The organism is Azospirillum agricola, assembly GCF_017876095.1.
GTDB classification, from domain to species: Bacteria; Pseudomonadota; Alphaproteobacteria; order Azospirillales; family Azospirillaceae; genus Azospirillum; species Azospirillum agricola.
Genome location: NZ_JAGINM010000019.1, coordinates 1 through 57,671 on the forward strand (window position 1 = coordinate 1; position 57,671 = coordinate 57,671).

A 57,671-nucleotide genomic window follows, 5' to 3' on the forward strand; every position below is an offset into this window, starting at 1 on the left:
TCTGCGTTCAAATCACTGCTTCAACTTCGGATGCGAACAGACGTCCGCGTGTGTGCCGATCCCAAACCGAACCGGAACCCTCGCTCCAACGGCACTCAAAGCACCGCCGCCTGCGCATCCCTTCTCACAACACGGTATCCACTTGTCAATGATCCCGCCGACACCGAACCGGCCTTGCCCCGCCGCCTCATCCGAGGGTCGGGCGCATCGCGCCGTCTTGTCTGGCTCCCCGTCGCGTCGCTGCCTGCCGTCCTCGTGGACCGCGTCGGCGTCGTTCGCGTCGGGAGGCGCTTTATAGGCGGACAGACCGAACCCGGCAAGCGCTTTTTTCGTCCTCACTGCATTTTTCTTCGGGCGGCGGAGTCGGCGGTCTTCGTAGAGTGGGCGCAGCGTTCCGTTGCACAGGCCCTTCCCCATGCGCTCCCTGCGGCTTCTCCACACCGCCGACTGGCATCTCGGACAGACCCTGCATGGGGTCGCGCGCGATCCCGAGCACGCGCGGTTCCTCGACTGGCTGCTCGACCGCATCGGCGAGCATGAGGTGGACGCGCTGGTGATCGCCGGCGACGTGTTCGACGGACAGAATCCCCCCATCCCGGCGCTTGCCCTCTTCTACCGGTTCCTGGCGCGGGCGAAGAGGCGCTTTCCCCGGCTGGACATCGTGGTGCTGGCCGGCAACCACGACAGCGCCAGCCGGCTGGAAGCCCCTTCGCCCCTGATGACGGAGATGGGGGTGCGGGTGACCGGCACCCTGCCCGGCGGCCCGGACGGCGCCTTCGATCCGGCGGCGCTGGTGATTCCGCTGCACGACCGCGACGGGACGGTCGCCGCCCGCTGCGTCGCCATGCCCTATCTGCGCCCCGCCGACCTGCCGGCCATCGAGAACGAGGTCAAGGAGGGGGCCAAGGAGGAGGTCGAGGAGGGAGCCGATCCGCTGATCGAGGGGGTGCGCCATCTGTATGATCGCGCCTGCGCGGCCGGACAGGCGGCGCTCCGCCCCGGCGAGGCGCTCCTGCTCACCGGCCACTGCTACATGAGGGGCGGGGCGCTGTCCGATCTCAGCGAGCGGAAGATCCTCGGCGGCAATCTGCACGCCCTGCCGGTCGACATCTTCCCCGAGGACGCCGCCTATGTCGCGCTCGGGCACCTGCACCGGGCGCAGGCGGTCGGCGGGCGCGAGGCGGTGCGCTACAGCGGCTCCCCCCTGCCGCTCGCCATCGACGAGGAACCCTATCCGCATCAGGTGATGCTGGCCGATTTCGCCGGAGGCCGGCTGGTCGCGCGGGAGGCGCTGCGGGTGCCGCGCTTCGTCGCCATCCACCGGGTGCCCGGAAACGGGCGTTTCGCCACCCCGGACGAGGCGCTCGACGCCCTGCGCCGGCTCGAACTGGACCCGGGGCTGCCGCGCGAGGCGTGGCCCTTCCTGGAGGTGTCGGTGGATCTGCCCGAGCCGCGCCCCGCCCTGCGCGACGAGGTCGAGGCCGTGCTGGCCGGGCGCCCGGTGCGGCTGCTGAGGCTGGCGGTCCGCCTGACCGGCAGCGGCGAATCCCTGGCCGACAGCGCCCCGGCGGTGGAGCTGGCCGCCCTGGCGCCCGAGGACGTCTTCCGGCGGCTCTACCGCCGCAGCCACGCGGGCGACCCCGACCCCGCCCTGCTGGCGGCCTTCGACGAGCTGTTGACCAGCGTGCAGGAGACCCTGTGATGCGGATCCTCGCGGTGCGCGGCTGCAACCTGACCAGCCTCGACGGCCCCTTCGCGGTCGAGTTCGACCGGGAGCCGCTGCGGCGGGCCGGGCTGTTCGCCATCACCGGGCCGACCGGCGCCGGCAAGAGCACGATCCTCGACGCCCTGTGCCTCGCCCTGTTCGACCGCATGCCGCGCCTGCCCGACGGCCAGGGGGTGCTGCTGGGGCTGGAGGGGGATCCGAACGCCATCCGATCGACCGACGCGCGGGCGGTGCTGCGGCGCGGCGCCGGATCCGGCTGGGCCGAGGTCGATTTCGTCGGCATCGACGGCAAGCCCTACCGCGCGCGCTGGGAAGTTCGGCGCGCCCGCCAGAAGGCGCGCGGCGCCCTGCAACCGCAGACGATGAGCCTCGCCGGCCTCGACGGCGGCGAGCGCCTGGGCGACGGCAAGAAGAGCGTGCTGGAGGAGATCGAGCGGCGGCTCGGCCTGAGCTTCGAGCAGTTCCGCCGCGCCGTGCTGCTGGCGCAGGGCGACTTCGCCACCGTCCTCAAGGCGCCGCCGCGCGACCGCTCGGCCCTGCTGGAGCTGCTGACGGGAACGGCGATCTATTCGCGGCTCTCCGTCGCCGCCCATGAACGGGCGGTCCGGGAGAGGCAGGCGCTCGACGCGCTGGAGGCGCAGGGCGGCGGCATCGGCGTGATGGGCGCGGAGGAGCGCGCGGCGCTGGAGGCGGAGATCCTGGCGGCCGACGCGGCGGTGCGCGAGGGCGAACGCGCCCTGGACCGCGCCAGGGCCGCCGTCGCCTGGCACGAACAGGACGCCCGGCTCGCCGCCGCCGAGGCGCAGGCCGTCGCCGCGCGCGACGGCGCCGAGCGGGCGTTCGACGGCGCCGCTTCCCGGCGGGAGGCCGCCGCGTCGCTGCGCCGGCTGCAACCGTTGCGCCCGCTGCTGGCCGACGCCGACCGCGCCGCCGCCGAGGCCATGGAGGCCGAAAGCCTCGCCGCGCGGGCGCGGGCGCTGCTGGCCGGCACCCGGACGGCGGTCGAGGACGGCACCGGCCGCCACGCCGATGCCCGGCTGCGCTTCGAGCGCGTCTGCCGCGAGCAGCAGGAGGCCGAGCCGGATCTGGCCCGCGCCGCCGATCTCGACGGACGGATCACCGAACTCGCCGCCGAATGGGCCGCCGCCGACCGGGAGCGCGCCGCCGCCGCCGACCGTGCCGCCGCAAGCCGGGAGCGGTTGCGCGACACCGAACGCGCCCTGGACGCCGCCCGCGACGAGGCCACCCGGCTGGAGGGCTGGCTGAAGGAGCGGGCGGCGTTCGAGCCGGTCGTCGCGCAGTGGGGGCGCTGGGAATCGCTGCTGGTCCGCCACGCCGAGGCCTTGCGGATCCAGCGGACGGCGGACGGGGACTGCCGGCGCCACGCGGCCGAAACCGCCCGGCTGGCGGAGGAGGCGGCAAAGGCGGAGGCGGAACGCGCCGGGGCGCGCGACCGGCTGGCCCGCGCCGACGAGAGCCTCGCCCGCGTGGAGGCGGAGCCGGCGCCCTCACTGGAGGAGACCCGGCGGACACGGGGCGCGGCGACCGAGCGGCGCGACCGGCTGACGGCGCTGGCCGCGCTCGCCGACGGCGCGGCGCGGCTGGCCGCCGCGCTGGCCGGTGCCGACGCCGAGCGGAACCGGCTGACGGCGGAGGCGGAGCGCGAGGCGTCGGCCGCGGGCTCCGCCGAAACCGCCCTGCGGCTGCGGCGGGCGGCGTTGGACGAGGCGGAGGAGGCGTTGCAACGTCTGCGTCTGGCCCAGCGCGAGGATGTGGAATCGCTGCGGACCCGGCTGGTCGCCGGGGAGCCCTGCCCGGTCTGCGGATCCGGCGCGCACCCCTGGGGGCCGGCCGACCGGGCGCCGCTGTTGCGCGTCGTCCATGACCAGGAACACCGGGTCGCCGCGTTGAAAGCCGAGACCGCCGGTCTGCTGGCGGCGCATGCGGCCCACGCGGCCGGAGAGCGCGCGGCGCGCGCGGCGCTGGAGCCGCTCGACGCACGGCGGGACGCGGACCGGCGGGAGGCGGAGGCGCTGGCCGGGCGCTGGGCCGGACTGGCCGGCGACTTCGACCTTCCGGCGCTGCCGGACGCCGAGGCGGTGCGGGCACGGCTCGCTGATGTTGAAACGCGGCTGGCGGTGGCGGCGGCCGACGAGGCGCTGGCGCTCGATCACCGCCGCCGGCTCGACACCGCGCAGGCCGGGCGGCGGGCCTGCGACGAGGAGGTGGCCCGCCATTCGCGGACGCTCGACGCCCTGCTGCCGCGTCTGGGCGAGGCCCGCCACGCCGAGGCGATGGCGCGGGCCCTGCGCGACCGCAAGGCCGAGGAGCGGGACGCGGCGCTGGCCGAGCTGGCGGCCCCCTTCTCCGGCGAGGCCGGCTGGCGCGAGGCGCTGGAGGCCGGGTTGGAGGAGAGCGGCGAAGACTCAGGCGGCCGTTTCCGCGCGGACATCGCCGCACGGGTCGCCGCGTTTCAAAATCAGCGAGACCGGCTGGCACGGGCACGGCAGAGCCTCGACGCGGCGGTGGCCGACCGCGCCTCGCGCGGCGCCGACCAGGAGGCGGCGCGGCGGGCGGCGGAGGAGGCGTTCCAGCGCGCCGACGGGTTGAACAGGCGGCTGGCCGACCTGCGCGCCGAGCGGTCCGGGCTGCTGGACGGCCGGACGGTCGCGGCGCTGCGCCAGGATCTGTCCGACCGCCGGCAGGAGGCGAGCGCCCGTCTGGAGCAGGCGACGATGGCGCGTCAGGAGGCGCTGACCCGCCTGTCGGCCGCCGAGCGCGACGCCGAAACCCGTGGCGAGACCGCACGGACCTGCGCCGCCCGCGCGGCGACCGCCGCCGCGGCGCTGGACCGCGCCGCCGAAGCCCGCGGGGTGACGGTGGAGGAGGCACGGCGGCGGCTGGCGGCGCCGGAAGCCGCGCTGGCCGCCGAGGAGACGGCGCTCGCAGAATTGGAAACGGCGCGGCGGGAGGCCACGCTGCTGGCCGCCGAGCGGACACGGCTGCGTGCCGATCACCACGCCGCCGGGCGCCCCGGCCGCGACGCGGACGAGGCGGCGGCCGACACCGCCCGCATCGGCGAGGCGCTGGCCGCCGACCGCCTGCGGGCGGGAAGAGCGCGCGGGCGGCGGGAGGCCGACGAGAGCAACCGCGCGCGGCTGGCCGGTCTGACGGCGGCGATCGAGGAGCAGCGGGCCCGGCATGGGCTGTGGGCCAGGATGGGCCAGCTGATCGGTTCGGCGAACGGGCAGAAGATGCGCAACTTCGCGCAGAGCCTCAGCCTCGACATGCTGCTGGGCCACGCCAACCGGCATCTGGAGGATCTGGCGCGCCGCTACCGGCTGGAGCGGGTGGCCGGGGCCGACCTGGAAATCCAGGTGGTCGACCGCGAGATGGGCGACGAGCGGCGCGGCGTCCACAGCCTGTCGGGCGGCGAGCTGTTCCTGGTCTCGCTGGCGCTGGCGCTCGGTTTGTCGGCCATGGCGGCGGGCACCGCCGGCAGCATCGGCACGCTGTTCATCGACGAGGGCTTCGGCACGCTCGACCCCGACAGCCTGGACGTGGCGCTGTCCTGCCTGGAGGCCCTACAGGCGGGCGGCCGGCAGGTCGGCGTCATCAGCCACGTCCCGGCGCTGGTCGAGCGGATCGGCGTGCAGATCCGGGTGGTGCCGCTGGGCGGCGGGCGCAGCCGGGTGACGGTCCGGTCCGCCGCCCTGGCGCTCGACACGGCGGATGGGGCCTTCGACGGGGCGGCGGATCGCCTGGAGGGAGCGGACGCCTGAGGCGCCGTTCCCCACCGGATCAGCCGCGCAGGGCGACCGGGCGCAGGGTGACGTGCTTGTTGGACGGCACGGCGGGGGCCGACGGGCGCAGGACGAGGCCCTTGGAGGTCGGTTCGATGTTGGCGTCGGGATAGACCGCCATCACGTCCTTCAGGGCTTCCTTCAGGCGGAAGGCCAGGACGCGGTGCTCGCTGACCGAGCCGAAATGCTGCGACAGCGCGTGCCAGGGCACCAGCGTCTGCTTGTCGAGCCGGTGCAGGCGGTGGACCAGCCAGACATAGGCGTCGAGCGCCAGGGCCGAGTTCTTCAGCTTGGCGATGGCGTGCTCGTCGAGCGGGACGGCGTGCTCCATCAGATGGTCGAAGAAGGAGCTGGTCAGGCGGACGAAGCGCACCCACTCGCCGCCGGTGCGGAACAGGTCGGGGGCGTCCTCGTCGTCGCGCCACAGCTTGATGCCGTCGATCAGGCGCTGGTCGGAGATCTCGGCGCTGGAGCTGCCGGTCGTCGTGCGCAGGGTGAACTCGCAACGGGCGATGCGCAGCACCTGCTCGCGCACCGGCTTGTAGTTGCCGCGCTCGCCACCGGTCGGCGCCAGACCGAGCCGGCGCAGCCACGCGCTCATGCTCGGCCCCAGATCGACGTGCGGCGTGCGGGTCTTGCGCGCCTCGGTCTGGAGATAGATCATGATCAGCCGCGCCTTGGCGCCATAGGGAACCCCGACGTCCAGCACGGTGCCGTCGCGCAGCGGCAGGATGCCGGGACGGACGACGAGCTGGTAGCGGCCGTTGTTGCGCACCCAGGGCGCCTGCTCGTCCTTCGGCTTGCGGTGGGGAAGCGAGGCCTGGCAGAAGCCGGCGTGGAGGTAGCCGATGGCGTCGATCTCGTTCGAGATCGCCTCGTGGGCCATCATCACGCGCCGCCGCTCCTTGGGGTCTTCGGTCCGCGCCATCACCGCGTCGAAGCCCTCAAGCGACAGTTGTTCGTGAATCTTGGCCATGGACACCCTCTGTTTCCCTTCTCGGCGCAGCCCTGCGGCACGGCCTTGCTCAGCAACGGACCAACCCAGGAAACACAAAATCTGGGGCCCTGTGAAGCCGTGTCGATACCAGATTCGCTGAATTTGAAACGTTCGCCGACGATTCCGATTCAAATTCAGCGAAGCCTTCCGGGGAAGCGGAACAGAGCCCGGAGCATGGGCGTTTCAAATTCAGCGTCGGCGGGTCCAGCGGAACCGCGGCCGCCCGCCGGTTTGTCCACAGACCACCCGGCTTTTCCACGCTGACTCCGCAACGGCGACAGCGAAGCCCTTGGAAATCCACGCAGAAAACGAAACGGGGCGATCGCTGAAATCGAATCGCCCCAAAGCGGTTTCCACGCTGAAGTCGAATCGCAAAGCGGGCTTTTCCACGCTGAATTTGCAACCATGTCCTATATAAGAGTCCCTATATGATTCTCCGGTAGAGTCCAGTCGCGCGCTGGCGACACGCACGGGAGCGCGGAAAACCGGGCTTTTCGGGCTTTCCCGACCCGATCGGCGCCTTCCTTCGCTGAAGTCGCAACGTTCGCCCGTCGATTCGCGTCTCCACGCCGGTTCTCCGGGCTCTCCGGACGCTGAAATTGATACGAGGGATCCATTCCCCGGCCGGCGCCACGACGACGCCACCCAACGCTGAATTGGTAACAAACGACCGTCAAATCCTTGGCATCATTGAGCTTTTGCGACTCGGGCAACGACTCGGGAAGACACGCTGAATTTGAAACATCCGGCGTTCGGAGCGACTCGAAAGCCCATCGCTGACTCTGAAACGGCGGAATCATGATGAATCAATGACCGAATCGAGACGGGCCGGCGCGACCCACGCTGAATTTGAATCGGCGCGGCGAAACCCTGCTTCACCCCGTCTCGCGGCCCCGGCGGAACTCGCCGGCCACCGGGCTCCGGGCTCTCCCTTCATACGACGTCGTATGGGAAATCTGTCTCATACGACGTCGTATGAAAGCGGCTCCACGCGGACCGGCGCGCCCGCATGACGCAAGCGATGCGGTTCGGCTTGACCGCTTGCGTCACATCCGTACAGTCTGCGCCCATCATCCACCCCCGGAGGCTCCATGACCGGCGACGAACTGCGCGCCCTGCGTGAGCGGCGCGGCGAAGACCAGCTCGGATTCGCCGGATGGCTCAACGGCGCCCTGAACCGCCGCTACGACCGTTCCCGCATCAGCCGCTGGGAAAGCGGCGCGGAACGCATTCCCCAGCAGGTCGCCGGCTTCCTCAAGGAGCAGAGCGCCCCGGCGGACAAGCCGGCGCTGCCGGCCGACCTGAAGCCGGTGCGCCGCGCGGTGATCGCCGTCGCCAACCAGAAGGGCGGCGTCGGCAAGACCACCACCGCCGTCAACCTGTCCTACGCGCTGGCGACGCTCGGCCTGTCGGTGCTGCTGATCGACAGCGACCCGCAGGCCAACGCCACCGTCCATCTCGGCATCGATCCGGGCGAGGTCGAGACCGCGCGCAAGGGTCTCTACAGCGTGCTGCGCGGCGGGGCGGCCTTCGACGGCATCCTCCAGCCGGTGTGCAACGGCGCCTTCACCCTGGCGCCCAGCAGCATCGGGCTGGCGGCGGCGGAAACCGAGCTGGTGGCCGAGCCGGACAATTCGCTGGTCCTCAAGGAGAAGCTGGCCGATCTGCGCAGCCGCTACGACGTGGTGGTGATCGACTGCCCGCCCAACCTCGGCCTGCTGACCATCAACGCGCTGGCCGCCTCCGACCTTGTGCTGATCCCGGTGCAGACCGAGGTGTTCGCCGGGCTCGGCGTGCCGCTGCTGATGGAGACGATCGCCAAGATCCGGCGGCGCTCCAACCCGTCCCTCAACATCTTCGGCATCCTGCCCACCATGTATTCCTCGCGCCTCACCCAGGACCAGGCCAGCCTGAAGGAAATCCAGTCCCATTATGATGGACGGACGCGGGTGCTGGGGGCGGTCCCCCGCGCCACCCTGTTCGCCCAGGCGTCGGGCGCCGGGCGCCCGGCCATCGAGGCGGATCCCAACTCGGCCAGCGTCCAGGCCTACGCCGAACTGGCGCGCGAGGTCGCGGGCCATCTGATCGCCCGCCCCGTGGAGGCCCGCCATGGCGCCGCGTAAGCTCGAACGCACCAGCGCGAAGATTCTCGACAAGGCGGCGCAGCGCGGCGGCGACGCCCTGTTCGGGCTGTCGGCGGATTTCCCGCGCCTGATCGAGATCGACATCGACCGCGTCCACCCCAACCCGGACCAGCCGCGCCGCCATTTCGACGAGGACGCGCTGCGCGAGCTGGCCGGCTCCATCGAGCGCCACGGGCTGAAGCAGCCGGTGCTGGTGCAGGAGATGGGCGACGGCGACTACCGGCTGGTCGCCGGCGAGCGGCGCCTGCGCGCCTGCACGCTGGCCGGCCGGCGGACCATCTTCGCCATCGCCACCGACGGCGATCCGGACGAGCTGGCGCTGATCGAGAACATCCAGCGGGTCGATCTCGACGCGCTGGAGCTGGCCCGCGCCTTCGCCCGGCTGATCGACCGCCACGACTACACCCACGAGGCGCTGGGGCAGGTCATCGGCCGCAGCCAGGCCGAGGTGACGCGCACCCTGTCGCTGCTGCGGCTGCCGGGCGCCATCCTGGAGGATTACGAGACGCGCCATCGCGGCGTGTCGAAGAGCATCCTGACGGAGATCGCCGCCGTCGAGGACGAGGCGACGCAACAGAAGCTGTGGGACCTCATCAAGGAGGGCGGCACGGTCAAGGCGCTGCGCGAGGCCAAGCGGGAGCAGGCACCCTCCCCGCGCGCTGCGGCCAAGGCCGCCGCCGAACCGCCCGCCTCCGCCCCCGCCCCTTCCCCTGTTCCGCCCCCGGCCTTGCCGGTGATCCGCTTCGTCGAGGCGGCGCAGCGGATCGCCCGCGACTTCTCCAGCGTCGACGTCCGCGACCTGCGCGACCACCGCAGCCGGCTGAGCGACCAGGACTGGACGGAACTGCGGCGGCTGCACGCGCTGCTCGACCAGCTTCTGGCCTGATTCCTCAGGACCGGCGGCGGTCGATCATGTTCTTGACGGCCTTGTACCAGCGCAGCTTTTCCTCGAAGGGCAGGCGGGCGAGGCCGCTGGGCGAGGGCACGACGACGTCGGCCACCCCGACGAACAGGGCGGAGTCCTGCACGCCCCAGGGCGCGTCGGGCCGGCCGGACGCCGCCAGATAGACCCCCTTGCCGGTGTAGGCGAGCACCGCCGGCCGCACCGCGGCGACGATGCGGGCGAGGCGGGGCACCCCGCCGCGCAGCTCCGCCCGGCTCAGTTCGGCGGCCGACGCGGTGGCGCGCGTCACGAGGTTGGTCGATCCCAGCCCGACCGCCGGCAGGCTGGCGTCCTCCTCGGCGCGCATCAGGCGCGGCGTCAGTCCCGATGCGGCGAGCAGCCGCCAGAACTGGTTGCCGCGCCCGGCGTAATGGTGGCCGAGCCCGCCCGAGCGCAGGCCGGGGTTGAAGCCGACGAACAGGCAGTCGAGGCCGGGCGCCAGGATGTCGGGAAGCGGGCCTTCCGGATCGGGCAGGGTGGGGGCGGCTTCCGGCGGAAGGCCGGAAAGAAGGTCGCGGTCCATGTGTCGATTTCAGCGCATCGCCGCCGCTGCCGCAAGAGCGCGGAATTGGCGGCCGTCCTTCAGCCGGAGGCGGCGATGGCGGGCGGCGGCGGCGCGGCACGCTGATCCTGCAACAGCCCGGCGATGCGGTCGGACAGCCGGAGCGCCAGCGCCACGATCGTCATGGTCGGGTGGTCGGAGCCCATCGTCGGGAACACCGAGCTGCCGCCGATGTAGAGGTTGCCGACCCCGTGCAGCCGGCCCTCGGCGTCGACCACGCCCTGGCGCGGCGACTCGTGCATCCGGGTGGTGCCCATGTGGTGCCAGCACCAGCCGATGTCGGTCGGGGCGATGCTGTCGGAGCCGTGCCGACCGTCCGGCAGGATCAGGCCGCGGCGGCGCAGTTCGGCGCGCAGCAGGGCCTGGGTCTCGGCCGCCGCGTCGAGGTCGCGCGCGGTCAGGCGCCAGTCGACCTGGGGCAGGTTGCGGCCGAAGGCGTCGCGATCGGTGTCCAGCGTCACCCGGCTGTCGGGGTTGGGAATCGGCTCCAGCACCGTTTCCATGGTGAAGGCGCGGGGCCACCAGCCGGGATGCACCGCGCTGTCGAACAGCGCGTGGGCCAATTGCGGCAGCCGCTTCAGCACGCGCGGCGCCGCGTCGCGCAGCAGGCTGGCGGCGTTCTCGACCGGCAGGCCGAAGCGCGTGCAGCGCGAGCGCGGCAGCAGCAGGCGCAGTTCGTTGACCGCCTTGAAGGCGTCCAGCGCCTTGGCGTGATAGGAGGCGACCAGATAGGTGCGGGAGTTGGGCAGCCCGTGCCGCTCCTGGAGCGCCGCCGTCGGCGCCACCGCCAGCGCGATGGACGGGTGGGGCAGCTTCAGCCGCCGCCGCGACAGGCACAGGCTGACGTCGTAGAGGGTGCGGTGACGCCGCTGGTCGGCCAGCCGCACCACGCTGCTCTTGAAACGCGGGTGATCGGCGAAGCATCGGCCGACCAGATCCTGGCCGTTGCCCAGCCCGGCCGCCTGCACCCGGTTCGACAGCAGCAGCAGCCGTGCGTTCTCGATGCCGCCGCAGCACAGCACGAAGATCCGCGCGCCGACGGTGAAGGACGGGCCGCCGAGCGTCGAGACGCGGACCCGCTCGACCGCGCTGGCGTCGGCGTTGGTGTCCAGCTCGGTGACGTTGGCGTTGAGGAAGCCGTTGATGTTGGCGGCGCGGCCGATGTCGGCGCGGTACGCCTCGCCCATGCGGATCGGCGGGCTGAGCTGGGCGACGCGGTTCTCGAAGGCGGCGTCCTCCCCGTCGAGCGGCATCAGGGCGGCGTGGACGGACCCGGAGCGCCCGCTCCAGAAGCCGTTGTCGTAAGTGTAGGGGCCGAGGCCGAGGATGCCCTGGGCGCGCTCGTAGAAAGGCTCCAGCCCGTCGCGCCCGAGCGGCCAGCCGCTGTGGGGGATCCAGGGGCGGTGCTGGAAATCGTTCGGCTCCAGCGGGCGGGAGAAACCGCCCCAGCAGTTGGTGCTGCCGCCAAGGTAGCGGCTGCGCGCCGTGGTCAGCCGTTCGTAGGGCAGGCCGACGCTGCGGCCGGCGTAGAGCGCCTGGGAAATCCCGTCGGCCTCCAGCCCGCCGCCTTCGAGCAGCACGACGCTGTGCGGGCTTCCCGCCAATTCGCGCAGAATGGTCAGGCCGGCGGCGCCGCCGCCAATGACGCAGACGTCGCAATCGACATGGGTGCCGTGCAGAACATGGCGGGCGTCGCGAAGCAATCGGGTCTCCCTTACCGTGATCGTGGGGGATCCTTCATGACTCGGACGGGTGGCTTAGGCCGAGAACGCATTCGGCTGTACCACCGGCGCGCCGGCCCCGGTCGAGCCTTTCCAAGCGGTTGAGGGCGCAATGATACGAAAGTGGAGGTTGGCTTCCGCGAGCTTGCGGCCGAAGCGGGAACGGGATTGCCGGTTCCGGGGCTGGGCGGAGCGCTTGCGCCACTCTCGCATCGCCGGGCCGGGCCGGCAAGCTGTTTCAAATTCAGCGTGGCTGTCGGCTGCCGAGGCTTGAGAAGCACATCCTTGCCCGGAATCGGGCCAATGACGTCCCACACAGCGTCGACCGGAACGATGTCGAGCAGGGCGGTGCCCGGTGCGACGAGGCGGCCGACGCGGACCTGGCGGTTGCCGATGGCGCCGCCGACCGGCGCGCACCACGCTGCTCTCCAGATCGATCCGCGCGAGGTCGCGCGCGGCCTTGGCCTCGACGGCGGTGACATAGCCGGCGGCCTTGGGCGCCAGCGCGGCCACGTCGCCGCAGACATAGGCGTTGTCGGTCGGCGTCCCGCCGTTCCTGCCCGCGTCGGCTCAGGCCCTGGCGGCCACCGGGAGACGGAAGGGGGCGCCCAGCCGGTTGAAGGCGTTCATCGCGGCGATGGCGATGGTGAGATCGACCAGATCCTTCGGCTCGAACGCCGCCGACGCCGCCCTGTAGGCGGCGTCGGACGCGTGGGTTTCGCTGACGCGGGTCACCTCCTCGGCCCAGGCCAGGGCGGCGCGCTCCGTGTCGGAGAACAGGTGCGGCACCTCCTCCCACACCGGCACCAGCGTGACCTTGTCGACCGACATGGTCTTCCGCAGGTCGCGGCTGTGCAGATCGATGCAGTGGGCGCAGCCGTTGATCTGCGAGACCCGGAGGAACACGAGATGGATGAGCTCCTCGGGCAGGCTGGTGCGCGTCGTGACGTAATGATGGACACCGAACAGAGCCTTCGCGCCGTCGGGCGCGACCTCGTGCCAAGTCATGCGTGTCATGATGTTTGCCTTTCCTGACAACAAATGAGTGCGGTTCCCGCGTCGCCGGCCCATGGCCGCCGCCGGGCGTCTTCGAAACCCGTCAGCCTGCGGGTTGCCGGCCGAGCCAGTCCTCGAACCGGATGGCGCCGAGGCGCGCATTCCCGCCGGGGGTCAGCGATTGGTCGTCGAGGACGTCGCCGAAGTAGCGCGCGTGGATGTCCGGCACGACCCTGCGCCTGTCGTTCGTCGCCCGCAGGAAGCGCCGCACCAGCTCGTCGAGCGGGATCGCCTCCGGACCGGCGACCTCGAGCGTGCCGTTCACCGGCGGCGCGAGCGCGACCTCGGCGAGCGCCGCCACCACGTCGTCGGAGGCGACCGGCTGGATCAGCGCCGGCGACAGGCGGATCTCCCCGCCGACGGTGGCCGACTGCGCGATCCCGCCGACGAATTCGAAGAACTGCGTGGCGCGCAGGATGCTGTGGGGGATGCCGGACGCCTTGATGAGGGCTTCCTGGGCGACCTTCGCCCGGAAATAGCCGTTGTCGGGAAGCCGTTCGCTGCCGACGATCGAGAGGGCGACGTGGTGGCGGACGCCGGCGGCGGCTTCGGCGGCCAGCAGGTTGCGGCCCGAGGTCTCGAAGAAGTCGAGGACGGCCTTGTCCTCCCAGACCGGCGCGTTCGCCACGTCGACGACGACGGCGGCTCCGTCCATCGCCTGGGCCAGGCCCTCGCGGGTGATGGTGTTCACGCCCGTCCTCGGGGAGGCCGCGAGCGCCTCCTGGCCACGCTCGCGCAGGGTCTTGACCAGCTTCGCTCCGATGAGGCCGGTGCCTCCGATGACGACGATCTTCATGGGGTCTCTCCGCTTTTCTCGACGCGAACCAGCGCCGCCGATGGGAGGAAGAGTGCCCGCGCGCGCCGGGGAAGTCCTTGCGGCGGGCTTGAATTGCCCTTCAAGGATGCTTGGTTTTCCGTCCACGCGCTGCCGTGCTATCACTGGCGCGCACCGTTCGCCCGTCGTCCCGGACACAGGGAGCCGAGAGCGCACGGCCCAGGGGGAAGCCGGCCTTGCGGTTCACGTTCGGAGAGTGCGTGCTCGATCAGGAGCGCCGGGAACTGACCCTGCGCGGGCACGTCGTGGGCGTCGGCCCGCAGGTCTTCGACCTGCTGCTGCATCTCGTCCGCAACCACGACCGCGTCGTCAGCAAGGACGACCTGCTGGAGGCGGTGTGGAACGGACGGATCGTCTCGGAATCGACCATCACCAGCCACATCAACGCGGTCCGCAAGGCCATCGGTGACAACGGCGGGGAACAGCGGCTGGTCCGCACGGTCCCCCGCAAGGGGTTCCGCTTCGTCGGCGCGATCGAAGCCGGGGCGTCCGGGGGCGGCGCGATCGGGGAGACACCCCAGCCCGGTAGGCCGGGCATCGCCAGCCGCGCCTCCGGCCAAGCGGGGGAGCCGCCGTCCGGGCCCGTCCTGCCGGACAAGCCCTCCATCACCGTGCTGCCCTTCCAGAACCTGAGCGGCGATCCGGAGCAGGAGTATTTTGCCGACGGGGTGGTGGAGGACATCATCGCCGCCCTGTCGCGCCTCCGCTGGCTGTTCGTCATCGCGCGCAACTCGAGCTTCGCCTACAAGGGCCGGGCGGTGGACGTAACGGACGTCGGCCGCCAATTGGGCGTTCGCTACGTGCTCGAAGGCAGCGTCCGCAAGTCCGGGAACAAGGTGCGCATCACCGGGCAGCTCATCGACGCGACGACCGGGACGCATCTCTGGGCGGAGCGTTTCGAGGGCACGCTCGACGACCTCTTCGAGTTGCAGGACCGGATCGCCGAAAGCGTCGTCGGCGCCATCGCGCCGCAGCTCGAACGGGCGGAGATCGAGCGCGCCAAGCGCAAGCCGACGGAAAACCTGGGCACCTACGACTATTACCTGCGCGGCATGGCGAAGCTGCACAGCGGAACCCGCGAGGCGATCGAGGCGGCGCTGCCTCTGTTTCACAAGGCGACGGACCTCGATCCGGAGTTCGCGTCGGCCTATGGCGGGGCGGCCTGGTGCCATCTCTGGCGCAAGGTGAACGGCTGGATGACCGACCGGCCGCGGGAGATCGCCGAGGGGGTGCGGCTGGCGCGGCTGGCGGTGGAGTTCGGCCGCGACGACGCGGTCGCGCTGACGAGAGCCGGGCACGCGCTCGGTCACTTCGTCGGTGATCTCGACGGCGGCATCGCGCTCATCGACCGGGCGGTGCTGCTCAACCCGAACTTCGCCCCGGCCTGGTTCCTCGGCGGCTACCTGCGCGTCTTCCGCGGTGAAACGGAAAGCGCGGCCGAGCGTTTCGCCCATGCCGCCCGCCTGAGCCCGCTGGACCCGGAGATGTTCCGGATGCAGGCGGGGACGGCGTTGGCGCATTTCTTCGCCGGGCGCCTCGATTGCGCCGTGGCCTGGGCCGACAAGGCGCTGGGCAACCTGCCCAACCTGCTGGTGGCCATGGCCCTGGCGGCGGCGAGGCACGCGCTCGCCGGGCGGACGGAGGAGGCGCGGCAGGCAATGCGGCAGCTGCGCGCGCTCGACCCGTCCCTGCGCGTCTCCACCCTCAAGGAATGGCTGCCGATCCACCGTCCCGAGGATCTCGCGCGGTTGGCGGAGGGGCTGCGGCTGGCTGGGTTGCCCGAGTGAGCGCGGCCCTTGTCGGAAGCCTCGACAGAGGCCGTTCTATGCCGATCGCGGTCATTCGACTGACCCATGCGATATCCGATAAGCCGCCGCTGCCGTCGCGGTCGTGGATGTCGGCGCGATGAACGGCGACGTTCAGGAGAGGAACGGCGACGTTCAGGAGCAGTCCGGGCGTGTCGACGAGGATGTGGTGCTTGACGCCCTTGATCTTCCTGCCCGTGTCGTAGCCGACCGGGTCTGCCGCCGGTCCCCCTTTTCCGCCGCGCGGACGCTCTGGCTGTCGATCACGGCGGCGGACGGACCGACCTCGCGGCCTTCCAAGTCGCGGACCCGTTGGTAGAGGCCATGGCGGATGCGTTCCAGGGCCCCCTCCCAGGCCCACGACCGCACGTCTTGCCATCGCCGGCACGGTGGTGGAGGTGGTGTGACGGAGCGGCGATGCCCGCCCAACCCCGATCACACGGACACCGTCTCCATCAGACGGGCACGGTCCTTCGGCGACGCCGCGTCGCCCTCCAGGGTGACCCGGCCGCGCTCCACGGCGTAGAAGCGGTCGGCGACGTCGAGGGCGCGGTGGATGTTCTGCTCCACCAGCAGGATGGTCAGGCCGGCGCGCTTCAGATCGCCGATGATGGCGAAGATCTCGTCGACGATCATCGGGGCGAGCCCCTCGGTCGGCTCGTCGATCAGCAGCAGCTTCGCCGTTCCCACCATCACCCGCGCCATCGCCAGCATCTGCTGCTCGCCGCCCGACAGCGTCGTGCCCATCTGGTGGCGCCGTTCCGCCAGCCGGGGAAAGCGGGCGAAGGCCCGGCCGATGGCCGCCTCGTTCTCGCGGCGGGAACGGGCCGGGCATTGCAGCAGGCCGAGCCGCAGATTCTCCTCGACGCTGAGGCCGGGGAAGATGCGCCGGTCCTCGGGCACCAGACCCAGGCCGAGCCGGGCGATGGCGTCGGGCGTCCGCCCGGCCAGATCGGCGCCGTCCAGCCGGACGCTGCCGGAGGTGGCGGGCACCCAACCGGCGATGGTCTTCAGGATGGTGGTCTTGCCGACCCCGTTGCGGCCGAACAGGCCGACGACCTCGCCCGGACCGCCGTGCAGCGAGACGCCTTGCAGGACATGGCTGAGGCCGTAATGCGCGTGAAGGTTCTCGATGGTCAGCATGGCGTCACGCGTGTCCGAAATAAGCGGCCTGGACGGCCGGGTTGGCCCGCACGGCGGCGGGGGCGCCCTCGGCGATCTTGCGCCCCTGGGCCATGACGACGACATGGTCGGACAGACTCATCACCAGCCCGATGTCGTGCTCGATCAGCAGCACCGTCAGGTCGCCGGCCAGTGATTTGATGAGTTCGCCGGTGTCGGCGGTGTCGCCGTGGCTCATGCCCTGGGTCGGCTCGTCGAGCAGCAGGACGCGCGGCTCGCAGGCCAGCGCCACCGCGATCTCCAGCCGGCGCTGTTCGCCGTGCGACAGGTTGCCGGCCAGCGCGTCCGCCTTGGCGGTCAGGCCGAAACGCTCCAGCAGGGCGTCCGCCTTGACCAGCGCCTTGCGGCTGCGCCCCAGCGGCAGCACGGCGCGCCACGGGGTTTCCAGGATTTGCGCGGCGATGCGCAGGTTTTCCAGCACCGGCAGTTCGAAGAACAGGTTGGTGATCTGGAAGGAGCGCGCCAGCCCACCCGCCAGCATCCGGTCGGGCGAGCGGCCGGTGACGTCGGCGCCGTCCAGCGTCACCCGCCCGCCGGTCGGCCGGATGGCGCCGCTGATCAGGTTGAACAGCGTGCTCTTGCCCGCCCCGTTGGGGCCGATGACCGAGGTGATGCGGCCCCGCTCGGCCTCGAAGCCGACGCCGGCGACCGCCTGGAGCCCGCCGAAATTCACCGACAGGTCGCGCACGCTGAGAGCGGGTGTCGCGGTCCTGGGAAAGGCGGTCATGGCGCGCTCCTCCGGCCGTGCCGGGCCCTGGCGGCGGCGCGGCGCTCCAGCCAGGGCAGCAGGGCGCCGACCAGCCCCTTGCGCAGGAAGATGACGGACAGCATGAAGATCACTCCCACGACGATCAGGTGATGCTCGGTCCAGGACCCGACGACGGAGCGCAGCGCGGTCAGCAGGACGCTGCCGGCGATCGGCCCGATCAGGGTGCCGACGCCGCCGACGATGACCGTCACCACCGCGTTGCCCGAGGTGTGGAAGAACAGAAGCTCGGGCGAGACGAAACCGCGCAGCATCGGGTAGAGCGCGCCCGACAATGCCGCCACGCAGGCCGCCAGCACATAGACCGCCAGCTTGTGGCCCCAGGCGTTGAAGCCCAGGAAGGGCACCCGCTTCTCGTTGGCGCGGATGGCGGCCAGCGTGCGGCCGAACGGCGCGTCCATCAGATAGGCCAGCCCGGCGTAGACCGCCATGGTCAGCCCCAGCACGAACAGGAAGAAGGACAGGGGGTCGGCGGTGTCGAGCGCCAGCGGCCCCAGCGTGACGCGGATCTGCGGAATGCCGATGATGCCGTCCGACGCGCCCAGCTCGCGCGTGTTGTAGACGGCCTTCGCCACCACCTGGGCCAGACCGAAGGTGATCAGCGCGAAATAGACGCCCTTCACCCGGTTGGCGATGACGCCGCCGACAAGCCCGGCCAGGGCGCCCGCCGCCAGCGCCGCCCCGGTCGCCAGCCAGAAGCTCGGCGCGCCGTCGCGCAGCACCAGCGCCGACACGTAGGCACCCAGACCGAAATACAGCGCCTGCCCCAGCGACAGCAGGCCGGTGTAGCCGAGCAGCAGATCGACGCTCATCGCCAGCCCGGCGAAGATCAGCGCCTCGGTCGCCAGCCGCAGATAGAAGCCGTTCCCGGTCGTCCAGGCGACGGCGGCGAAGACCAGCGCCACGGCGAGGAACAGCAGCGCCAGCCAGTGCGTGGCGTTCAGCGGTCCGCGCGACGGCGACCGGGGCAGGGAAACAGCGGTCATGACGGCCTCACGCATTGCCCAACCTCCCGAACAGGCCCCGCGGCCGGACCATGAGCACCAGCACCATGATCCCGAACACCAGGGGATCCGACCAGACCGGCGAGATGTAGAGGCTGGAGATCGCCTGGACCTGCGTCAGCAGAAGCCCGGCGACCACCGCCCCCTGGATCGACCCCATGCCGCCGACGATGACGACGGTGAAGGCCATCAGGATGAAATCGCGGCCCATGGTCGGGAACACCGAATAGATCGGGGCCAGCAGCACGCCGGACAGGCCGGCCAGCGCCACCCCGAAGGCGAAGGTGCCGGCGTAGACCCGGCGCACCGGCACACCCAGCGACGACGCCATGTCCTTGTCGAAGGCCGCCGCCCGCACCATGGCGCCCAGCCGCGTGCGGAACACCACCACCCAGACCGCGGCGATCAGCGCCAGCCCGAAGCCGATCAGGAACAGCCGGTAGTTGGGCAGGAACATGCCGAGGATCTCGGTGCCGCCCGCGATCGGGGTCTCCGGCCGCATCGTGTTGGGGCCGTAGGCCAGCTTCAGAACGTCCTCCAGGATCATGCCGAGCCCGAAGGTCAGCAGCAGGGTCAGGATGTGGCGGTCGCGGCTGTGGAAGACCCGCTGGATCAGCCAGCGCTCCGCCGCCCAGCCGATGGGAATCATCAGCAGCGGCACCAGCACCAGCAGCGCCCAGAAGCCGACGCCCAGCCCGGCGAGGCTGAGCGCCAGGAAGGCGCCCATGGCGTAGAACTCGCCATGGGCCATGTTGATGACGTCGAGAAGGCCGAAGATGATCGTCAGCCCCAACGCCATCAGCACGACGGCGACGCCGAGCGACAGCCCGTTCAGCGCCTGCGGCGCCAGGATGAATTGCAGATAGTCGATGGTCTCGGCCATGGATCGGTGTCCGGGAAAGGGGGCTGGTCGGGCTCAGAACCGCGCGCAGAGGTCCGGACCGATGGCGGCCTCGCCGGGGACCGTGCCGACGATGGTGAAGCGGCCCTCGGTGACGCGCACCGCGTACATGTCCTGGATCGCCTGGTGATCGCCCGCGCGCATGGTCTTGAGGCCTTGCGGCGTCGGCCATTGCAGGCCGCGCATCGCCTCGCGCAGCTTGGCCGTCTCGGTGGTCCCGGCCTTCTCGACCGCCGCCTTGTAGAAGGCGAGCAGGCCGTAGCTGTCCGCCCCGTAGAGGTCGGGGGCGGCGTCGTAGGCCTTGCGGAAGGCGGCGACGAAGGCCTTGTTCTCCGGCGTGTCGAGCTCCGCCGAATAGCCGACGCCGGTGACGAAGCCGTCCGCCGCCTTGCCGATGGCGCCGATGTTCTGCGCGGTGACGGTGCCCGAGGCGCCGACCACGGTCAGGTTGCGCAGCAGCCCGTATTCGCTCATCTGCGTCAGCAGCCGCACCGTGTCGTTGCCGGCGGTCGAGGTGTAGAGCACGGCCGGCCGGGCGGCGCGGAGCTGGCCGAAATACTGCGAGTAGTCCTTGCTGTCGAGCGGGGCGAAGACCTCGCCGGTGGATTGGGCGCCGGTCTTCTCCGCCGCCGCCTTGAAGGCGGCGACGGTGGAGCGGCCCATCTCGTAGTCGGGGCCGAGGTAATAGACCTTGGCCTGGGGCTTGTCCTTGGCCAGCCATTCCGCCAGCGCCGCCGACTGCTGTCCCGCCCGCGCGTTCACCCGGAAGACGTTGGGCGAGCATTTGTCGGTGGTGATGGCGTCGGAAAAGGACACGGTGGTGGCGATCAGCCGGTCGTTGCGCTCGGCCAGCTGCCCGACCGCCAGGGTCGATCCGGAATTGACCGTGCCGGTCAGGAAATCGACCTTGTTGACCTGGAAAAGCTTTTCCGCCTTCTGCGTGGCGACCGCCGGGTTGGCCTCCTCGTCCTCGAACAGCAGCTCCACCGGGCGGCCCATGATGCCGCCGGCGGCGTTGACCTCCTTGAGGGCGAGTTCCAGCCCCCAGCGGACCTGCTGGCCGATGGGCGCGTAGGTGCCGGACAGCGGCGTCACCACGCCGATGCGGATGGGTTCGGCGGCGGACGCGCCGCCGGCGAGCCCGAGCAGGGCGAGCGCGGCGGTGGCGGGAAGCGTGGCTTTGGTCATGATTGTTGTTTCCTCCCTGGGTTGATCGTGCTGTCGCGCGGCGTCGTCACACGCCCTTGGTCACACGCCCGTGAAGACCGGCTTGCGCTTTTCGGTGAAGGACTCCACGCCCTCCTTGAAGTCCTCCGACCCGCGCAGGCGGCCGTAGGCCTGGCCCTCGATCTCGATGGCGCCGTTGACCGGGACGTTGTTGCCGCTGTTCAGCACGCCCTTGATGGTGCGCTGGGCGAGCGGCGAGAAGCCGCGCAACTCGTTCACCAGCGCCGTGACGGCGCCTTCCAGCTCGGTGTCGGCGACGCATTCGGTGACGAAGCCCCAGTCGGCGGCCTGACGTCCGGGAATGCGCTTGGCGCGCATCACCATGTCCTTGGTGCGGGCGATGCCGATCATGTGCAGCAGGCGCGCCGATCCGCCCGAGCCGGGGATCATGCCGATGCGCATCTCCGGCAGGGCGAACTGCGCGGTGTCCGAGGCGATGCGGAAGTCGCAGGCGAGCGACAGTTCGAAGCCGACGCCGAAGCAGTAGCCGCGCACCTGGGCGATCACCGGCTTGCGGCAGCGTTCCGGGGCGGCGATGTTGACCGCCAGCTCGGACACATGCTCCGGCGTCATTTCCATGAAGCCGGTGATCTTGCCGCCGGACGAGAAATTCTCGCCCTCGGCCCGCAGGACGATGACGCGCACCCTGGGGTCGCGGTCGAGGGCGGCGAAGGCGGCGCTGAACTGCTCGCGCTGGCGCATGCTGACGATGTTGAAGGGCGGGCGGTCCAGCACGATGTCGGCGCGCTCAACGGCCTCGTCGATCTCCACGCGGAAGCCGTCGAGGTCGGCGAGCAGGCTGTCGGCGCTGGCGAAGCGGTAGGGGGTCACGGTAGACACTCCATGGATGGGATGAGGGGGGTCAGGATCCGGCCGGCAGGCGTTCGGTCTGGAACTCGCCGGCCTGGAGCTTGCGCCGCAGGATCTTGCCGACCGGCGATTTCGGGATTTCGTCGAGGAAGACGTATTCGCGCGGGCGCTTGAAGTTGGCGAGGCCGGAGGCGCGGCAATGCTCGTCCAGCGTGGACGCCTCGACGTCCCCGGCGCGCTTGACGAAGGCGACGACGCGCTGGCCCCAGCGCTCGTCGGGCAGTCCGGCGATGGCGACCTCCAGCACGCCGGCGTGCAGCGACAGGACGCTTTCGATCTCCACCGGGGAGACGTTCTCGCCGCCGGTGATGATCATGTCGTCGACCCGGCCGGTGACGAACAGGTCGCCGTCGGCGTCGAGGAAGCCGGTGTCGCCGGTGAAGTACCAGCCGCCGCGCAGCGCCTTGGCGTCGGCGTCGGGGCGCTTCCAGTAGCCTTCGAAGGATTCGTCGCCGGTGAGGTCGGCGACGATCTGGCCCTCCTCGCCCGGTGCCGCCAGGGCGTCGGGATCGGGGGTGGCGAGCCGGACGACGCGGATGCGCTGGTTCAGCGCCGCCTTGCCGGCCGATCCCGGCTTGGCCGGGGCGTTCTGGTCGATGGTGAAGGTGTAGATCTCCGACGAGCCGTAATGGTTGACGAACAGCTCCGGCTTGAAGGCGGCGTCCAGCCGCTTCAGCAGCCCGTCGGTCATCGACGCCCCGGCGAAACCCAGCTTGCGCACCGACGACAGGTCGGTCGCCGAAAAGCGCGGGTCGGCCAGCAGGTCGTGGTAGAGGGTCGGCACCAGGTACAGGCAGGTCAGCCGCTCCGCCGCGATCAGCTCCAGCGCGCGGGCGGTGTCGAAGCGCGGCAGGCCGACGAAGCAGCCGTCGATCAGCGCCATCGCCAGCAGCGAGCGCACGCCCATCGTGTGGTAGAGCGGCATCACCCCCAGCGTCCGCTCGCCCCGCCGGTAGCAGTTCTGCGCGACATGGGCGACGGCGGCGGCGCGTTCGGCGCGGTGGCGGCGCGGCACGCCCTTGGGCTTGCCGGTGGTGCCGGAGGTGTAGAGGAACAGCGACGCATGTTCGGCCGTGGCGCGCGACACGGGCGGCGCCGGGGGGCCGCTCAGCAGGTCGGCGAAGGCGTGCGAGCCGCCGGGAGCGTCCCCGACCGCGACGCGCGGCAGGGCGAGGGCGGCGGGGGAGGCGCCGACGGCCTCGGCCGAGACGTCCTGGAAGACCAGGAGGCGCGCCTCGGCGTCGGGCAGGCAGTAGTCCAGCTCGTCGGCCTTCACCCGCCAGTTGAGCGGCACCACGGCGATGCCGGCGAGTTGGCAGGCCCAATGGATGGTCGCCATTTCCCAGGTGTTTTGCAGGGCGGTGGCGATGCGGTCGCCGGGACGGAGCCCGAAACCGTCCAGCGCGCCGACCAGCCGGCGGATGCGCTCCAGCCATTGCGCGTAGGTCAGGCGCGTGTCGCCGTCGACGATGGCGAGCGCGTGCGGGCTGCGTTCGGCGCTGGCGAGGATGCTGCGGCCCAGGTCAAACATGGGCGCTCTCCCCGCTGGGGATTGCTTGGCCGGTCACGTCCATCACGGCGCGGACGATGCCGGCGTAGCCGGTGCAGCGGCAGAGATGGCCGCTCAACATGTCGCGTAGCTCCTCATCGGTGGGGTTCGGGGTGCGCTCCAGCCAGTCCGACAGCGACATCAGGATGCCGGCGGTGCAGAAGCCGCATTGCAGCGCGTGATGGCGGCGGAAAGCCTCCTGAAGGGCGGTCATCCGGCCCTGGTTGGCCTCGGCCAGCCCCTCCACCGTGTCGACCCGGCGACCGTCGGCCTGCACCGCCAGCGTCAGGCAGGCGCGCACCGCGATGCCGTCCAGCCGCACCGTGCAGGCGCCGCAGACGCCATGCTCGCAGCCGACGCGGGTGCCGTGGGCGCCCAGCTCGTGCCGCAGGAAGTCGCTCAGCAGCAGGCGTGGGTGGGCCTGCCCGCTGCGCGGACGGCCGTTCAACGTGATGGTGACGGTGTGCCGTGTGTCGGCGTTCAGGGCCCGCGGATTCGGGGCCCGCGGATTCAGGGCCCGCGGATTCAGGACCGGCATGACAGGGCTTCCTCAAGAACGGTGCGGCCGATGCGGCGGACAAGCTCGCGGCGGTAGCGGGCGCTGGCGTGCTGGTCGTCGTCGCCGCCGAGCTCCCAGGCGAAGGCGTTGAGATGCGCGTCGAGGTCCGGCGGCAGGGCGCCGCCGGGGGCCAGCGGCCAGGACCGCGCCGTCGGCCGGTCGGCGACCCCGCCGACGGCGAGGCCGATCCGCTCGGCCGTCGCCGTGGCGGCGCAGGCGACGATGGCGAAATCGCCGTGGCGCATCGACATCTCGCGGAAGGCATGGCCGGAACCGGGGGCGGCGAGGGGGAAGCGCAGACTTTCCACGATCTCGTCGGCGGCGCGCGCCGTGGTCAGCGGCCCCAGGAAGAAATCGGCGGCGGCGACGGTGCGGCGGCGTCCGGCGTTGCGCAGGACCACCTCGCCCCCGGTCGCGACGAGGCAGAGCGGCACCTCGGCGCTGGGATCGGCGTGGGCGACCGATCCGCAGAGCGTGCCCCGGTTGCGCGTCTGGACATGCCCGACCCAGGGCAGGGCGGCGGCGAGCAGCGGAACCTCGTCCGTCAGGCCGGGGCGGGCCAGCGCCTGAGCCTGCGTGACGGCGGCGCCGACGGTCAGCCAGCCGTCCTCCGCGCGCAGCGTGCCCAGCTCGGACAGGCCGCCGAGGTCGATCAGCAGGCGCGGCTGCACGAGGCGCATGTTCAGCATCGGCATCAGCGACTGGCCGCCGGCGATCACGCGGGCGTCGTCGCCACCGGCGGCCAGCGCCGCCAGCGCGTCGGCGACCGTCGCCGGCCGCAGATAATCGAAGGGAGCGGGCTTCATCGGCGGATTCCCAGAAGACGCAGCAGGCGGGCGAGCAGGGACGGGGGTTCGGCCGCGATGCTTCCGCCCCCGGCGCGGGCGACCAGCTTTTCGAAGAACTGGCCGATCAGCAGGCGCGACGCGCTGTCGAGCATCCGGCCGCCGACCGCCGCGACCTTGCCGCCGACCTCCGCGCTGTAGCGGTAGGTGACGCGGGTGCCGCCGTCGGTGCGCTCCAGCGTGACGTGGCCGGTGCCGCGCCCGGTGCCGAGCGCGCTCGCCCCGCTGCCGGTCAGGGTCAGGGCGTTGGGCGGGTCGAGGTCGGACAGCGCCACCTCGGCGGTGTAGCGGCCGCGCACCGGCCCGATGCCGACCACCACCTCGGCGCGGTAGGCGTTGGGACCGGCAAGCTCCAGCGCCTCGCAGCCGGGGAGAAGGGCCGCCAATTCCTTGGGATCGAGCAGGATGGCCCAGACCTGTTCGGGCGTCGCCGGAACCTCGCGGCTGCCCTCGCCGGTCAGGCCGCGCCCGCCCGGCTTGGCGGGCTGCCTGGCGGGTGGGGAGCGGGTGGAGCCGGCCGGCCGGGGCGGCTCGTCGGCGGGGTGGATCAGCGCCGCCAGCCTGGCCGGGGTCAGCGGCAGGGACGGCACGGCGCCGCCCAGCGCGTCGGCCGCCGCGTTGGCGAGGCAGACCGGGGTGCTCATGCAGTTGCCCTCGCCGACGCCCTTGGCGCCGAGCGGTGTAAAGGGCGACGGGGTTTCGCGGTGCAGGATCACCGGCACCGGCACCTCGCGGGCGGTCGGCACGAGGTAGTCGGCGAAGGTTCCGGACAGGAAGCGGCCATCGTCGCCGTAGGCGTATTCCTCGTACAGCGCGGTGCCGACGGCGTGGGCGAAGCCGCCGAGGATTTGCCCCTCCACCAGCAGCGGGTTCAGCAGCCGCCCGGCGTCGTGCATGGTGACGTAGCGGTCGATGCGCAGCGCCCCGGTCGTCCGGTCGATCTCGACCCCGCAGAAATCGAAGATGAAGCCGTAGCAGGCCGAACTGTTGATGGAATCGGCCTCGGTCGGCGCCTTCAGCGGCTCCGGCGTCCAGAAGGCGGTCTCGCGCAGGGCCGCCTCCTGCCCGTCCGGCAGCGTGCCGGGCGCCCAATGGCCGGCGGCGGCGACGCGGGAGAAGGACAGCGCGTTGTCCGGGTTGCCGGACGCGAAGACCTTGCCCCCGGCGAAGCGCACCTCGTCGGGCGTGGTGTTCAGCGGGGCGGCGGCGAGGGCCGCCAGCCGGTCGCGCAGCCGGGTCGCGGCGATCTGGGCCGCCCCGGCGACGGCCCCGGCGAAGCGGCTGGAATAGTTGCCCGACGCGATCGACCACGCGTCCTTGCCGGTGTCGAGGTCGGTGTTGACGCGGATGTCCTCGAACCGCAGGCCGAACACGTCGGCGACCACCTGGGCCAGCACCGTCCGGTGCCCCTGGCCCTGGGGGGCCGACGCGACGCTGACCGACACGCCGCCGGTCGGATCGACGGCGACGCTGGCGGTCGCCTGCGCGCCGTTCTTGGGACCGGCCTTGCGGCGCTCCTCGGCGGTCAGGACCGTGGTGATGTAGCCCATGTTGGAGATCGACGGCTCGACCACGGCGGCGTAGCCGATGCCGTACAGCCGCCCCTCCGCCCGCAGCGCGTCGCGCCGGGCCTTCAGCGCGTCCAGCGCGCCGTCGCGCACCGCCTCCTCCAGCGTCGCGCGGTAGTCGCCGGAATCGAGCAGCCCGCCGGACGCGGTGCGGTGGGGCATCGATTCGGCCGCCACCAGATTGCGGCGGATGACGTCGAGCGGGTCGAGCCCGAGCTCCACCGCGACGCGGTTCATCAGCCGCTCCAGCCCGTAATAGAGCTGCCCGCCGCCGAAGCCCCGGTTCAGCCCGGTCGGCGTCTTGTTGGTGACGACGATGCGGTTGGTCAGGGCCAGATGGGGAATGTCGTAGGCGCCGGTCAGGTTGCCGTGATTGCGGTAGAGCGAGGCCGGCTCGGGCGCCCGCAGATAGGCGCCGCAATCCTCGGTCTGCTCCATGCGCAGCGCCAGCACATGGCCGTCGCCTTCCACGGCCGCCTCGATCCGCAGCCGCCGCGCGGTGGCCGAGGTGGCCGCCATCAGATGCTCCAGCCGGTCCTCGACCCACTTCACCGGCCGGCCGGCGGCCCGCGCGCAGACGCCCATCAGGACGACGTAGGGGAAGACCGCCTGCTTGTTGCCGAAGCTGCCGCCGGAATGGGGCGGTGTCCTCAGCCGCAGCCGCGATCCCGGAACGTTCAGCGCGCGGGCCATCACCGGATGCACCGCGAAGGGCCCGGAGAAGTTCGACAGGACCTCGTAGGAATCCTCCGCCGCGTCGTAGTCGGCCAGCACGACGAAGCATTCCATCGGCGTGCAGGAGTTGCGCGGGTATTCGACCTCCACCGTCACCACGCGGGCCGCCGCGGCGAAGGCCGCGTCGGGATCGCCGTAGAGGAACGGGCGGCTGTTGACGATGTTGGAGCCGACCGCCGGGTGCAGCGGTTCGCTGTCCGGCGAGAGGGCCTGCGCGATGGAGGTCACCGGCGGCAGCGGCCGGTAGCGCGCCTGGATGTGGTCGAGCGCGTCCTCCGCCCGGTAGCGGTCGTCGGCCAGCACCACGGCGACCGGCTCGCCGACGTAGCGGACACGGTCGACGGCGAGGCACCAATGCTCCATCGGCGCGCGCACGCCGACCAGGAAGGCGCTGGCGTAACGCTTGGCGTCCTCGCCCGTCACCACGGCGGCGACGCCCGGCATGGCGAGCGCGGCGGCGGTGTCCAGCCCCAGCAACTCGGCGTGGGCGTGCGGCGAGCGCAGGACCGCCGCGTGCAGGGTGCCGGGTTTCACCGGCAGATCGTCGGCGTAGCGCGCCACGCCGGTCAGCAGCGCCGCGTCCTCGACGCGCGGCATGGCGCGGCCGACGAAGGGTTCGCCGGTTCGCGGCTTTTCCGCTGTTCGTTCAACGGTCTGGGTTGCCGTCATGCTGTCCTCCCGTTACGGGGGAAGACTAGACCGGACGGCGCGCGGACCCTTTACCGTGGGGTGTCGCGAATTACCCTAGCGTCTCATTTTCGTGAACACCGGGGTCATGCCCGACCGGCGCCTGTCCGGTCCATCCCCATCCGGTCCACCCCAATCCGGTCCACCAGGGTCACGACCCGGCGGTATTCGGTCGGGGTCACGCCCTGGTGGTTGCGGAAGAAGCGGCTGAAATGGCTGGGCGCCGCGAAACCGAGGCGTCCCGACACCTCGGTGGCGCTTTCGGTGCCGCCGGCCATGGCGTCGATGGCGGCCTCCATGCGCAGCACGTTGAAATAGAGCGCCGGGGTGATCGCCATGGTCTGCTGGAACAGGCGGAACAGGTGGGCGCGCGACAGGCCGGCGGCGGTGGCGACGCGACCGGCGTCGAACTCCTCGCCCAGCGTGCCGGCCATGAAACGGATCGCCTGACGGACACGGAAATCGGTGGCCGTGGCGGGCATTGCCACCTTGGTGCCGCGCAGGCTGCGCCATTCGGAAAAGCGGTCGATGATGGCGATCATCAACTCGAACAGCGCGTGCTCCATCCGGTCGCCCGACGGATCGTCGTACAGCAGTTCCGCCGCCATCCGGTCGGCGAGCTTGCGGATACGCGGGGTCAGCGTGCCGCAGGATTGCGGGAAGAAGCCGGGGCTGCCGCTGGCGGTGAATTCCCGCTGCATCTCGCCGAGCCAGCGCGGTTCGATGTACAGCGCCAGGATCACGGTGCGCGGCGCGCCCGGCTGGTGGGCGTAGGAATGCGCCTCCCAACTGTTGACCAGCACGGCGGTGTCGTCGAGCAAGGGGTGGATCTCCTCGCGCACGGCGAATTGCGTGTCGGCCCCCGACGCCTTGATCAGCACATGGCAATGGGGATGCGCGTGGTGGATCAGCGCGTTGTCCATGTCGAGCAGGGCGACGCGGCCGAACTGCCCCTGGTGGATGCGCATGGCCTTGGACATGGCGCGTCTCCCTTCCTGTCCGCTCGTTTCTGTCGGGCGGATGAATTGTTCGTGTCTATAGCTAATCGGAACATGGCGGGATTGCCAGCGGCACGGCGTGGACTCCGCCAAAAGAAAAAGCCGTCCCGCCCTGGACAACCGGCCGCTCCGACGCCACGCATGGGGGCGTGACCGGCGCGACCCTTTGGCGTGACCGGGAACTGCCCAATGAACGGGCATCCGGCGCGGAAGGCAGGATGCGCCAAGCGCAACGGCAACCCCGCTTGCGTCCGTCCCACCTTGTGACCGCGTTGCGGCGTCCGCGCGGACTGCTGTTTTTTGCGGCGCACAAGGGCCGCGCTGTCCGTTTTGTGACCAACACCTAAGTATGGTCCGGAAACAGGCACCTAGGTGCTGATCCCGAACCGGCGGCGTTCCCCGCGCAAACGCTGGCGTTCCTGCGCGGAGGGGCGCGTCGCGTCCTGCTTGGCACGCGGCTTGCGAAGAGAACGGCGAGACAAGCGCGGGCGCCGGCAACGTCGCCGACACCCGCCGACAGGGCCGGAACCGGGCGACGCAGCGCGGACTTCGGCCAGGGTTCGACGACGAACCGCCCGGACAACGGCGTCCGAACAGGCTGGCATCCGCTCCTTCCGGGCGGGCTGCGGGCCCGTTCGGACGCCTTTCTTTTTGGCCCCGTGCCTGACCCTTCGGCAGGCCGGCAGCGAGACGAGGCAGACGCCATGGACATGCATCACCCGCTCTCATCACCCATCGGGCCAGTCGTCGGACAGGACGAGACGCAAGCTCACACCCCCGCTCCGCCCAAGGAACGGTTGATCGTCGTCGGCAACGGCATGGCCGGGATGCGGACGGTCGAGGAACTGCTGGCGAAGGCGCCGGGCCGTTACGAGATCACCGTCTTCGGGGCCGAGCCGCACCCCAACTACAACCGCATCATGCTGTCGCCGGTGCTGGCCGGGGAGAAGACCTTCGACCAGATCGTGCTGAACAGCCGCGCCTGGTACGAGGAGAACGGCATCACCCTGCTGACCGGCGAGCCGGTCGAGAGCATCGACCGCGCCGCCCGCACCGTCACCTCGGTGGGCGGCCGGACGCTGGGCTACGACCGGCTGCTGCTCGCCACCGGCTCGATGCCCTTCATCATCCCGGTGCCGGGCGCGACCCTGCCGGGGGTGATCGGCTTCCGCGACCTCGCCGACGTCGACGCCATGCTCGAGGCGGCGGCGAAGGGCGGGCGCGCCGTGGTCATCGGCGGCGGCCTGCTCGGGCTGGAGGCGGCCAACGGGCTGCGGGTCAAGGGGATGGACGTCACCGTCGTCCACCTGATGCCGACGCTGATGGAGCGCCAGCTCGACCCCTCGGCCGGCACCCTGCTGCAGCGTGAACTGGAGCGGCGCGGCATCACCGTGCTGTGCGGCGCCGACACCGCCGAGATCGTCGGCGCGGAGCGCGCCGAGGCGGTCCGCCTGAAGGACGGGCGCGAACTGCCCGCCGACATCGTGGTGATGGCCGTCGGCATCCGCCCCAACATGGCGCTGGGCAAGGCCGCCGGGCTGGAGTGCGGGCGCGGCATCCGCGTCGACGACCGGATGCGCACCAGCGACCCGGCGATTTGCGCGGTCGGCGAATGCGTCGAGCATCGCGGCCTGACCTACGGCCTCGTCGCCCCGCTGTTCGAGATGGCCAAGGTGCTGGCCGGCGACCTTGCGGCCGGGCCCGAGGGCGAAGGGGGCGGGGGGTACGCCGGCTCCGTCACCTCGACCAAGCTGAAGGTCACTGGGGTCGACGTCTTCTCGGCCGGCGACTTCTCCGGCGGCGAGGGGACCGAGGACATCGTGTTCCGTGACGCGGCGCGCGGTGTCTACAAGCGGCTGGTGCTGAAGGACGGCCGGCTGCTGGGCGCCGTGCTCTACGGCGACACCAAGGACGGCGGCTGGTACTTCTCGCTGCTGAAAGACGGCGCCGAACTGGGGGCCGAGCGCGACACGATGATCTTCGGGCAGGGGTTTGGGAGCTCCGACGCCGGAAACCCTAAGGCCGCCGTTGCCGCCCTCCCCGACAGCGCGGAGATTTGCGGCTGCAACGGCGTCTGCAAGGGCACCATCGTCAAGGCGATCACCGAGAAGGGCCTGACCAGCCTGGACGAGGTGCGCGCCCACACCAAGGCCTCGGCCTCCTGCGGCACCTGCACCGGCACGGTGGAGACGCTGCTGGCGCTGACCGCCGGCGACGCCTTCACGGCGGCCCCGACGGTCAAGCCGATGTGCAAATGCACCGGCCACGGCCACGACGCGGTGCGCGCCGCCATCGTCGGCCAGGAATTGCGGACGATGGCCGACGTCTTCCAGGCGCTGGAATGGACGACGCCCGACGGCTGCGCGTCCTGCCGGCCGGCGCTGAACTATTACCTGCTGTGCGCCTGGCCGGGCGAATACGCCGACGACTACCAGTCGCGCTACATCAACGAGCGCGCCCACGCCAACATCCAGAAGGACGGCACCTATTCGGTCGTGCCGCGCATGTGGGGCGGTCTGACCAGCGCGTCGGAGCTGCGCGCCATCGCCGACGTCGTCGACAAGTTCGCCATCCCCACGGTGAAGGTGACGGGCGGCCAGCGCATCGACCTGTTCGGCGTGAGGAAGGAGGATCTGCCCGCCGTCTGGGCCGACCTCAACGCCGCCGGCATGGTGTCCGGCCACGCCTATGCCAAGGGGCTGCGCACGGTGAAGACCTGCGTCGGGTCGGAATGGTGCCGCTTCGGCACGCAGGATTCGACCGGGCTGGGCGTGAAGCTGGAGAAGCTGACCTGGGGCACCTGGACGCCGCACAAGGTCAAGCTGGCGGTGTCGGGCTGCCCGCGCAACTGCGCCGAGGCGACCATCAAGGATCTCGGCGTCGTCTGCGTCGACAGCGGCTACGAGCTGCATGTCGGCGGCAACGGCGGCCTGCATGTGCGGGCCTGCGATTTCCTGGTCAAGGTGGCGACGGAGGAGGAGGTGTTCGAATACACCGGCGCCTTCATGCAGCTCTACCGCGAGGAGGCCCGCTACCTGGAGCGCACCGCCCCCTGGCTGGAGCGGGTCGGGCTGGATCACATCAAGGCGATCCTGGTCGAGGACCCGGAGCGGCGCCGGGCGCTGAACGCGCGCTTCGTCTTCTCGCAGGGCTTCTCGCAGGACGACCCGTGGGCGGAGCGCGCCGCCCAGGGCAAGGACCGTCACGAATTCTCGCTGCTCGCCGAGGTGGGGTAAGGACCATGGATCAGATCATCGCCGACATCGACAGCCAGACCGTCCTGTGGACCGAAGTGGGCATGGTGGACGACATCCCGGTGCTGGGATCCCGCGTCGTCCGCACTGCCACCGGCAACATCGCCCTGTTCCGCACCGCCTCCGACGAGGTCTTCGCGCTGGAGGACCGCTGCCCGCACAGGAACGGCCCGCTGTCGCAGGGCATCGTCCACGGCCGCCGCGTCACCTGTCCGCTGCACAATTGGGTGATCGAGCTGGCGTCCGGCGAGGCCGTCGCGCCCGACGAGGGCAACGCCGGCCACATCCCGGTGCGGCTGGTCGGCCGCGCCATCACCATCGCGCTCGGCCTCGCCAGGCCGGCGCGCGGCGGCTGCAAGGGCGCCTGCCATGTTTGACGGGGCGGAGCCGGCCGCCTCCGGAGCCGCCGAGCGGGAGGTCCGCACCACCTGCCCCTATTGCGGGGTCGGCTGCGGCGTGGTCGCCAGGGTGGCGGCGGATGGCCCCTTTCCTGGCCGCGTCACCGTGCGCGGCGACTCCGACCATCCGGCCAACCGGGGGCGGCTCTGCTCCAAGGGCTCGGCGCTGGCCGACACGCTGGTGCCGGGCGAGGCCGGCGGCCGGCTGCTCCATCCGGAGATCGGCGGGCGGCGCGTCACCTGGGACGCGGCCCTCGCTGAAGTCGCAACGCGCTTTGCCGACACCATCGCCGAGCATGGTCCGGACTCGGTCGCCTTCTACGTCTCCGGCCAGCTGCTGACCGAGGACTACTACGTTGCCAACAAGCTGATGAAGGGCTTTATCGGCAGCGCCAACATCGACACCAACAGCCGGCTCTGCATGGCCTCCTCGGTGGCCGGGCACAAGCGCGGGCTGGGCGCCGACGCGGTGCCGGGGAGCTACGCTGATTTTGAAACGGCCAAGCTCGTGGTTCTGGTCGGCTCGAATCTGGCGTGGTGCCACCCGGTGCTGAACCAGCGTCTGCTGGCCGCCAGGGCGGCGCAGGGGACGCGGATCGTCGTGATCGACCCGCGCCGCACCGCCAGCGTGGACGGGGCCGACCGCCATCTGGCGCTGGCCGCCGGCACGGATTCGGTGCTGTTCAACGGGCTGCTGGTCTATCTGCACGCCACCGGCCGCACCGACGCCGTTTTCGTCGGCCGTCGCACCAGCGGCGAGGAGGAGGCGCTGGCCGCCGCCAGGGCCGAGGCGCCGGACATCGCCACGGTGGCGCGGCGTTGCAAACTCAGCGAGGCGGAGGTCGCCGCCTTCTACGCTGAAGTCGCAACGACCGAGCGGGTCGTCACCGTCTATTCCCAGGGCGTCAACCAGTCGTCCCAGGGCACCGACACCGTCAACGCCATCCTGAACGTCCATTTCCTGACCGGACGGATCGGCCAGCCGGGGATGGGGCCCTTCTCCGTCACCGGCCAGCCCAACGCCATGGGCGGGCGCGAGGTCGGCGGTCTGGCGAACCAGCTCGCCGCCCACATGGGCTTCACGGTCGAGGACGTCGACCGCGTCCGCCGCTTCTGGAACGCGCCGCGCGTGGCGGCGAAGCCGGGCCTGAAGGCGGTCGACCTGTTCCGCGCCATCGAACGCGGCAGCGTCAAGGCGGTGTGGATCATGGCGACCAACCCGGCGGTCAGCATGCCCGACGCCGGCCGGATCCGCCGGGCGCTGGCGAACTGCCCGACGGTCGTCGTCTCCGACTGCATCCGCGACACCGACACCGGCCGCCTCGCCCACATCCGCCTGCCGGCGGCGGGCTGGAGCGAGAAGGACGGCACCGTCACCAACTCCGACCGCACCATCTCGCGCCAGCGCGCTTTCCGCCCGTTCGAGGGCGAGGCGCGGCCCGACTGGTGGATCCTCACCCAGGTGGCGCGGCGGATGGGGTTCGCGGATGCTTTCGCCTATGAGAGCGCCGCCGACGTGTTCCGCGAGCACGCCGCGCTGTCCGCCTTCGAGAACGGCGCGGACTGGATGAGCGAGCGCGCCTTCGACATCGGCGCGCTGGCCGGGATCGGCGACGCTGAATTTGAAACGCTCGCCCCCTTCCCCTGGCCGTGGCGGGCGGGGGAGGCGCCCCAGCAGCGCCTGTTCGCCGACGGCCGCTTTTTCACCGACGACCGGCGGGCGCGCTTCGTCCCGGTGACGACGCGGGCGCTGCCGCGCTCGCTGCCCGACGGCGCCCTGCTGTTGAACAGCGGGCGGCTGCGCGACCAGTGGCACACCATGACCCGCACCGGGCTGGCGCCGCGCCTGTCGGCCCACGCGCCGGAGCCGTGCCTGGACGTCCACCCGGCCGACGCCACCGCGCGCGGGCTGGAGGATGGCGGGCTGGCGCGGGTCGTCACCGTGGCCGGCGAGGCGCTGGCGCGGGTCCGCGTCACGGACGGGCAGGGGGAGGGCACCGCCTTCCTGCCGATGCATTGGACCGACCGCTTCACCGGATCCTGCGTGATCGGCCGTCTGGTCGATGACGAGGCGGTCGATCCGCAGTCCGGCCAGCCCGACCTGAAGCGGATGCCGGCGACGGTGCAGCCCTACCGGCCGGACTGGACCGCCTTCCTGCTGACCCGCCGGCCGGTCGAGCCGGCCCATGGCGGCTATTGGGCGCGGCGCGTGGTGGCCGGCGGGCACCTGATCGAGATGGCCGGCACCGGCGCGATCCCCGCAGATCTTGATACGGGCTGGCTGCCGGGCTTCGCGCCTGACGGTGCGGTGATCGAATTCAGCGACGCGGCGCGCGGCGGCACCCGCAAGGCGTGGCTGAGCGGCGACCGGCTGGAGGCCTGTCTGTTCGTCACCGCCGTCACGGCCGGCGCCGGCCGACTGCCGGGCCGCGACTGGCTGGCCGGGCTGCTGGAGGCGGACGGGGTGGACGACGGCCTGCGCGGCGCGCTGCTCGCCGGCCGGGCGCCGGGAGCCAGGGCCGACGAGGGGCGGATTGTCTGTTCCTGTTTCAGCGTCGGCGTCAACCGCCTGATCGCCACGATCCGCGGCCAGGGCATGACCAGCGTGCAGGAGATCGGCGCCGCCCTGAAGGCCGGCACCAACTGCGGATCCTGCGTTCCCGAACTCAAGGAGGTGCTTCGTCATGCTCATCAACGCGAAATGGCGTGAGGGGTTCGGGCGGTTCGTTCGGGCGTTCGGGGAATGGAGCTTCCTCGTCCCGACGCAGACCCCTGCCCCCACAACCCTTATCCCCATCCCGGCCCTCCCCCGCTGGGCGGGGGAGGGGGACAAGCGCTTTGTCGGTATTCGGCGTCCGTCCCCTCCCCCGCCCAGCGGGGGAGGGTCAGGGTGGGGGCACGTGGCCGCATGGAAGCACGAAACCCGGTCCCGTCCCGCCCTCGGCTCCGTCACGCTGGTCGGGGCCGGGCCGGGCGATCCGGATCTGCTGACCGTCGCGGCGGTCAAGGCGCTGGCGGCGGCGGACGTCGTGCTCTACGACCACCTTGTCGGCGACGGCATCCTCGACCTCGCCCACCCGAAGGCGGAGCGGATCTGCGTCGGCAAGCGCTCGGGCCGCCACTCCCTGCCGCAGGACGAGATCAACGCGCTGATCGCCGCGCAGGCGCTGATGGGCCGCCGCGTCGTCCGGCTGAAGGGCGGCGACCCGATGATCTTCGGCCGGGCCGGCGAGGAGATCGACCATCTCGACGGCCTCGGCATCCCGGTGCGCGTCGTCCCCGGCATCACCGCCGCGCTGGGCTGCGCCGCCTCGACCGGGCTGTCGCTGACCCGGCGCGGCGTCGCGCGGGCCGTCACCTTCGTCACCGCCCATGGCCGCGACGGCGAGCGCTTCGAACCGGATTGGGCGCGGCTGGCCGATCCGAACGGCACGCTGGCGATCTACATGGGGCGCGAGCAGGCCCGCGCGGTCGGGCGGGGGCTGACCGGGGCCGGCCTGCCGCCCGACACCCCGGTGCTGGCGGTGGAGAACGGCTGCCGCCCCGACGAGCGCCAACACCGGACCACGCTCGGCGCCATGGCGGCGAACGGTGTCGCCGCCGGGAAGGGGCCGACGCTGCTGCTGGTCGGCGAGGCGCTACGCCCGCGCGGCGCTGGCGCCGACGCCGTGGTTGCCGGGGCGGCGCACGCCGTTGATGCTCTCGGCGCGGGCGGTGACGTCGGCTAGCGGCTCGACCACCACCGACATGGTGAAGACGGTGGCGTGCAGCAGCCGCGCCCCGTCCAGCATGATCCCGACATGGCCGGGGAAGAACACGATGTCGCCGCGCTGGTAGGCGACGTCCCGGCCATCCGCGTCCCGGCCGTCGTCGGAGATCCAGGCACCGAGCCGCCCGTCCTGGCGCTGCTTGCCGCTGCTGTGGTGCGACACCACCCCGGCCGCCGCCATCGCCGTCAGCACCAGCCCGGAGCAGTCGATCCCGAAGGCGCTGCGCCCGCCCCAGACATAGGGGGTCTCCAGGAAGCGCAGCGCGGTGGCGACATGGTCGGGGACCGGCGGGGCCTCGACCGGCTCCAGCCACTTGCCGAACAGCCACAGCCCGTCGCCGACGCCGACCCAGCCATTGTCGGCCCGCCCGTCCAGCGTCACCAGCGACCCAACGCTGAGCGGCGCCACCGGCGGCGCCTTGTGGGTCGGTGCCGGGTGCAGGTCGGCGCGCAGGGCACGGACCCGGTGGGTCGGCGTTACCGGATCTGCGTGCGGCGTGCCGGGCGGCAGCCAGCCGACATGGCCGTCGAAGCGGTTCGCCACCCGCAGCCAGCCCTCCCACTCCTCCAGCAGGTCGAAGCGCTCGCCGAGGATCATCTCGCTGGTCTGGGGAACGCCGTCGCGCGGTTCCTCCAGCAGGACGGCGTGCGGGGCGGTGAGCTGGCGGGTCTGGGCGGTCTGGGCGGTCTGGGTCATGGCCGGTGCCGTGGTTGCCGAACGGGTGACGGAAACCATAACCCGCCCGCCGGGCCGGCGCGACGGGGAAACCATGGTCCGGCGATTCATCGGCCATTCCGTCATTTCGACGGAAATCGGCCGGCGATCCGGCGCTTTGCCCGCTGTCGCCCGGCATGCCCGCCGGCCACCTTTGGAATGCGGCGTCACCGTCGCCAACCAGGGAACAGGGAAGGGCACAAGCCATGGGCACGATGAAGGTTCTGGTTCTGGGCGCCGGCAAGATCGGCTCGATGATCGCCACGCTGCTGACGCAGACCGGCAACGGCGCCGGCGATTTCGCCGTCACCGTCGGCGACCGCGACGAAGAGCTTCTGGCCCGCGCCGAGCGGGCCGGGTTTCGAATTCAGCGCGTCGATGTCGAGGACGACGCCTCGCTGCGCGCCGCCGTCGCCGGACAGCAGGCGGTGGTCAGCGCCTGTCCCTTCAGCCTGACCCCGCGCATCGCCGCCGCCGCCGTGGCCGCCGGCGCCCATTACCTCGACCTCACCGAGGACGTCGCCGCCACCCGCGCCGTCAAGGCGCTGGCCGAGACCGCCAACAGCGCGCTGATTCCGCAATGCGGGCTGGCGCCGGGCTTCATCTCGGTCGTCGGCCACGACCTCGCCCGCCGCTTCGACGAGTTGCACAACCTGCATCTGCGGGTCGGCGCCCTGCCGCAATACCCGACCAATGCCCTGAAATACAACCTGACCTGGAGCACTGACGGGCTGATCAACGAATACTGCAACCCGTGCGAGGCGATCGTCGACGGCGTCCCGCGCGAGGTGATGCCGCTGGAGGGCGACGAGCGCTTCGCCCTGGACGGGGTGGATTACGAGGCGTTCAACACCTCGGGCGGGTTGGGCTCGCTGTGCGCGACGCTGGCCGGCAAGGTGCGCAACCTCGATTACAAGACGGTGCGCTACCCCGGCCACCGCGACATCGTCCGCCTGCTGATCCGCGACCTGCGGCTGGGCGAGCGGCGCCATCTGCTGAAGGACGTGCTGGAGACGGCGGTCCCGCTGACCCTCCAGGACGTCGTGCTGGTCGTCGCCACCGCCACCGGTCGCCAAGAGGGCGAACTGCGGCAGGAGACCTTCGTGAGCAAGATCTACAGCAAGGTGATCCCGGGTCCCATGGGCGGCGGCCGGACCTGGAGCGCCATCCAGGTGACCACCGCCGCCGGCGTCTGCGCGATCCTCGACCTGCTGCGCGAGGGCTCGATCCCGCAGGCCGGCTTCGTCCGGCAGGAACAGGTGCCGCTCGCCCTGTTCCTCGCCAACCGCTTCGGGCGCTACTACGCGGCGTGAGGAGTCACGCCGTCCGGGGACGACGGATCAGCCGGACCGAGGCGAAGCCGAGCAGGGCGGTCAGCACCCCCACCCCGAGGAACAGCGGCGGAAAGCCGGTGTGGTCGGCGACGGCGCCGTACAGCACCGGCCCGATGCCCTGCCCGAGGAAGAAGGAGGAGGCGAACAGCGCCAGCGCCGAGCCGCGCGCGGTCGGCGCCAGCTCCGTCGCCTGGGTCTGCATGGTGTTGTGCAGCATGTAGAATCCGAAGCCGGCGACCAGGAAGGCGGCGCTGACCACCGGCCAGGGCACCGGGAAGGCGATGAGCAGATAGGCCAGCCCGGCCAGCAGACCGCCGGCCTGCATCATCCCCCACTGCCCGAGCGAGGCGATCAGCCGCCGCACCACCGCGCTGTAGGCGACTCCGCCGATGGCGAAGGCGGCGATGGTCAGCCCGGCCTCGAAGGCGCCGGACGCGCCGTGCGCCATCAGGACCGGGGCGACGAAGGGGAAGATCCCGAAGATCAGCAGCCCCTCGCCGGCCACGGTGGCGAAGACGAACAGCGAGACCGGGTTGGTCAGCACCGTGGCGTAGCGCCGCCGCGCGTCGGCGACGGACAGCGGCGAGCGGGCCTCCACCTCGCCGCGCAGGCCGATCAGGGCGGCGGCGCAGATCAGCGCGGTCAGCCCGGCGGCCAGCCCGAAGACGGCGCGCCAGCCATACGCCTCGGCCATGATTCCGGCCACCACCGAGCCGGACATCTGGCCGAGGATCACCGCCAGCAGGAATCGGCTGATGGCGATCTGGCGCTCCCCGTAGGCGACGCGGTCGCCGATCAGCGCCATCGAGGCCGGGATGATGCCGCCGGCGAAGGCCCCGGCCAGGATGCGTCCGGCCATCACCGTGCCGTAGGACGGCGCGATGGCCGACAGCGCCAGCCCGACGGTCAGCACCATCAGCGCCAGCCGGATCAGCCGGGACTTGCCGATGGCGTCGCCGACCGGCCCCAGCACGATCTGCATCAGCGCGTAGGGCAGCGTGTAGGCCGAGGCCAGCAGCGCCGCCTGCCGCACCGACACGTCGAGGTCGGCGGCGATGATCGTCAGCATGGGATCGGTGGTGCGCAGGGAGAAGGCGCTCGCGAAACCGGCGAGGCCGAGAAGGAGGATCAGGCGCATGGCGGGACGGCGGCTCTGCGGTGGACGGTCGGGGTGGACGGTTAAGGGCCTGAAGCTTAACCGCGAAGCCGGGCGCCGTGGTGACGGGGGTTGGGCGTGGCTGTCATGCGCCGGTTGCGGGGGCCTCCCCATCGTGACGGCCCCTCTCCCCTCGTGGGAGAAGGGCTGGCACGATGGGGAGGAGAGGGGCGTTCCCTACGCCAGCGCCGTGTCCGGCTGACCCGTCCGCACCGGCAGGCTGCGGATCGGCGAGAAGCCGGTCGGGTACATGATCCGGTTCTCCATGGTCATGATCATCGGCCGGATCTTCGCCAGGCAGCCCAGCCATTGCGCGTTCTTCGCCAGTTCCGCCCGTCGCGCCCGGCGGTCCTCCAGGTCGGCGTAGGCCCAGAGATGGACGAGCTGGTTCTGGGTGCCGAACTCGGTGACGAAATAGCCGAGGAACCCGCCGAGGATCGGCTTTTGCGCCGGCAGCCCCTCCGTCTCGTAGATGCGCAGATACTCGGCGAGGCTGACGCCGGTGTGCAGGACATAGGTGCGTTCTTCGACGACCAACGGAACCTCCGTGGAAAGGGAATCGGGCGGACGGGCGGCGTCAGGTGCGGGGGACGAGCGGGCAGGCGGGGTCGAGCGGCTTCCACGCCTCCTCGACCGGGATCGTTCCGGCCAGCTTGTAGTAGTCCCAGCGGCCCTTGGATTCCTGCGGGGTCTTCACCTGGAACAGGTACATCGGGTGCAGCTTGCGCCCGTCGACGCGGACCGAGCCCTGGCCGTAGGCGTCGTCGTCGGTCGGCAGCTCCTTCATCTTGGCGACCACCGCGCGGCCGTCGCCGTCGCTGCCCAGCGCCTTGACCGCCTTCAGGTAATGGGTGACCTGCGAATAGACCGACGCCTGATAGGCGGTCGGCATCTTGCCGTGGCGCTCGAAGAAGCGGTTGGAGAACTTGCGGGTGCGGTCGTTCAGGTCCCAGTAGAAGGGCACGCTCAGCAGCGTGCCCTGCGCCGCCTCCAGCCCCAGCCCGTCGATGTCGGTCAGATAGACGGTCAGGCCGGCGAAGCGCTGGCCGCCGTCGAGGATGCCGAACTCCTTGCCCTGCTTGACCGTGTTGGTGAAGTCGGCGGTGGCGTTGGCCAGCCCGATCACCTTGGCCCCCGACCCCTGCGCCTGCAACAGATAGGAGGCGAAGTCGGCCGTGTTCAGCGGCGCCCGCACCGAGCCGACCACCGTGCCGCCCGACTGCTTCACGATGTCGCCGGCCTGCTTCTCCATGTCGTGGCCGAAGGCGTAGTCCGACGTGATGAAGAACCAGGAGGTGCCACCCTGCTTGACCACCGCGCGGGCGGTGGCGTTGGCCAGCGCGTAGTTGTCGAAGGCCCAGTGGACGTGGTTCGGCGTGCAGGAATCGCCGGTCAGCCGGTTGGTGTTGGAGCCGGAGACGATGGCGACCTTGTTCTTCTGCTTGGCGATGTCGACCACCGCCAGCGCCACCGAGGAGTTGGCGATCTCCGCGATCATGTCGACGCCCTGGGCGTCGTACCATTGCCGGGCGATGGCGGAGCCGACGTCGGCCTTGTTCTGGTTGTCGGCGGCGACGACCTCGATGGGCGTGTCGCCGATCCTGCCGCCGAAATCCTCCACCGCCATGCGGGCGGCGGCGATCGAGCCGTGGCCCATGATGTCCACGTAGAGGCCCGACTGGTCGTTGAGGACGCCGATGCGGACGACGTTGTCGGTGAAGGCGGCCGAGGCCGGTCCGCCGGCCAGCAGGGTCAGGCCGAGGGCGGTCGTTCCCAGGGCCAGCGCCGAGGTGCGGGTGTTCATGCTTTCCCTCCCTTGGGATGAACGCGCTTGGTGCGATCGCGCGTTCGTTGTGTGGGGCGCCCGCAGGCTGCTGCGGCTTGGCGGATCGTCGATCGGGAGCGGCGCCGGTTCGACCCGTCCCCTCCCGCTGCGTCCGCCTTGCGTCTTTCGCCGCATATTGACAGCATACGTATTATCAGTGTACATCATGATTGTGAACTGTCAACAATATGGCGTCTGAAGTTTTTGCCGGCCCGGCCGGACCCGCCGCGGGACAGGGCGCTCCGCCGCCGGGCCACGCTTCCGTCGCCATCACCGCAAACACGGGGTTAGGGACATGTCGCCAGAGCAGAATTATCCGGCGGTTCGTTTCGTCGTCCAATATGGCCTTTGGCTGGCCGTCGTCGCCGGGCTGGCGCCGCTGTTCGTCGCCGTGGTCGCCCTGCTGTCCGGCTGGGGCGGCGGCGCCGCCCTGGTGCTGGCGCTGAGCGCGCCGCTGCTGTTCCTGGTGATGAAGGCCTTCGCCGAGCTGGTCGCCATCATCTCCGACATGCTGCTGCCGAAGTAGCCGCCGCACGGCGGGCACGGGAACAATCGCTCAAGCAATCGCCCAAAAACAAATCCCTGGGAGGGAACGAGGATGAAAGCCGATCTGAGCGCCGACCTGATCGTCGTCGGCGGCGGCATCGCCGGGCTGGTCGCGGCCAACCGCGCCGCCGAGCTGGGCCTGAAGGTGCTGGTGCTGGAGAAGGGCACGGACGACCGCTATCTGTGCAACTCGCGCTTCACCGGCGGCGCCTTCCACATCGGCATGCGCAGCCTGCACCGCCCCGTGGAGGAGGTGAAGGCGACCATCCGCAGCGAGACCGACGGTTTCGTCGCCGAGCCGCTGGTGACGATGATCGCCACCGAGGCGCCGCGCGCCGTCGACTGGCTGCGCAAGCAGGGAATCCGTTTCCTGAAGGCCGGTCCGCGCGACTGGCAGGACACCGTGCTGGCCCCGCCGGCCCTGCCGCAGCCGGGCCTGAACTGGGAGGGGCGGGGCGGCGACACGCTGCTGCGCACGCTGGGCGCCAACCTGGAGAAGCGCGGCGGCAGCCTTCAGCGCGGCGTCCGTGTCCGCGAGCTGATGGTGGAGAACGGCCGGATCGTCGGGCTGCGCGCCGAGCGCGGCGGCGAGAGCGTCCATTGCCAGGCGGCGGGCGTGGTCATCGCCGACGGCGGTTTCCAGGGCGACCCGGAGCTGGTGCGCGAGCATGTCTCCCCGGCGCCCGACGGCGTGCGCCAGCGCGGGGCCGGCACCGGCGGCGGCGACGGGCTGCGCATGGCGGTGCGGGCCGGGGCGGCGACGCTCGGCACGCCCTATGTGTACGGCCACATCCTCTGCCAGGACGCGCTGCGCAACGACAGGCTCTGGCCCTACCCGTGGCTCGACGAGATCGTCATGGCCGGCATCGTGGTGAACGGCGAGGGCGAGCGCTTCGTCGACGAGGGGCGGGGCGGCGTCTATGTGACCAACCGGATCGCCAAGCTCGACGACCCGCTGAGCGCCACCGTGATCTTCGACCGCCCGATCTGGGACGGTCCGGCCACCGAATCGATCATCCCGGCCAACCCGCACCTGCCGCGCGTCGGCGGCACGGTGGTCCAGGCCGACACGCTGGAGGGGCTGGCGGGCCAGCTCGGGATTCCCGCCGACCGGCTGGCGGCGACGGTCGCCGCCTACAACGCCGCCGTGGACGGGGGCCGCACGGAGGATCTGGCCCCGCCGCGCGGCACCACGCGGGCGCGGCCCTTCCCGATCCGCACCGGCCCCTTCCAGGCGATCCGGCTGGTCGCCGGCATGACCTACACGATGGGCGGCATCGCCATCGACGACCAGAGCCGGGTCACGCGCGCCGACGGCAGCCCGATCGACGGGCTGTTCGCGGCGGGAGCCACCACCGGCGGGCTGGAGGGCGGCGACGCCATCGGCTATGTCGGCGGCCTGACCAAGTCGGCGGTCACCGGCCTGCGCGCCGCCGAGGCCGCCGCCCGCGCGCTCGGCCGCGAGGTCACCGCCCGGTGAGCGCCGTCGCGCAAGAGGGCGTCCCCCGCATCGCCTCGCCGCTCGCCCTGCGGGCGGTGACGCTGCGCAACCCGATCGTCGTCTCGCCGATGTGCCAGTATTCCGCCGTGAACGGCGGGGCGGTGGATGGCGTGGCCGGGGAATGGCACCGGGTCCATCTCGGCCGCTTCGCCATGGGCGGGGCCGGGCTGGTCTTCGTCGAGGCGACGGCGGTGACCGAGCAGGGCCGCATCACGCCGGGCGACCTCGGCCTGTGGGACGACCGCCAGATCCCCGGCCTGCGCGCCATCGCGACGATGCTGGCGGAGTTCGGCGCGGTGCCCGGCATCCAGCTCGGCCATGCCGGGCGCAAGGCGGCCAGCCAGCGCCCCTGGCAGGGGCACGGGCCGCTCGGCGCCGCCGACATCGCGCGCGGCGAACCGCCCTGGCCGGTGGTGTCGGCAAGGCCGCTCCCCGTCGCCGAGGGCTGGCCGACGCCCCGCGAACTCGACCGCGATGACCTCGCGGCGCTGGTCGAGGCCTGGCGGGCGGCGGCGCTGCGGGCGCTCGACGCCGGTTTCGCGGTGGCGGAGCTGCATTGCGCCCACGGCTATCTGCTGCACCAGTTCCTGTCGCCGCTGAGCAATCGGCGGACCGACGGCTATGGCGGCGACTTCGAGGGGCGCTGCCGCTTTCCGCTGGAGGTGGCGGCGGCGGTGCGCGCGGCGTGGCCGGCCGACAGGCCGCTGTTCGTCCGCATCTCGGCGACCGACTGGGTCGAGGGCGGCTGGACGCTGGAGGACAGCGTCGCCTTCTCCCGCGCGCTGGCCGGGATCGGGATCGACGTCATCGACTGCTCGTCGGGCGGGATGGTGGGGGTGTCGGCGACGGCCGCCGCCGTGCCGCGCCATCCTGGATTCCAGGTGCCCTTCGCCGAGACGATCCGGCGCGAGGCGGGCGTGGCGACGATGGCGGTCGGGCTGATCCTGGACGGACCGCAGGCGGAGGCGATCCTGCGCGACGGTCGGGCCGATCTCGTCGCCGTCGGGCGCGAGGCGCTGGCCGACCCGAACTGGCCGCTGCGCGCCCGCCAGCAACTGACCGGCGCCGGCGATTTCGCCGGCTGGCCGGAGCAGGCCGGCTGGTGGCTGAGCCGCCGGGCGCGGACGCTCGACCACAAGACGGACTGACCGGGGCTATCGACCGGACCGACGAATCCGCCGCCGGCCGCGCGCACCCCGCGCGCCGGACGGCACCCCCATGGGAGAGGGCGTGACATGACCAGCACCACCAGCGGCCAGGACCGGACCGTCCGGGAAGAGACCGACATCGTCGTCGTGGGCGGCGGCGGCTCCGGCCTGACCGCCGCCATCTTCGCCCGCCAGGAGGGCGCCAAGGTCGTCCTTCTGGAAAAGCACACGGAGCTGCGCGGCAGCACCGGCCTGTCGATCGGCTCGATCACATCGACCGGCACCTGGCACCAGCGCCGCGCCGGCATCAAGGACGACACCCAGGCGCATTTCGAGGACATGGCGAAGTTCGCCGGCGAGTTGGCGGCCAGGGACAACGAGGAGCTGCGTCGCATCCTGGTCGAGAACGTCCCGGACAGCGTGGCGTGGCTGATGTCGCTGGGCGTCACCTTCCACGGGCCGATGCCCGAGCCGCCGCACCGCCAGCCGCGCATGCACAACGTGCTGCCCAACTCGCGCGCCTACATCTATTTCGTGTCGCGCGAGGCGCGCCGCGTCGGGGTGGATGCGCGGGTCGACGCCACCGTCGAGCGGCTGCTGGTCGAGGACGGCCGCGTCGTCGGCGTCGCCGCCCGCATCGGCGGGGTGCCGCACGAGCTGCGGGCGCGCCGCGCGGTGATCCTGGCGACCGGCGACTATTCCTCCAGCCCCGACTGGAAGCGGCGCTTCAACCCGGCGGTCGCCGCGGTGGACGGGGTGAACACCACCAACGTCGGCGATGGCCACCGCTTCGGCGAGGAACTCGGGGCCGAGGTGCGGTTCGGCGAGATCGTCTACGGCCCCAACCTGCGCTTCATGCCGCCGGCCAAGCCCAGCGTGCTGCTGCGCCTGCCGCCGCACCGCTGGCTGACCGGGGCGATGCGCGTCGCCCTGGAAAAGCTGCCGGCCTGGATGCTGCGGCCCTTCATCCTGTCCTTCGTGACGACCTACCTCAGCCCGGAGCCGAGCCTGTTCCGCGAGGGCGCCATCCTGGTCAACAAGCGCGGCGAGCGCTTCACCGACGAACTCGGCAAGCCGAACTACGCGCTGGCCGACCAGCCGGACAAGGTCGGCTACATCGTCTTCGACGACAGCGTCGCCCGCAAGTTCCGTGGCTGGCCCTACTTCATCTCGACCGCGCCCGGCGTCGCCTACGCCTATCTCGGCGACTACAAGCGGACGCGGCCGGATCTCTACCACGGCGGCGCCACGGTCGAGGATCTGGCCGCCTCGATGGGCGTGCCGGCGGCGGCGCTGCGCGGCGCGGTGGAGGCCCACAACGCCGCGCCGGGCGGGCGGCCGCCGCTGGGCAAGGGGCCGTACCACGCGCTGGGACCGGTCAAGAGCTGGATCATCCTGACCGACGGCGGGCTGACGGTGAACCGCGACCATCAGGTGACGCGCGCCGACGGCGCGGCGATTCCGGGACTCTACGCGGTCGGCTCGGTCGGGCAGGGCGGGCTGCTGCTGGAGGGGCACGGGCATCATCTCGCCTGGGCCTTCACCTCCGGCCGCCTCGCCGGCCGCCACGCCGCCACGGCGGCGCCCGCGACGGCGGCGCGGCCGGCGGAGGCGGTGGCGGGCTAGGAGGGGCCGGCTTCCGCAGGGCGGTGCATCATCAGGGGGCCGCTTCCCTGTATTCATGTGGATACAGTGTTGCGGCCCGTCCTGGATCGGAAAACCGCCACGCCGCGACGGGACGGTGAAGCCGGCGTCACCATGGGGGAGGGAACCCCGGCCGCAGCCGGGAAAGGGGTTGTGCACGTAAAAATATTACGGTTATATGCTCCCGCCCCACAGCGTCGCTCACGAGGTCGGCCATGCCGGTTCGCGTCCAGCTTTCCTTCGCCGCGGCCAACGCGTCGCCGGTCGGGGCCGAGCGCATCCGGCTGCTGGAGGCGGTGGCGCGCGAGGGCAGCATCTCCGGCGCGGCGCGGGCGGCCGGCATCACCTACAAGTCGGCCTGGGACGCCGTCGACGCGATGAACACCCTGTTCGGGCGGCCCCTGGTCGACGGCAGGGCCGGCGGGCGCAAGGGCGGCGGCGCCGTGCTGACGGCCGAGGGCGCGCGGGTGGTGGCGGTCTTCCACCATCTGGAAGGCGAGATGGCGCGGGCGCTGGCCGCGATGCAGCCGGGGCCGGACGGGACCGGCCTGCCGGCGGCGACACTGATGTGGGGGCTCTTCATGCGGACCAGCGCGCGCAACGCGCTCGGCGGGACGGTCGCCGCCATCGCCGAGGGAACGGTGACCGCCGAGGTGACGCTCGCCCTGTCGGACCGGCTGGCGCTGAGCGCCGTCATCACCCGCGACAGCGTGCGCGCGCTGGGGCTGTTCCCCGGCCGCGAGGCGACGGCGCTGATCAAGGCCTCCTTCGTCATCCTCGCCCCGGCCGACGAGGCGCGCCGCACCTCGGCGCGCAACCGCATCGAGGGCGTCGTCGCCCGCCGCGAGGACGGCGCCGTCAACAGCGAGGTGACGCTCGACATCGGCGACGGCAGGACGCTGGTTGCCGTCGTCACGCTGGAAGCGGCGAAGGATCTCGGTCTGGCGGTCGGCGATCGGGCCTGCGCGCTGATCGACGCCTCGCACGTCATCCTGGCGGCCAACTGACGGGACCGCCGCGAGGACGGGGTCCCTCGCGACCGCTGTATGCCATGCCTTTATAACGCTATGAAACAAAACGATGTTTCCCCGTTTCTCCATTGACGGGCGAGCGGGACGGGGGCATTTTCCCTTCAGCGCCCAGGGCGGATGGCCGGCCCCGCCGCAAGGGTCGGCGGGGGTGGCGGACGGCGCCGGCGCGCAGCGAAGAAAGGGAAGCTCCCGGATGACCGAGACGACAGCGGCGCTCGAAGCGCTCCTCATGCAGCGGTCCCTGACCGACGCGCAGCTCCAGGCGGCGGCGGAGGCGGCGGCGGATTTCCGCATCCTGCCCGACGCGACGGTGCTGAAGATCGGCGGGCAGAGCGTCATCGACCGTGGACGCGCGGCCGTCTACCCGCTGGTGGACGAGATCGTCGCCGCCCGCAAGGCGCACAAGCTGCTGATCGGCACCGGCGCCGGCACCCGCGCCCGCCACCTCTACTCCATCGCCGCCGGGCTCAACCTGCCGGCGGGCGTGCTGGCGCAGCTCGGCGCCTCGGTGGCCGACCAGAACGCCGCGATGCTGGGGCAGCTTCTCGCCAGGCACGGCATCTCGGCGGTGGAGAGCGCCGGGCTCTCGGCGGTTCCGCTCTACCTCGCCGAGGTGAACGGCGTCGTCTTCGGCGGCATGCCCCCCTACAAGCTGTGGATCCGCCCGTCCGCCGAGAGCGTGATCCCGCCCTACCGCACCGACGCCGGCTGCTTCCTGGTCGCCGAGCAGTTCGGCTGCAAGGCGATGATCTACGTGAAGGACGAGGACGGCCTCCACACCGCGAACCCGAAGACCTCCAGGGACGCCACCTTCATCCCGCGGATCTCGGTCGACGAGATGAAGGCCAGGGGATTGCAGGATTCGATCCTGGAATTCCCGGTGCTCGACCTGCTGAAGCAGGCGCGCCACGTCCGTCAGGTGCAGATCGTGAACGGCCTCGTCCCCGGCAACCTGACCCGCGCGCTCGCCGGCGAGCCTGTCGGCACCATCATCACCGCGAGCTGAGGGACCATCGCCATGCCCGACACCACCAACAGCATCAAGCATGTGGCCTCGCCGCTCGCGCGCCAGACCCTCCTCGACAGCGACCTGACCCGCCCGGTCGCCGGCGTGCGCCCGATCCGGCTGCTGCCCTGGTTGCAGGTCGTCAAGATCGGCGGGCGTTCCATCATGGATCGCGGCGCCGAGGCCATCCTTCCGGTCGTGGACGAGATTCGCCGGCTGCTGCCGGAGCACCGCCTGCTCATCCTGACCGGCGCCGGCATCCGCGCCCGCCACCTTTACGGGGTCGGGCTCGACCTCGGCCTGCCGGTCGGGTCGCTGGCGCCGCTCGCCGCCAGCGAGGCCGGGCAGAACGGCCACATCCTCGCCTCCCTGCTGGCGCCGGAAGGGGTGTCCTACGTCGAGCACCCGACCATCGCCAGCCAGCTCGCCATCCATCTGGCGGCGGCCCGCGCCGTGGTGGGCAGCGCCTTCCCGCCCTACCACCACCACGAGTTTCCGGGGTCGCGCATCCCGCCGCACCGGGCCGACGCCGGCGCCTTCCTGCTGGCCGACGCGCTCGGCGCGGCCGGTCTGACGATCGTCGAGGACGTCGACGGCGTCTGCACCGCCGACCCCAACGGCCCCGATGGGGAGACGGCGGAACTGATCCGCGAGCTGTCCGCCGCCGATCTCGCCGGCTTCGACGGCACCTTGCCGGTGGACCGCTCGCTGCCCGAGATCATGGCGAACGCCCGCCACATCGAGCGCGTGCAGATCGTCAACGGGCTGGTGCCGGGCCGGCTGACCGCCGCGCTGCGCGGCGAGCATGTCGGGACGATCGTCCACACCGGCGCGCGGCGGGGCTGACCGGGCCCGCGACCCCGCCGGTTCCACCGATCGGCGGGGCGGCCTGCCCCGGAATTCCCGCGCTCCCGCCGGGCGGAACCGCCGCCTTGCGCGTTTCCATGTCGGCGTGGATGGCGGAAGCGGGGTGGACGAGGATGTTTCAGATCGCGTCGCGGGCGATGTATCTGCTGGCGGCCACGACGCTGGCGCTGTTCGCGCTGGTGTTCATCGGCGTCGCTGCGCTGACCGTGGTGGAGGGGGCGGTGTCGATGCACCCCGAGCAGCTCACCGCCGCCCTGCTGGACGGGGTGGGGCTGATCGTGCTGTCCATCGCCGTCTTCGAGATTGCCAAGTACCTCTACGAGGAGGAGATCGACCGCGACCGCGAGCTTCGCCACGCCGACGAGGCCCGCCGCACCCTGACGAAGTTCCTGACCACCATCATCGTCGCCGCCAGCCTGGAAGGGCTGGTGCTGGTGTTCGAGGCGCGGACCTCCGAGATCTCCGCCATCGTCTACCCGTCGCTGCTGCTGGCGGTGGTGGTGCTGATGGTGGTCGGGCTGGCCAGCTTCCAGTGGATCGGCCGCCGGGCCGAGAGCATCCGCATCGATCCCGCCGTCTCCGCCGCCGAGGAGGCGGACGACAGGAAGGGGACCGACGCCCAGCGGCCCGGCGGGTAGGCCGCCCTACTCGCCGTCCGCTCCGGCGAAGACGCTCTTCAGATCGATCAGCGGTTCCGGCTTGGCCTCCAGGTCGAGCTGGCGTTCGATGGTGTCGAGATGCTCCATCATCAGGCGCACCGCCTCGCCGGCCCTGTTCCTGTCCGGTCCGGGATCGGCGAGCGCGTCGATCAGCCGCCGATGATCCTCGGCCGAGCAGCTGTGCGACGAGCGCCGCTCGAAGGCCGCGATGGCGAGGCCGGAACGGTCGATCAGGTCGCCGAGGATGCCGGCCAGCGTCGCGTTGCCGGCGAACTCCGCCAGCAGCAGGTGGAACTGCCCGGACAGGCGGATCAGCGCCTTGCGGTCGCCGGCCGCCTCCGCCGCCTCCTCGCGGGCGCGGTGCTCGTTCAACCGCGCCAGGACGCCGGGCGGGAGCGGCCGGGCGAGGCGGTCCAGCGTCTCCATGATCGCCCGCTCGATGACCCGGCGGGCCTCGAACACCTCCCGCGCCTCCCGCGCGGTCGGCTTGGCGACGAAGGCGCCCCGGTTGGGGATCAGCGTCACCACCCGGCGCTGCGCCAGCAGCAGCAGAACCTTGCGCACCCGCTCGCGGCTGACCCCGAAGACCTGGGCGAGGCTTTCCTCGGCCAGCTTGGTGCCGGGCGGCAGCCGGCGGTCGGCGATGGCCTCGCCGATGCTCTGGACGATGCGGGCTTCGGCGCCGCTGCGGCCACGGCTGGCGCGGCGGGGCGGGGCGGCGGTCGGGGCTGTCTTCATGGCCGGATGGGGGACGGTGGCTGACGGGCGTGCATGGTCACGGGATTGTGCACAAAACGCGCCAGGATTGAACCGCAATCGGTTGGCTCCGCCGCCGGGCCGGTGCTGGCCGGCCCTCTGCCCAAAAGGGCGGCAACACGCCGCCCAAGCGGTCATTGCTTCGCTCTTGGGCGTTGGAGCGCTGGCGGAAAGCCTGCCCTTCATCCCTGGCATGCATCCTGCACATTCCGTCTTGTGCCGGATCGGCGCGTGGATTGTGCACAAGAAGGGGAGCGACGGGGATGACCGCCACCGCCATCACGGCCACCGGGCTGCCGGTCGAACTGGTGAAGCTGCGCAAGGCCTACGGCTCCACCGTCGCGGTGGACGGCATCGACCTGCGCATCGCCGCCGGCTCCTACTGCTGCCTGCTGGGGCCGAGCGGCTGCGGCAAGACCTCCACCCTGCGGATGATCGCCGGGCACGAGGACATCAGCGACGGCGACCTGCTGATCGGCGATTCGGTGATGAACGGCGAGCCGCCGGCCAGGCGCGGCACCGCGATGATGTTCCAGAGCTACGCCCTGTTCCCGCACCTCGACTGCACCGACAACGTCGCCTTCAGCCTGAAGATGAAGGGCGTTTCCAAGGAGGAACGCCGCCGCCGCGCGTCCGAGATGCTGGAGCTGGTGGACATGGGCAAATACGCCGCCCGGCTGCCGGCGCAGCTTTCCGGCGGGCAGCAGCAGCGCGTGGCGCTGGCCCGCGCGCTGATCACCCGGCCGGGCGTGCTGCTGCTCGACGAGCCGCTGTCGGCGCTCGACCCCTTCCTGCGGGTGCGGATGCGCGAGGAGCTGAAGCGCCTGCACCGCGAGCTGGGCATCACCTTCATCCACGTCACCCACAGCCAGACCGAGGCGATGGCGCTGGCCGACCTCGCGGTGGTGATGAACCAGGGCCGCATCGAGCAGGCCGGGCCGCCGCGCGAGCTGTTCAACCGGCCGCGCACCGCCTTCGTCGCCCGCTTCATCGGCGGCCACAACGTCATCGCCGGCGAGGGCGGGCAGGACGCCGTGCGCGCCGACCGCATCCGGCTGGGCGACGGCGGGGCCGACATCCGCGTCGAGGGCACGGTCCGCGCGCTGGAGTATCACGGCTCCTCGGTCCATCTCAGCCTCGACGTGCCGGGCGCCGACGATTTCGCCGTGATCCTCGACGAGGCGCGATTCTTCGATTCCCCGCTGTCCATCGGCGACCGCGTGCTCGCCGGCTGGAGCCGGCGCGACACCCACCCGCTGGTGGCCTGACGCACCCCCTTTTTCCTTCGCGACGACCAGAACAACCAATCAGAACTGGAGGCTCAGCATGTCCGACACGCGTTCCGGCTCCCCCACCCCGGCGGGCGTCAGCCGCCGCTCGCTGCTCAAGGGGACGGCCGCCGTCGCGGGTGCCGCCATCGGGTCCGGTGCGATCACCGGCTTCCCGACCATCTGGGCGCAGAACATCAAGAACGTGACGCTGCGCCAGTTCGGCACCGGCGTGTCGAACCTGAACGCCGTCGCCGACAAGGTGAAGGAGGATCTGGGCTTCACCCTGCAAATGACCGCGCTCGATTCCGACGCGGTCGCCCAGCGCGCGGTGACGCAGCCGAAATCCTACGACATCGCCGACATCGAATACTGGATCGGCAAGAAGATCTTCCCGGCCGGCGTCATGCAGCCGATGGACGTCACCCGCATCAAGAACTTCGACAAGATCGTCCCGATCTTCATCAACGGCAAGCTGACGCCCTCCAGCGCCATCGCCCAGGGCACAGCACCCCACACCGTCGGCTTCGTCGAGGGCAAGGATTCGGTCAAGTTCGCCAAGGGCCAGACCCAGTGGATGACCCTGATCCCGACCATCTACAACGCCGACACGCTGGGCATCCGCCCCGATCTGGTCGGCCGTCCGATCTCCAGCTGGAAGGACCTGCTCGACCCGGCCTTCAAGGGCAAGGCGTCGCTGCTGAACATCCCCTCCATCGGCATCATGGACGCCGCCATGGTCTGCGAGGCGATGGGCGAGGTGAAGTACGGCGACAAGGGCAACATGACCAAGGAGGAGATCGACAAGACCCTCAGGATCATGACCGAGGCCAAGAAGGCCGGCCAGTTCCGCGCCTTCTGGAAGACCTTCGACGAGAGCGTCAACCTGATGTCGTCGGGCGAGGTCATCATCCAGTCGATGTGGTCGCCGGCCGTCGCCGCCGTGCGCGCCAAGGGCATCCAGTGCGTCTACCAGCCGCTGACCGAGGGCTACCGCGCCTGGGGCGGCGGCCTCGGCATCGCCAAGCATCTGAGCGGGCTGGAGCTGGACGCGGCCTACGAGTACATCAACTGGTACCTGTCGGGCTGGGTCGGCGCCTATCTGAACCGCCAGGGCTATTATTCGGCCGTGCTCGACACCGCCAAGCAGCACATGAGCGCCGACGAGTGGGCCTTCTGGATGGAGGGCAAGCCGGCCAAGACCGACATCCTCAGCCCCGAGGGCAAGGTGATGGAGAAGGCCGGCGCCGTGCGCGACGGCGGCTCCTTCGAGGAGCGCATGGGCCGCGTCGCCTGCTGGAACGCGGTGATGGACGAGGACCGCTACATGGTCCGCAAGTGGAACGAGTTCATCGCGGCGTAAGGCCATCCCGCTTGCATAAGCCCTCTCCCTCCGGGGAGAGGGCTTATGGCGCCCACCCACCGTCGGGAGCAACCCGCCCATGACCATGACCGCCGCCCCTCCCGAGCCGTCGCGCGTGTCCGCCTCCGTGCGGGGCGGCGGCAAGGTCCGTGCGCCGCTGCTGCGCCGGGCCGCTCCCTACCTCCAGGCGGCGCCGCTGGCGCTGACGCTGCTGGTCTTCCTGCTCGTCCCGATCCTGACCATCGTCGCCGTCAGCTTCTGGGACTACGACAGCATCCGCATCTACCCGGATTTCGTGCTGACCAACTACGTCGAGCTGCTGACCTCGCCGGTCACCTGGAAGACCTACCTCAACACCCTGAAATTCGCGGCGCTGACCTGGGCGATCACCCTGTCGATCGGCTTCACGGTCGCCTATTTCCTGGCCTTCCACGTGCGGTCCACGACCTGGCAGATGGTGCTGTTCCTGGTCTGCACCATCCCGTTCTGGACCTCCAACATCATCCGCATGATCTCCTGGATCCCGTTCCTCGGCCGCAACGGGCTGCTGAACTCCGGGCTGATCTCGGCCGGGATCATCGACCAGCCGCTGGAGTTCCTGCTCTTCTCCGACTTCTCGGTGGTGCTGGCCTTCGTGCACCTCTACGCGCTGTTCATGGTGGTGCCGATCTTCAACTCGATGATGCGCATCGACCGCGCGCTGGTCGAGGCGGCGCGCGACGGCGGGGCCAGCGGGATGCAGGTGCTGCGCGAGGTCATCCTGCCGCTGTCCAAGCCCGGCATCGCCATCGGCTCGATCTTCGTCGTCACGCTGGTGATGGGCGACTTCATCACCGTGCGCCTGATGAGCGGCGGGCAGAGCGCGTCCATCGGGCTGATGATCGCCAACGAGATCTCGCTTCTGCAATACCCGGCGGCGGCGGCCAACGCGGTCGTGCTGCTCGCCGTCGTCCTCATCATGGTGGTGGCGATGCTGCGCGTCGTCGACATCCGCAAGGAGCTGTAGCGCCATGGGCGGAAACCATACACGCGACACCCGGCGCGGCCTGTCCTTCCACCTGCTCGCCGCCTTCTTCGGCCTGTTCGTGCTGTTCCTCTACGGGCCGATCGCCACCATCCTGGTCCTGTCCTTCCAGGGGCCGGACGGCGGCCTGACCTTCCCGATGAACGGCGTCTCCACCCACTGGTTCCGCAACCTGTTCGAGCAGCAGGCGGTCGGCGATTTCGGCGGATCCTTCCGCCGCTCCATCGCGCTCGGGCTGGCGGTGATGGTGCTGACGGTGGTCTTCTCGCTGCTGGCCGGCTTCGCCTTCCGCCGCCGCTTCGCCGGCAGCGGGGCGCTGTTCTATCTGGCGGTCGCCAGCCTGATCGTGCCGTCGATCCTGGTCAGCCTGGGCATCGGCCTGCTGTTCAACATCCTGGGGCTGGAGCCGACCTGGTACGGCTCGGCGCTGGGGGCGCATCTGACCTGGACGCTGCCCTTCGGGCTGCTGATCGTCTTCGCCATCTTCAACCGCTTCAACCCGGCCTACGAGGAGGCGGCGCGCGACCTCGGCGCCGGGCCGTGGCAGACGGTGCGCCACGTCGTGCTGCCGATCCTGCTGCCCAGCCTGATCGGCGTCGGGCTGTTCGGTTTCACCCTGTCCTACGACGAGTTCGCCCGCACGCTGATGACCGCCGGCTCCTTCAACACGCTGCCGCTGGAGATCTACGGCATGACCACCAACGTCACGACGCCGGTGCTCTACGCGCTGGGCTCCCTGACGACGCTGTTCTCCTTCACCGTGATCGGGCTGTTCCTGCTCGGTCTGGTCGGCTTGCGGCGGCGCCGGCTGCGGCGCGCCGCGACGGCCGGCTGAGGAGGGGCCGACAATGCGCATCCTGGTCGTCAACCCCAACACCACCGCCTCGATGACCGCCCGCATCGGGGCCGCCGCGACGGCCGCCGCCTTTCCCGGCACGACCATCCTCGCCGTCAACCCGGCGATGGGGCCGGCGAGCATCGAGGGCTATTACGACGAGGCGCTGGCCGTGCCCGGCCTGCTGGAGGAGATCATCCGGCATCAGTCCGAGCCGGCCGGCATGGAGGGGGCCGGCATCGACGGCACGGTGATCGCCTGCTTCGACGATGTCGGGCTCGACGCCGCCCGCAGCGTGGCGGCCGGCCCGGTCGTCGGCATCTGCGAGGCGGCGATGCAGACCGCCGGCCTGCTCGGCGGGCGCTTCGCGGTCGTCACCACCCTGCAACGCTCGGTGCCGGCGTTGGAGCGGCTGGCCGAGCGCTACGGCGTCGCCGGCCGCTGCCGCATCCGCGCGGCCGGGGTGCCGGTGCTGGCGCTGGAGGATCCGGGCTCGGGCGCTGTGGAGCGGGTGCGCGCCGAGATCCGCCGCGCGGTGGACGAGGACGGGGCGGAGAGCATCGTGCTCGGCTGCGCCGGCATGGCCGACCTCGCCCGCGCGCTCGGGCAGGAGACCGGCGTCCCGGTGGTGGACGGCGTGTCGGCCGCCGTGAAGCTGGTCGAGGGGCTGGTGTCGCTGGGATTGCGCACCAGCAAGGCCGGCGGCTACGCTGCCCCGCTGCCGAAGGCGTACGCGGGCGAGCTGGCGCGCTTCGCCCCGCCTGCGGTGGTGTGACGGGAGGGCCGGCGGGTGGAGCAGGAACAGGACGGGTATCGCATCCGGGTGATGAGCCGGGCCGAGCTGGATCGGGCGGTGGACTGGGCGCGGGAGGAAGGGTGGAACCCCGGCCTGCACGACGCCGGGGCCTTCCACGCGGTCGATCCGGGCGGCTTCCTGGTCGGGGTGCTCGACGGCGAACCGGTCGCGTCCATTTCCGTCGTCCGCTATCCGGGGCATGAGGGGCCGGGCAACTTCGGCTTCCTCGGTTTCTACATCGTGCGGCCGGAGGCGCGCGGGCGCGGCTATGGCTGGCGGCTGTGGCAGGCCGGGCTGCGCCGTCTGGAGGGCTGCACCGTCGGCCTCGACGGCGTTGTCGCCCAGCAGGAGAATTACCGCAGGTCCGGCTTCGCGCTGGCCCACCGCAACATCCGCTTCGGCGGGCCGGTGCTGCGCGGCACCATCGGTGGAACGGTGCTGCTGGACGCCCGCGAAATTCCCTTCGACGAGCTGCTGGCGCTCGACGGCGCCCTGTTCCCGGCGCCGCGCGCCGGCTTCCTCGCCAACTGGATCGCCCTGCCGGGCGCCACCGCGCTGGCGGCGGTGGAGGGTGACGAACTGCGCGGCTTCGGCGTGATCCGCCCTTGCCACGAGGGCTTCAAGGTCGGCCCGCTCTACGCCGCCGATGCCGCCGTCGCGCGCGACCTGCTGCTGGCGCTGGCGGCCGCCGTCGGGGAGGGGCCGCTGTTCCTCGACGTGCCGGAGTGCAACGGGGCGGCGGTGGAGCTGGCCGGGGAACTGGGCCTGACGCCGCAATTCGAGACCGCCCGCATGTATCTCGGCCCGGCGCCGGTGCTCGACACCGTGCGGCTGTTCGGCATCACGAGCTTCGAGCTGGGCTGACAAGAAGCCCGTGGGAGGGGGAGGCATCTTGAGACACGGATGAACACGGATTTCCACGGATGAACACGGATGGGCGTGTCTTCATCGATCCGTGTCCATCCGTGAGCCGGCGCAGCCGGCATCCGTGTTCATCCGTGTCGAAACCCTCCTGTCGGGACGCTCCGCCACTCTGGCTTCCCAGCCCTGCGACATACGATTCTGTTTTGAGAATGATTATCAACTCCGCTAGGCTTGGGCCTTCATCCCGGCGGAACGGTGCGGTTCCCGCCGGGATGCGGCCGGATGGGGAGCGGGAAGGCGGGGTATGGGGGACAGGGAAAAGCCCGGTCTGGTCGCGGGTTTCCAGGAGCATTACGGCGATCTGCTGCGCTTCCTGATCTGGCGCACCGGGGACGCCGACCACGCCGCCGACGTGGCGCAGGACACCTATTTCCGGCTGGCGGCGCTGCCGGAACCGGAAAAGCCGATCGGAAACGTCCGCGCCTACATCCTGCGGGTCGCCCGCAACCTGTCGATCGACCGGCTGCGCCGCGAGAAATGGGAGGTCTCGGCCGAGACGGTCGCCGAGGAGGTCGCCGCTGTCGCCGACGACTCCGTCCCCCAGGACGAGGCGCTGCTGGCCAAGGAACGGCTGCGCCTGCTCGACGAGGCGTTGCAGGCGCTGCCGGCCAAGCCGCGCGAGGCCCTGCTGCTGCACCGGGTCGCCGGCCTGTCGCAGGCCGAGATCGCCGCCCGCCTCGGGGTGTCGGAAAGCATGGTCACGAAATACGTGGCCCAGGCCATGCTCCATTGCCGGACATGGCGCCGGCGCCTCGATGCGGAGCAGGGGGCTGGGCAGGCGGCCGGGCGGGGGGCGGGACTGGATAAGGAAAAATTGTGATGCGCCCCTGTCGCTGCGACTTTTGGGAAACGTCTTGTGGTAGAGACGTCCGTTCCTCCCGCCGCAGGCTGCCCGCCGATGTCTGACCCGAACCACTCCGTCCTCGACGAGGAAGCGCTGGACTGGCTGGTGCGCGTGAGCTTCGGCACGGCGCGCCCGGCCGAGTTCGCCGCCTGGCGCGCCCGCAGCCCGGCGCACGAAACCGCCGCCCGCGCGGCGGAAACGCTGTGGCGCGAGATCGGCCAGACGGAAACGGCGGCGGCCTTCGCCCGCCGCGAGGCGGTGCGCGGCCCGGTGGCGCGCCTGCCGCAGCGGCCCGGCCGACGTCCCGTCATGGGGCGTCGCGCCGCGCTGGGCGGCGCCCTCGCCGCGTCGGCCGCCGCGCTGGTGGCCGGCTCGGGGGTGCTCGGCCCGCTGGCCGGTCTGACGGCCGATTACGCCACCCGGCCGGGGGAGCGCCGCGCGGTCGCCCTCCCCGACGGATCCACGGTGCTGCTCAACACCGCCACCGCCCTGTCGGTGGATTTCGGCGACGGCGAGCGCCGCATC

47 protein-coding genes and 1 pseudogene (1 of these 48 running past the window's edge) are annotated in these 57,671 nt (G+C 71.4%); 26 read left to right on the forward strand and 22 right to left on the reverse strand.

Going from position 1 to position 57,671, the window contains the following annotated elements; all coding sequences use genetic code 11:
• Positions 1-415 precede the first annotated feature (415 nt).
• Positions 416-1,702, forward strand: coding sequence for an exonuclease SbcCD subunit D C-terminal domain-containing protein (locus J2847_RS24400; RefSeq protein WP_209781390.1), 1,287 nt, complete (start codon positions 416-418; stop codon positions 1,700-1,702).
• A complete protein-coding gene (locus tag J2847_RS24405) occupies positions 1,702-5,508 on the forward strand; it encodes an AAA family ATPase (RefSeq protein WP_209781391.1) in 3,807 nt (1,268 codons plus the stop codon). The genes J2847_RS24400 and J2847_RS24405 overlap by 1 nt, the downstream gene beginning before the upstream one ends.
• A 19-nt stretch (positions 5,509-5,527) precedes the next feature.
• On the opposite strand, the gene J2847_RS24410 is transcribed toward J2847_RS24405, so the two are convergent.
• Entirely contained in the window at positions 5,528-6,505 is a 978-nt protein-coding gene (locus J2847_RS24410) for a replication protein RepA (protein ID WP_085553150.1), read from the reverse strand.
• Positions 6,506-7,617: 1,112 nt separating this feature from the next.
• On the opposite strand from J2847_RS24410, the gene J2847_RS24415 reads away from it, so the two are divergent.
• Both J2847_RS24415 and J2847_RS24420 read left to right on the forward strand, forming a co-directional pair.
• The gene (locus tag J2847_RS24415; RefSeq protein WP_085553149.1) at positions 7,618-8,649 is read left to right on the forward strand and encodes an AAA family ATPase; all 1,032 of its coding nucleotides are present in this window, start codon (positions 7,618-7,620) and stop codon (positions 8,647-8,649) included.
• Positions 8,636-9,556 carry a ParB/RepB/Spo0J family partition protein gene (locus J2847_RS24420; RefSeq protein ID WP_209781392.1) on the forward strand — a complete coding sequence of 307 codons (921 nt, stop codon included), beginning with the start codon at positions 8,636-8,638 and terminating at the stop codon, positions 9,554-9,556. Before J2847_RS24415 ends, J2847_RS24420 begins: the two co-directional genes overlap by 14 nt.
• A gap of 4 nt (positions 9,557-9,560) precedes the next feature.
• Here J2847_RS24420 and J2847_RS24425 read toward each other — a convergent pair whose 3' ends face one another.
• The 4 genes from J2847_RS24425 to J2847_RS24440 all read right to left on the reverse strand — a co-directional run bounded on the left by J2847_RS24425 (position 9,561) and on the right by J2847_RS24440 (position 13,748).
• Positions 9,561-10,136: a mismatch-specific DNA-glycosylase gene (locus tag J2847_RS24425; RefSeq protein ID WP_209781393.1), complete on the reverse strand. Its 576-nt coding sequence runs from the start codon at positions 10,134-10,136 to the stop codon at positions 9,561-9,563.
• Between the two features lie 59 nt (positions 10,137-10,195).
• A complete protein-coding gene (locus tag J2847_RS24430) occupies positions 10,196-11,878 on the reverse strand; it encodes an FAD-dependent oxidoreductase (protein WP_209781394.1) in 1,683 nt (560 codons plus the stop codon).
• A gap of 588 nt (positions 11,879-12,466) precedes the next feature.
• Positions 12,467-12,913 carry a carboxymuconolactone decarboxylase family protein gene (locus tag J2847_RS24435; RefSeq protein ID WP_209781395.1) on the reverse strand — a complete coding sequence of 149 codons (447 nt, stop codon included), beginning with the start codon at positions 12,911-12,913 and terminating at the stop codon, positions 12,467-12,469.
• Between the two features lie 82 nt (positions 12,914-12,995).
• Positions 12,996-13,748 (reverse strand): SDR family oxidoreductase, encoded by a 753-nt coding sequence (locus tag J2847_RS24440; RefSeq protein WP_209781396.1) that lies wholly within the window; start codon positions 13,746-13,748, stop codon positions 12,996-12,998.
• A 215-nt stretch (positions 13,749-13,963) separates the two neighbouring features.
• Here J2847_RS24440 and J2847_RS24445 point away from each other — a divergent pair, with 215 nt between their 5' ends.
• On the forward strand, positions 13,964-15,574 hold the full coding sequence (locus J2847_RS24445) for a winged helix-turn-helix domain-containing tetratricopeptide repeat protein (protein ID WP_209781397.1): 1,611 nt from the start codon (positions 13,964-13,966) through the stop codon (positions 15,572-15,574).
• Between the two features lie 91 nt (positions 15,575-15,665).
• Here the strand turns inward: J2847_RS24445 and J2847_RS34300 are convergent.
• The 12 genes and pseudogenes from J2847_RS34300 to J2847_RS24500 form a co-directional block, all read right to left on the reverse strand.
• Positions 15,666-15,952 (reverse strand): annotated as a pseudogene (locus tag J2847_RS34300) (transposase); the annotation flags it as partial.
• A gap of 75 nt (positions 15,953-16,027) precedes the next feature.
• Entirely contained in the window at positions 16,028-16,735 is a 708-nt protein-coding gene (locus tag J2847_RS24450; RefSeq protein ID WP_209781398.1) for an ABC transporter ATP-binding protein, read from the reverse strand.
• 4 nt (positions 16,736-16,739) lie between these two features.
• Positions 16,740-17,501, reverse strand: a complete 762-nt coding sequence (locus J2847_RS24455) for an ABC transporter ATP-binding protein (protein WP_209781399.1) — start codon at positions 17,499-17,501, stop codon at positions 16,740-16,742.
• On the reverse strand, positions 17,498-18,526 hold the full coding sequence (locus J2847_RS24460; RefSeq protein ID WP_209781400.1) for a branched-chain amino acid ABC transporter permease: 1,029 nt from the start codon (positions 18,524-18,526) through the stop codon (positions 17,498-17,500). Before J2847_RS24460 ends, J2847_RS24455 begins: the two co-directional genes overlap by 4 nt.
• Before the next feature lie 7 nt (positions 18,527-18,533).
• Complete coding sequence (locus tag J2847_RS24465) at positions 18,534-19,427, reverse strand: branched-chain amino acid ABC transporter permease (RefSeq protein ID WP_209781401.1); 894 nt, start codon at positions 19,425-19,427, stop codon at positions 18,534-18,536.
• Between the two features lie 33 nt (positions 19,428-19,460).
• On the reverse strand, positions 19,461-20,633 hold the full coding sequence (locus J2847_RS24470) for an ABC transporter substrate-binding protein (protein ID WP_209781402.1): 1,173 nt from the start codon (positions 20,631-20,633) through the stop codon (positions 19,461-19,463).
• A 60-nt stretch (positions 20,634-20,693) separates the two neighbouring features.
• Complete coding sequence (locus J2847_RS24475) at positions 20,694-21,503, reverse strand: enoyl-CoA hydratase/isomerase family protein (protein WP_209781403.1); 810 nt, start codon at positions 21,501-21,503, stop codon at positions 20,694-20,696.
• A gap of 31 nt (positions 21,504-21,534) precedes the next feature.
• Positions 21,535-23,073: an AMP-binding protein gene (locus J2847_RS24480; RefSeq protein ID WP_209781404.1), complete on the reverse strand. Its 1,539-nt coding sequence runs from the start codon at positions 23,071-23,073 to the stop codon at positions 21,535-21,537.
• Complete coding sequence (locus J2847_RS24485) at positions 23,066-23,629, reverse strand: (2Fe-2S)-binding protein (RefSeq protein ID WP_209781405.1); 564 nt, start codon at positions 23,627-23,629, stop codon at positions 23,066-23,068. Before J2847_RS24485 ends, J2847_RS24480 begins: the two co-directional genes overlap by 8 nt.
• Positions 23,617-24,456 carry an FAD binding domain-containing protein gene (locus J2847_RS24490; RefSeq protein ID WP_209781406.1) on the reverse strand — a complete coding sequence of 280 codons (840 nt, stop codon included), beginning with the start codon at positions 24,454-24,456 and terminating at the stop codon, positions 23,617-23,619. Before J2847_RS24490 ends, J2847_RS24485 begins: the two co-directional genes overlap by 13 nt.
• Complete coding sequence (locus J2847_RS24495; RefSeq protein WP_209781407.1) at positions 24,453-27,467, reverse strand: xanthine dehydrogenase family protein molybdopterin-binding subunit; 3,015 nt, start codon at positions 27,465-27,467, stop codon at positions 24,453-24,455. Before J2847_RS24495 ends, J2847_RS24490 begins: the two co-directional genes overlap by 4 nt.
• A 104-nt stretch (positions 27,468-27,571) precedes the next feature.
• Complete coding sequence (locus J2847_RS24500; RefSeq protein ID WP_209781408.1) at positions 27,572-28,465, reverse strand: AraC family transcriptional regulator; 894 nt, start codon at positions 28,463-28,465, stop codon at positions 27,572-27,574.
• A 722-nt stretch (positions 28,466-29,187) separates the two neighbouring features.
• Between J2847_RS24500 and nirB the strand changes: the two genes are divergently transcribed.
• The 4 genes from nirB (at position 29,188) to cobA (ending at position 35,863) form a co-directional block, all read left to right on the forward strand.
• On the forward strand, positions 29,188-31,719 hold the full coding sequence (gene nirB / locus J2847_RS24505; protein WP_209781409.1) for a nitrite reductase large subunit NirB: 2,532 nt from the start codon (positions 29,188-29,190) through the stop codon (positions 31,717-31,719).
• A gap of 5 nt (positions 31,720-31,724) precedes the next feature.
• A complete protein-coding gene (gene nirD, locus J2847_RS24510; protein WP_209781410.1) occupies positions 31,725-32,114 on the forward strand; it encodes a nitrite reductase small subunit NirD in 390 nt (129 codons plus the stop codon).
• Positions 32,107-34,845 (forward strand): nitrate reductase, encoded by a 2,739-nt coding sequence (locus tag J2847_RS24515; protein WP_209781411.1) that lies wholly within the window; start codon positions 32,107-32,109, stop codon positions 34,843-34,845. The genes nirD and J2847_RS24515 overlap by 8 nt, the downstream gene beginning before the upstream one ends.
• 190 nt (positions 34,846-35,035) lie before the next feature.
• The gene (gene cobA, locus J2847_RS24520; RefSeq protein WP_325169476.1) at positions 35,036-35,863 is read left to right on the forward strand and encodes a uroporphyrinogen-III C-methyltransferase; all 828 of its coding nucleotides are present in this window, start codon (positions 35,036-35,038) and stop codon (positions 35,861-35,863) included.
• On the opposite strand, the gene J2847_RS24525 is transcribed toward cobA, so the two are convergent.
• Entirely contained in the window at positions 35,774-36,601 is an 828-nt protein-coding gene (locus J2847_RS24525; RefSeq protein WP_209781412.1) for a C40 family peptidase, read from the reverse strand. The two genes, cobA and J2847_RS24525, sit on opposite strands and share 90 nt — an antisense overlap.
• Before the next feature lie 224 nt (positions 36,602-36,825).
• Between J2847_RS24525 and J2847_RS24530 the strand changes: the two genes are divergently transcribed.
• Complete coding sequence (locus J2847_RS24530; protein WP_209781413.1) at positions 36,826-37,932, forward strand: saccharopine dehydrogenase family protein; 1,107 nt, start codon at positions 36,826-36,828, stop codon at positions 37,930-37,932.
• A gap of 4 nt (positions 37,933-37,936) precedes the next feature.
• On the opposite strand, the gene J2847_RS24535 is transcribed toward J2847_RS24530, so the two are convergent.
• From J2847_RS24535 to J2847_RS24545, 3 genes are all read right to left on the reverse strand, one after another.
• Positions 37,937-39,223, reverse strand: coding sequence for an MFS transporter (locus J2847_RS24535; protein WP_209781414.1), 1,287 nt, complete (start codon positions 39,221-39,223; stop codon positions 37,937-37,939).
• A gap of 63 nt (positions 39,224-39,286) precedes the next feature.
• Positions 39,287-39,646, reverse strand: coding sequence for an NIPSNAP family protein (locus J2847_RS24540; protein ID WP_209781415.1), 360 nt, complete (start codon positions 39,644-39,646; stop codon positions 39,287-39,289).
• Between the two features lie 40 nt (positions 39,647-39,686).
• Positions 39,687-40,913 carry an ABC transporter substrate-binding protein gene (locus tag J2847_RS24545; RefSeq protein ID WP_209781416.1) on the reverse strand — a complete coding sequence of 409 codons (1,227 nt, stop codon included), beginning with the start codon at positions 40,911-40,913 and terminating at the stop codon, positions 39,687-39,689.
• A gap of 316 nt (positions 40,914-41,229) precedes the next feature.
• Here J2847_RS24545 and J2847_RS24550 point away from each other — a divergent pair, with 316 nt between their 5' ends.
• From J2847_RS24550 to J2847_RS24585, 8 genes are all read left to right on the forward strand, one after another.
• A complete protein-coding gene (locus J2847_RS24550) occupies positions 41,230-41,460 on the forward strand; it encodes a hypothetical protein (RefSeq protein WP_085553122.1) in 231 nt (76 codons plus the stop codon).
• Positions 41,461-41,532: 72 nt separating this feature from the next.
• Positions 41,533-42,960, forward strand: a complete 1,428-nt coding sequence (locus J2847_RS24555; RefSeq protein WP_209781417.1) for an FAD-dependent oxidoreductase — start codon at positions 41,533-41,535, stop codon at positions 42,958-42,960.
• Positions 42,957-44,129 (forward strand): NADH:flavin oxidoreductase/NADH oxidase, encoded by a 1,173-nt coding sequence (locus tag J2847_RS24560; protein ID WP_209781418.1) that lies wholly within the window; start codon positions 42,957-42,959, stop codon positions 44,127-44,129. The genes J2847_RS24555 and J2847_RS24560 overlap by 4 nt, the downstream gene beginning before the upstream one ends.
• An 87-nt stretch (positions 44,130-44,216) precedes the next feature.
• The gene (locus J2847_RS24565; RefSeq protein ID WP_209781419.1) at positions 44,217-45,755 is read left to right on the forward strand and encodes an FAD-dependent oxidoreductase; all 1,539 of its coding nucleotides are present in this window, start codon (positions 44,217-44,219) and stop codon (positions 45,753-45,755) included.
• A gap of 233 nt (positions 45,756-45,988) precedes the next feature.
• Positions 45,989-46,780 (forward strand): TOBE domain-containing protein, encoded by a 792-nt coding sequence (locus J2847_RS24570; RefSeq protein WP_209781420.1) that lies wholly within the window; start codon positions 45,989-45,991, stop codon positions 46,778-46,780.
• A 217-nt stretch (positions 46,781-46,997) separates the two neighbouring features.
• Positions 46,998-47,810 carry an amino acid kinase family protein gene (locus tag J2847_RS24575; protein WP_209781421.1) on the forward strand — a complete coding sequence of 271 codons (813 nt, stop codon included), beginning with the start codon at positions 46,998-47,000 and terminating at the stop codon, positions 47,808-47,810.
• Positions 47,811-47,822: 12 nt separating this feature from the next.
• On the forward strand, positions 47,823-48,656 hold the full coding sequence (locus J2847_RS24580) for an amino acid kinase family protein (protein ID WP_209781422.1): 834 nt from the start codon (positions 47,823-47,825) through the stop codon (positions 48,654-48,656).
• 134 nt (positions 48,657-48,790) lie between these two features.
• Positions 48,791-49,315, forward strand: a complete 525-nt coding sequence (locus tag J2847_RS24585; protein WP_209781423.1) for a hypothetical protein — start codon at positions 48,791-48,793, stop codon at positions 49,313-49,315.
• A gap of 6 nt (positions 49,316-49,321) precedes the next feature.
• Here the strand turns inward: J2847_RS24585 and J2847_RS24590 are convergent, their stop codons facing one another.
• The gene (locus tag J2847_RS24590; protein ID WP_209781424.1) at positions 49,322-50,074 is read right to left on the reverse strand and encodes a GntR family transcriptional regulator; all 753 of its coding nucleotides are present in this window, start codon (positions 50,072-50,074) and stop codon (positions 49,322-49,324) included.
• A gap of 281 nt (positions 50,075-50,355) precedes the next feature.
• Between J2847_RS24590 and J2847_RS24595 the strand changes: the two genes are divergently transcribed.
• The 8 genes from J2847_RS24595 to J2847_RS24630 form a co-directional block, all read left to right on the forward strand.
• Positions 50,356-51,360, forward strand: a complete 1,005-nt coding sequence (locus J2847_RS24595; protein WP_209781425.1) for an ABC transporter ATP-binding protein — start codon at positions 50,356-50,358, stop codon at positions 51,358-51,360.
• A 58-nt stretch (positions 51,361-51,418) separates the two neighbouring features.
• A complete protein-coding gene (locus J2847_RS24600; protein ID WP_209781426.1) occupies positions 51,419-52,723 on the forward strand; it encodes an ABC transporter substrate-binding protein in 1,305 nt (434 codons plus the stop codon).
• A 79-nt stretch (positions 52,724-52,802) separates the two neighbouring features.
• Positions 52,803-53,729, forward strand: a complete 927-nt coding sequence (locus tag J2847_RS24605) for an ABC transporter permease (RefSeq protein ID WP_209781427.1) — start codon at positions 52,803-52,805, stop codon at positions 53,727-53,729.
• A 4-nt stretch (positions 53,730-53,733) separates the two neighbouring features.
• Positions 53,734-54,582 (forward strand): ABC transporter permease, encoded by an 849-nt coding sequence (locus tag J2847_RS24610; protein ID WP_209781428.1) that lies wholly within the window; start codon positions 53,734-53,736, stop codon positions 54,580-54,582.
• Positions 54,583-54,595: 13 nt separating this feature from the next.
• On the forward strand, positions 54,596-55,357 hold the full coding sequence (locus J2847_RS24615) for an aspartate/glutamate racemase family protein (RefSeq protein WP_209781429.1): 762 nt from the start codon (positions 54,596-54,598) through the stop codon (positions 55,355-55,357).
• A gap of 15 nt (positions 55,358-55,372) precedes the next feature.
• Positions 55,373-56,242: a GNAT family N-acetyltransferase gene (locus J2847_RS24620; protein WP_325169477.1), complete on the forward strand. Its 870-nt coding sequence runs from the start codon at positions 55,373-55,375 to the stop codon at positions 56,240-56,242.
• A 304-nt stretch (positions 56,243-56,546) separates the two neighbouring features.
• A complete protein-coding gene (locus J2847_RS24625) occupies positions 56,547-57,122 on the forward strand; it encodes an RNA polymerase sigma factor (protein ID WP_209781430.1) in 576 nt (191 codons plus the stop codon).
• 78 nt (positions 57,123-57,200) lie between these two features.
• Positions 57,201-57,671, forward strand: partial view of a FecR family protein gene (locus J2847_RS24630; protein ID WP_209781431.1) — the start only. Its footprint extends 507 nt past the window's final position; only the first 471 of its 978 coding nucleotides appear in the window; it begins with the start codon at positions 57,201-57,203; its stop codon lies off the right edge, out of view.

Coding starts and splice junctions, on each gene's coding strand:
- J2847_RS24530 (WP_209781413.1), top strand. CDS start 36,826: ATGGGCACGATGAAGGTTCTGGTTCTGGGCGCCGGCAAGATCGGCTCG.
- J2847_RS24490 (WP_209781406.1), bottom strand. CDS start 24,456: ATGAAGCCCGCTCCCTTCGATTATCTGCGGCCGGCGACGGTCGCCGAC.
- J2847_RS24555 (WP_209781417.1), top strand. CDS start 41,533: ATGAAAGCCGATCTGAGCGCCGACCTGATCGTCGTCGGCGGCGGCATC.
- J2847_RS24465 (WP_209781401.1), bottom strand. CDS start 19,427: ATGGCCGAGACCATCGACTATCTGCAATTCATCCTGGCGCCGCAGGCG.
- J2847_RS24460 (WP_209781400.1), bottom strand. CDS start 18,526: ATGACCGCTGTTTCCCTGCCCCGGTCGCCGTCGCGCGGACCGCTGAAC.
- J2847_RS24550 (WP_085553122.1), top strand. CDS start 41,230: ATGTCGCCAGAGCAGAATTATCCGGCGGTTCGTTTCGTCGTCCAATAT.
- J2847_RS24575 (WP_209781421.1), top strand. CDS start 46,998: ATGACCGAGACGACAGCGGCGCTCGAAGCGCTCCTCATGCAGCGGTCC.
- J2847_RS24515 (WP_209781411.1), top strand. CDS start 32,107: ATGTTTGACGGGGCGGAGCCGGCCGCCTCCGGAGCCGCCGAGCGGGAG.
- J2847_RS24610 (WP_209781428.1), top strand. CDS start 53,734: ATGGGCGGAAACCATACACGCGACACCCGGCGCGGCCTGTCCTTCCAC.
- J2847_RS24525 (WP_209781412.1), bottom strand. CDS start 36,601: ATGACCCAGACCGCCCAGACCGCCCAGACCCGCCAGCTCACCGCCCCG.
- J2847_RS24565 (WP_209781419.1), top strand. CDS start 44,217: ATGACCAGCACCACCAGCGGCCAGGACCGGACCGTCCGGGAAGAGACC.
- J2847_RS24450 (WP_209781398.1), bottom strand. CDS start 16,735: ATGCTGACCATCGAGAACCTTCACGCGCATTACGGCCTCAGCCATGTC.
- J2847_RS24485 (WP_209781405.1), bottom strand. CDS start 23,629: ATGCCGGTCCTGAATCCGCGGGCCCTGAATCCGCGGGCCCCGAATCCG.
- J2847_RS24615 (WP_209781429.1), top strand. CDS start 54,596: ATGCGCATCCTGGTCGTCAACCCCAACACCACCGCCTCGATGACCGCC.
- J2847_RS24595 (WP_209781425.1), top strand. CDS start 50,356: ATGACCGCCACCGCCATCACGGCCACCGGGCTGCCGGTCGAACTGGTG.
- J2847_RS24425 (WP_209781393.1), bottom strand. CDS start 10,136: ATGGACCGCGACCTTCTTTCCGGCCTTCCGCCGGAAGCCGCCCCCACC.
- J2847_RS24625 (WP_209781430.1), top strand. CDS start 56,547: ATGGGGGACAGGGAAAAGCCCGGTCTGGTCGCGGGTTTCCAGGAGCAT.
- J2847_RS24400 (WP_209781390.1), top strand. CDS start 416: ATGCGCTCCCTGCGGCTTCTCCACACCGCCGACTGGCATCTCGGACAG.
- J2847_RS24500 (WP_209781408.1), bottom strand. CDS start 28,465: ATGTCCAAGGCCATGCGCATCCACCAGGGGCAGTTCGGCCGCGTCGCC.
- J2847_RS24590 (WP_209781424.1), bottom strand. CDS start 50,074: ATGAAGACAGCCCCGACCGCCGCCCCGCCCCGCCGCGCCAGCCGTGGC.
- J2847_RS24470 (WP_209781402.1), bottom strand. CDS start 20,633: ATGACCAAAGCCACGCTTCCCGCCACCGCCGCGCTCGCCCTGCTCGGG.
- nirD (WP_209781410.1), top strand. CDS start 31,725: ATGGATCAGATCATCGCCGACATCGACAGCCAGACCGTCCTGTGGACC.
- J2847_RS24435 (WP_209781395.1), bottom strand. CDS start 12,913: ATGACACGCATGACTTGGCACGAGGTCGCGCCCGACGGCGCGAAGGCT.
- J2847_RS24605 (WP_209781427.1), top strand. CDS start 52,803: ATGACCATGACCGCCGCCCCTCCCGAGCCGTCGCGCGTGTCCGCCTCC.
- J2847_RS24570 (WP_209781420.1), top strand. CDS start 45,989: ATGCCGGTTCGCGTCCAGCTTTCCTTCGCCGCGGCCAACGCGTCGCCG.
- J2847_RS24455 (WP_209781399.1), bottom strand. CDS start 17,501: ATGACCGCCTTTCCCAGGACCGCGACACCCGCTCTCAGCGTGCGCGAC.
- J2847_RS24585 (WP_209781423.1), top strand. CDS start 48,791: ATGTTTCAGATCGCGTCGCGGGCGATGTATCTGCTGGCGGCCACGACG.
- J2847_RS24535 (WP_209781414.1), bottom strand. CDS start 39,223: ATGGGGAGGCCCCCGCAACCGGCGCATGACAGCCACGCCCAACCCCCG.
- J2847_RS24545 (WP_209781416.1), bottom strand. CDS start 40,913: ATGAACACCCGCACCTCGGCGCTGGCCCTGGGAACGACCGCCCTCGGC.
- J2847_RS24495 (WP_209781407.1), bottom strand. CDS start 27,467: ATGACGGCAACCCAGACCGTTGAACGAACAGCGGAAAAGCCGCGAACC.
- J2847_RS24600 (WP_209781426.1), top strand. CDS start 51,419: ATGTCCGACACGCGTTCCGGCTCCCCCACCCCGGCGGGCGTCAGCCGC.
- J2847_RS24410 (WP_085553150.1), bottom strand. CDS start 6,505: ATGGCCAAGATTCACGAACAACTGTCGCTTGAGGGCTTCGACGCGGTG.
- J2847_RS24580 (WP_209781422.1), top strand. CDS start 47,823: ATGCCCGACACCACCAACAGCATCAAGCATGTGGCCTCGCCGCTCGCG.
- J2847_RS24405 (WP_209781391.1), top strand. CDS start 1,702: ATGCGGATCCTCGCGGTGCGCGGCTGCAACCTGACCAGCCTCGACGGC.
- nirB (WP_209781409.1), top strand. CDS start 29,188: ATGGACATGCATCACCCGCTCTCATCACCCATCGGGCCAGTCGTCGGA.
- J2847_RS24415 (WP_085553149.1), top strand. CDS start 7,618: ATGACCGGCGACGAACTGCGCGCCCTGCGTGAGCGGCGCGGCGAAGAC.
- J2847_RS24440 (WP_209781396.1), bottom strand. CDS start 13,748: ATGAAGATCGTCGTCATCGGAGGCACCGGCCTCATCGGAGCGAAGCTG.
- J2847_RS24420 (WP_209781392.1), top strand. CDS start 8,636: ATGGCGCCGCGTAAGCTCGAACGCACCAGCGCGAAGATTCTCGACAAG.
- J2847_RS24480 (WP_209781404.1), bottom strand. CDS start 23,073: ATGTTTGACCTGGGCCGCAGCATCCTCGCCAGCGCCGAACGCAGCCCG.